The 55,256-nt window shown below is 74.4% G+C and carries 55 protein-coding genes (2 of these 55 only partly in view); 18 read left to right on the forward strand and 37 right to left on the reverse strand.

The features are described 5' to 3' along the window. Window positions 1-290, forward strand: partial view of a hypothetical protein gene (locus tag ACQPXD_RS38210; RefSeq protein WP_432826816.1) — the end only. The gene continues 310 nt to the left of window position 1, outside the view; 290 of the gene's 600 nt are visible here — the last part of the coding sequence; its start codon lies off the left edge, out of view; it ends in the stop codon at window positions 288-290. 100 nt (window positions 291-390) lie between these two features. Here ACQPXD_RS38210 and ACQPXD_RS38215 read toward each other — a convergent pair whose 3' ends face one another. The 4 genes from ACQPXD_RS38215 to ACQPXD_RS38230 form a co-directional block, all read right to left on the reverse strand. Then, the gene (locus ACQPXD_RS38215; protein WP_432826818.1) at window positions 391-714 is read right to left on the reverse strand and encodes an STAS domain-containing protein; all 324 of its coding nucleotides are present in this window, start codon (window positions 712-714) and stop codon (window positions 391-393) included. A 370-nt stretch (window positions 715-1,084) separates the two neighbouring features. After that, entirely contained in the window at window positions 1,085-1,927 is an 843-nt protein-coding gene (locus ACQPXD_RS38220; RefSeq protein WP_432826820.1) for an LLM class flavin-dependent oxidoreductase, read from the reverse strand. 139 nt (window positions 1,928-2,066) lie between these two features. Next, on the reverse strand, window positions 2,067-2,660 hold the full coding sequence (locus ACQPXD_RS38225) for a TetR/AcrR family transcriptional regulator (RefSeq protein ID WP_432844112.1): 594 nt from the start codon (window positions 2,658-2,660) through the stop codon (window positions 2,067-2,069). Further along, window positions 2,647-3,276 carry a TetR/AcrR family transcriptional regulator gene (locus ACQPXD_RS38230; protein WP_432826822.1) on the reverse strand — a complete coding sequence of 210 codons (630 nt, stop codon included), beginning with the start codon at window positions 3,274-3,276 and terminating at the stop codon, window positions 2,647-2,649. The genes ACQPXD_RS38225 and ACQPXD_RS38230 overlap by 14 nt, the downstream gene beginning before the upstream one ends. Window positions 3,277-3,343: 67 nt before the next feature. Between ACQPXD_RS38230 and ACQPXD_RS38235 the strand changes: the two genes are divergently transcribed. Next, on the forward strand, window positions 3,344-5,413 hold the full coding sequence (locus tag ACQPXD_RS38235; RefSeq protein WP_432826824.1) for a 2Fe-2S iron-sulfur cluster-binding protein: 2,070 nt from the start codon (window positions 3,344-3,346) through the stop codon (window positions 5,411-5,413). A 97-nt stretch (window positions 5,414-5,510) separates the two neighbouring features. Here the strand turns inward: ACQPXD_RS38235 and ACQPXD_RS38240 are convergent, their stop codons facing one another. Then, window positions 5,511-5,636 (reverse strand): hypothetical protein, encoded by a 126-nt coding sequence (locus ACQPXD_RS38240; RefSeq protein WP_432844368.1) that lies wholly within the window; start codon window positions 5,634-5,636, stop codon window positions 5,511-5,513. Between ACQPXD_RS38240 and ACQPXD_RS38245 the strand changes: the two genes are divergently transcribed. Both ACQPXD_RS38245 and ACQPXD_RS38250 read left to right on the forward strand, forming a co-directional pair. Then, complete coding sequence (locus ACQPXD_RS38245) at window positions 5,592-6,347, forward strand: macro domain-containing protein (RefSeq protein ID WP_432826826.1); 756 nt, start codon at window positions 5,592-5,594, stop codon at window positions 6,345-6,347. The genes ACQPXD_RS38240 and ACQPXD_RS38245 overlap by 45 nt on opposite strands. A 290-nt stretch (window positions 6,348-6,637) precedes the next feature. After that, window positions 6,638-7,075, forward strand: coding sequence for an SRPBCC family protein (locus ACQPXD_RS38250; protein ID WP_432826828.1), 438 nt, complete (start codon window positions 6,638-6,640; stop codon window positions 7,073-7,075). Here ACQPXD_RS38250 and ACQPXD_RS38255 read toward each other — a convergent pair. The 3 genes from ACQPXD_RS38255 to ACQPXD_RS38265 all read right to left on the reverse strand — a co-directional run bounded on the left by ACQPXD_RS38255 (window position 7,057) and on the right by ACQPXD_RS38265 (window position 11,415). Continuing rightward, window positions 7,057-7,947, reverse strand: a complete 891-nt coding sequence (locus ACQPXD_RS38255) for a helix-turn-helix domain-containing protein (RefSeq protein ID WP_432826830.1) — start codon at window positions 7,945-7,947, stop codon at window positions 7,057-7,059. The two genes, ACQPXD_RS38250 and ACQPXD_RS38255, sit on opposite strands and share 19 nt — an antisense overlap. A 721-nt stretch (window positions 7,948-8,668) precedes the next feature. Continuing rightward, the gene (locus ACQPXD_RS38260; protein ID WP_432826832.1) at window positions 8,669-10,387 is read right to left on the reverse strand and encodes a carboxylesterase family protein; all 1,719 of its coding nucleotides are present in this window, start codon (window positions 10,385-10,387) and stop codon (window positions 8,669-8,671) included. Next, window positions 10,384-11,415 carry an MBL fold metallo-hydrolase gene (locus ACQPXD_RS38265; protein ID WP_432826834.1) on the reverse strand — a complete coding sequence of 344 codons (1,032 nt, stop codon included), beginning with the start codon at window positions 11,413-11,415 and terminating at the stop codon, window positions 10,384-10,386. The genes ACQPXD_RS38260 and ACQPXD_RS38265 overlap by 4 nt, the downstream gene beginning before the upstream one ends. Before the next feature lie 44 nt (window positions 11,416-11,459). Here ACQPXD_RS38265 and ACQPXD_RS38270 point away from each other — a divergent pair, with 44 nt between their 5' ends. The 3 genes from ACQPXD_RS38270 (at window position 11,460) to ACQPXD_RS38280 (ending at window position 15,363) form a co-directional block, all read left to right on the forward strand. Next, entirely contained in the window at window positions 11,460-12,308 is an 849-nt protein-coding gene (locus ACQPXD_RS38270; RefSeq protein ID WP_432826836.1) for a helix-turn-helix domain-containing protein, read from the forward strand. Window positions 12,309-12,394: 86 nt separating this feature from the next. Next, on the forward strand, window positions 12,395-14,401 hold the full coding sequence (locus ACQPXD_RS38275; RefSeq protein ID WP_432826838.1) for an ABC transporter substrate-binding protein: 2,007 nt from the start codon (window positions 12,395-12,397) through the stop codon (window positions 14,399-14,401). Between the two features lie 74 nt (window positions 14,402-14,475). Beyond that, window positions 14,476-15,363, forward strand: coding sequence for a pentapeptide repeat-containing protein (locus ACQPXD_RS38280; RefSeq protein WP_432844114.1), 888 nt, complete (start codon window positions 14,476-14,478; stop codon window positions 15,361-15,363). A 79-nt stretch (window positions 15,364-15,442) separates the two neighbouring features. On the opposite strand, the gene ACQPXD_RS38285 is transcribed toward ACQPXD_RS38280, so the two are convergent. After that, window positions 15,443-15,982: an HdeD family acid-resistance protein gene (locus ACQPXD_RS38285; protein WP_432826840.1), complete on the reverse strand. Its 540-nt coding sequence runs from the start codon at window positions 15,980-15,982 to the stop codon at window positions 15,443-15,445. A 135-nt stretch (window positions 15,983-16,117) separates the two neighbouring features. Here ACQPXD_RS38285 and ACQPXD_RS38290 point away from each other — a divergent pair, with 135 nt between their 5' ends. Beyond that, window positions 16,118-17,308 (forward strand): PucR family transcriptional regulator, encoded by a 1,191-nt coding sequence (locus ACQPXD_RS38290; protein WP_432826842.1) that lies wholly within the window; start codon window positions 16,118-16,120, stop codon window positions 17,306-17,308. Here ACQPXD_RS38290 and ACQPXD_RS38295 read toward each other — a convergent pair. Beyond that, a complete protein-coding gene (locus ACQPXD_RS38295; RefSeq protein WP_432826844.1) occupies window positions 17,300-18,205 on the reverse strand; it encodes an AraC family transcriptional regulator in 906 nt (301 codons plus the stop codon). The two genes, ACQPXD_RS38290 and ACQPXD_RS38295, sit on opposite strands and share 9 nt — an antisense overlap. Window positions 18,206-18,295: 90 nt before the next feature. Here ACQPXD_RS38295 and ACQPXD_RS38300 point away from each other — a divergent pair, with 90 nt between their 5' ends. Both ACQPXD_RS38300 and ACQPXD_RS38305 read left to right on the forward strand, forming a co-directional pair. Then, window positions 18,296-18,598, forward strand: coding sequence for a putative quinol monooxygenase (locus tag ACQPXD_RS38300; RefSeq protein ID WP_432826846.1), 303 nt, complete (start codon window positions 18,296-18,298; stop codon window positions 18,596-18,598). A gap of 1 nt (window position 18,599) precedes the next feature. Further along, window positions 18,600-19,529 carry an alpha/beta hydrolase gene (locus ACQPXD_RS38305; RefSeq protein ID WP_432826848.1) on the forward strand — a complete coding sequence of 310 codons (930 nt, stop codon included), beginning with the start codon at window positions 18,600-18,602 and terminating at the stop codon, window positions 19,527-19,529. Between the two features lie 7 nt (window positions 19,530-19,536). Here ACQPXD_RS38305 and ACQPXD_RS38310 read toward each other — a convergent pair whose 3' ends face one another. From ACQPXD_RS38310 to ACQPXD_RS38320, 3 genes are read right to left on the reverse strand one after another with little or no spacing between them, the layout of a single operon-like run. Continuing rightward, the gene (locus ACQPXD_RS38310; protein ID WP_432826850.1) at window positions 19,537-20,001 is read right to left on the reverse strand and encodes a hypothetical protein; all 465 of its coding nucleotides are present in this window, start codon (window positions 19,999-20,001) and stop codon (window positions 19,537-19,539) included. Between the two features lie 10 nt (window positions 20,002-20,011). Continuing rightward, on the reverse strand, window positions 20,012-20,557 hold the full coding sequence (locus tag ACQPXD_RS38315) for an RNA polymerase sigma factor (RefSeq protein WP_432826852.1): 546 nt from the start codon (window positions 20,555-20,557) through the stop codon (window positions 20,012-20,014). Then, window positions 20,554-21,711, reverse strand: a complete 1,158-nt coding sequence (locus ACQPXD_RS38320) for a S8 family peptidase (RefSeq protein ID WP_432826855.1) — start codon at window positions 21,709-21,711, stop codon at window positions 20,554-20,556. Before ACQPXD_RS38320 ends, ACQPXD_RS38315 begins: the two co-directional genes overlap by 4 nt. A 98-nt stretch (window positions 21,712-21,809) precedes the next feature. Here ACQPXD_RS38320 and ACQPXD_RS38325 point away from each other — a divergent pair, with 98 nt between their 5' ends. Beyond that, the gene (locus tag ACQPXD_RS38325) at window positions 21,810-24,440 is read left to right on the forward strand and encodes a CHAT domain-containing protein (RefSeq protein ID WP_432826857.1); all 2,631 of its coding nucleotides are present in this window, start codon (window positions 21,810-21,812) and stop codon (window positions 24,438-24,440) included. 15 nt (window positions 24,441-24,455) lie between these two features. On the opposite strand, the gene ACQPXD_RS38330 is transcribed toward ACQPXD_RS38325, so the two are convergent. The 14 genes from ACQPXD_RS38330 to ACQPXD_RS38395 all read right to left on the reverse strand — a co-directional run bounded on the left by ACQPXD_RS38330 (window position 24,456) and on the right by ACQPXD_RS38395 (window position 36,097). Beyond that, the gene (locus tag ACQPXD_RS38330) at window positions 24,456-25,196 is read right to left on the reverse strand and encodes a hypothetical protein (RefSeq protein WP_432826859.1); all 741 of its coding nucleotides are present in this window, start codon (window positions 25,194-25,196) and stop codon (window positions 24,456-24,458) included. A gap of 5 nt (window positions 25,197-25,201) precedes the next feature. Next, complete coding sequence (locus ACQPXD_RS38335) at window positions 25,202-25,651, reverse strand: hypothetical protein (RefSeq protein ID WP_432826861.1); 450 nt, start codon at window positions 25,649-25,651, stop codon at window positions 25,202-25,204. Window position 25,652: 1 nt separating this feature from the next. After that, the gene (locus tag ACQPXD_RS38340) at window positions 25,653-26,675 is read right to left on the reverse strand and encodes a PASTA domain-containing protein (protein WP_432826863.1); all 1,023 of its coding nucleotides are present in this window, start codon (window positions 26,673-26,675) and stop codon (window positions 25,653-25,655) included. A gap of 17 nt (window positions 26,676-26,692) precedes the next feature. Then, window positions 26,693-27,166: a phage tail protein gene (locus ACQPXD_RS38345; RefSeq protein ID WP_432826865.1), complete on the reverse strand. Its 474-nt coding sequence runs from the start codon at window positions 27,164-27,166 to the stop codon at window positions 26,693-26,695. Further along, window positions 27,147-29,723, reverse strand: coding sequence for a putative baseplate assembly protein (locus ACQPXD_RS38350; protein ID WP_432826867.1), 2,577 nt, complete (start codon window positions 29,721-29,723; stop codon window positions 27,147-27,149). The genes ACQPXD_RS38345 and ACQPXD_RS38350 overlap by 20 nt, the downstream gene beginning before the upstream one ends. Continuing rightward, window positions 29,720-30,133 (reverse strand): GPW/gp25 family protein, encoded by a 414-nt coding sequence (locus ACQPXD_RS38355; RefSeq protein ID WP_432826869.1) that lies wholly within the window; start codon window positions 30,131-30,133, stop codon window positions 29,720-29,722. The genes ACQPXD_RS38350 and ACQPXD_RS38355 overlap by 4 nt, the downstream gene beginning before the upstream one ends. Next, on the reverse strand, window positions 30,130-30,468 hold the full coding sequence (locus ACQPXD_RS38360; RefSeq protein ID WP_432826871.1) for a hypothetical protein: 339 nt from the start codon (window positions 30,466-30,468) through the stop codon (window positions 30,130-30,132). Before ACQPXD_RS38360 ends, ACQPXD_RS38355 begins: the two co-directional genes overlap by 4 nt. After that, window positions 30,465-31,979 carry a phage baseplate assembly protein V gene (locus ACQPXD_RS38365; protein ID WP_432826873.1) on the reverse strand — a complete coding sequence of 505 codons (1,515 nt, stop codon included), beginning with the start codon at window positions 31,977-31,979 and terminating at the stop codon, window positions 30,465-30,467. Before ACQPXD_RS38365 ends, ACQPXD_RS38360 begins: the two co-directional genes overlap by 4 nt. Continuing rightward, entirely contained in the window at window positions 31,976-32,101 is a 126-nt protein-coding gene (locus tag ACQPXD_RS38370) for a hypothetical protein (RefSeq protein ID WP_432826875.1), read from the reverse strand. Before ACQPXD_RS38370 ends, ACQPXD_RS38365 begins: the two co-directional genes overlap by 4 nt. Next, complete coding sequence (locus tag ACQPXD_RS38375) at window positions 32,098-32,820, reverse strand: hypothetical protein (RefSeq protein WP_432826877.1); 723 nt, start codon at window positions 32,818-32,820, stop codon at window positions 32,098-32,100. The genes ACQPXD_RS38370 and ACQPXD_RS38375 overlap by 4 nt, the downstream gene beginning before the upstream one ends. Next, complete coding sequence (locus ACQPXD_RS38380; RefSeq protein ID WP_432826879.1) at window positions 32,808-33,095, reverse strand: hypothetical protein; 288 nt, start codon at window positions 33,093-33,095, stop codon at window positions 32,808-32,810. Before ACQPXD_RS38380 ends, ACQPXD_RS38375 begins: the two co-directional genes overlap by 13 nt. A gap of 628 nt (window positions 33,096-33,723) precedes the next feature. Beyond that, window positions 33,724-34,221, reverse strand: a complete 498-nt coding sequence (locus ACQPXD_RS38385; protein WP_432826881.1) for a phage tail protein — start codon at window positions 34,219-34,221, stop codon at window positions 33,724-33,726. Window positions 34,222-34,235: 14 nt separating this feature from the next. Continuing rightward, window positions 34,236-35,426: a phage tail sheath family protein gene (locus ACQPXD_RS38390; protein WP_432826883.1), complete on the reverse strand. Its 1,191-nt coding sequence runs from the start codon at window positions 35,424-35,426 to the stop codon at window positions 34,236-34,238. Between the two features lie 2 nt (window positions 35,427-35,428). Further along, a complete protein-coding gene (locus ACQPXD_RS38395; RefSeq protein WP_432826885.1) occupies window positions 35,429-36,097 on the reverse strand; it encodes a carboxypeptidase-like regulatory domain-containing protein in 669 nt (222 codons plus the stop codon). A gap of 151 nt (window positions 36,098-36,248) precedes the next feature. On the opposite strand from ACQPXD_RS38395, the gene ACQPXD_RS38400 reads away from it, so the two are divergent. From ACQPXD_RS38400 to ACQPXD_RS38410, 3 genes are all read left to right on the forward strand, one after another. Then, window positions 36,249-37,346, forward strand: a complete 1,098-nt coding sequence (locus ACQPXD_RS38400) for a calcium:proton antiporter (RefSeq protein ID WP_432826887.1) — start codon at window positions 36,249-36,251, stop codon at window positions 37,344-37,346. A gap of 144 nt (window positions 37,347-37,490) precedes the next feature. Further along, window positions 37,491-37,964, forward strand: a complete 474-nt coding sequence (locus ACQPXD_RS38405; protein WP_432826889.1) for an STAS domain-containing protein — start codon at window positions 37,491-37,493, stop codon at window positions 37,962-37,964. Beyond that, window positions 37,961-40,105 (forward strand): hypothetical protein, encoded by a 2,145-nt coding sequence (locus ACQPXD_RS38410; protein ID WP_432826891.1) that lies wholly within the window; start codon window positions 37,961-37,963, stop codon window positions 40,103-40,105. Before ACQPXD_RS38405 ends, ACQPXD_RS38410 begins: the two co-directional genes overlap by 4 nt. Window positions 40,106-40,148: 43 nt before the next feature. Here the strand turns inward: ACQPXD_RS38410 and ACQPXD_RS38415 are convergent, their stop codons facing one another. Further along, a complete protein-coding gene (locus ACQPXD_RS38415) occupies window positions 40,149-41,177 on the reverse strand; it encodes a hypothetical protein (protein ID WP_432826893.1) in 1,029 nt (342 codons plus the stop codon). 63 nt (window positions 41,178-41,240) lie between these two features. On the opposite strand from ACQPXD_RS38415, the gene ACQPXD_RS38420 reads away from it, so the two are divergent. Together ACQPXD_RS38420 and ACQPXD_RS38425 are read left to right on the forward strand one after the other, a co-directional pair. Next, the gene (locus tag ACQPXD_RS38420; RefSeq protein ID WP_432826895.1) at window positions 41,241-42,392 is read left to right on the forward strand and encodes a glycosyltransferase; all 1,152 of its coding nucleotides are present in this window, start codon (window positions 41,241-41,243) and stop codon (window positions 42,390-42,392) included. Beyond that, the gene (locus ACQPXD_RS38425; RefSeq protein ID WP_432826897.1) at window positions 42,389-43,165 is read left to right on the forward strand and encodes a class I SAM-dependent methyltransferase; all 777 of its coding nucleotides are present in this window, start codon (window positions 42,389-42,391) and stop codon (window positions 43,163-43,165) included. Before ACQPXD_RS38420 ends, ACQPXD_RS38425 begins: the two co-directional genes overlap by 4 nt. Before the next feature lie 61 nt (window positions 43,166-43,226). Here ACQPXD_RS38425 and ACQPXD_RS38430 read toward each other — a convergent pair whose 3' ends face one another. The 7 genes from ACQPXD_RS38430 to ACQPXD_RS38460 form a co-directional block, all read right to left on the reverse strand. Further along, window positions 43,227-44,123: a glycosyltransferase family 2 protein gene (locus ACQPXD_RS38430; RefSeq protein WP_432826899.1), complete on the reverse strand. Its 897-nt coding sequence runs from the start codon at window positions 44,121-44,123 to the stop codon at window positions 43,227-43,229. Continuing rightward, window positions 44,120-45,376, reverse strand: a complete 1,257-nt coding sequence (locus tag ACQPXD_RS38435; RefSeq protein ID WP_432826901.1) for a cation:proton antiporter — start codon at window positions 45,374-45,376, stop codon at window positions 44,120-44,122. The genes ACQPXD_RS38430 and ACQPXD_RS38435 overlap by 4 nt, the downstream gene beginning before the upstream one ends. Window positions 45,377-45,382: 6 nt before the next feature. Further along, window positions 45,383-45,865, reverse strand: coding sequence for a cation:proton antiporter regulatory subunit (locus ACQPXD_RS38440; RefSeq protein WP_432826903.1), 483 nt, complete (start codon window positions 45,863-45,865; stop codon window positions 45,383-45,385). A 343-nt stretch (window positions 45,866-46,208) separates the two neighbouring features. Next, complete coding sequence (locus ACQPXD_RS38445; RefSeq protein ID WP_432826905.1) at window positions 46,209-47,828, reverse strand: purple acid phosphatase family protein; 1,620 nt, start codon at window positions 47,826-47,828, stop codon at window positions 46,209-46,211. Between the two features lie 109 nt (window positions 47,829-47,937). Then, window positions 47,938-50,127, reverse strand: a complete 2,190-nt coding sequence (locus ACQPXD_RS38450; RefSeq protein ID WP_432826907.1) for a xanthine dehydrogenase family protein molybdopterin-binding subunit — start codon at window positions 50,125-50,127, stop codon at window positions 47,938-47,940. Beyond that, complete coding sequence (locus ACQPXD_RS38455; RefSeq protein WP_432826909.1) at window positions 50,124-51,122, reverse strand: FAD binding domain-containing protein; 999 nt, start codon at window positions 51,120-51,122, stop codon at window positions 50,124-50,126. The genes ACQPXD_RS38450 and ACQPXD_RS38455 overlap by 4 nt, the downstream gene beginning before the upstream one ends. Before the next feature lie 3 nt (window positions 51,123-51,125). Next, window positions 51,126-51,590 carry a (2Fe-2S)-binding protein gene (locus tag ACQPXD_RS38460; protein WP_432826911.1) on the reverse strand — a complete coding sequence of 155 codons (465 nt, stop codon included), beginning with the start codon at window positions 51,588-51,590 and terminating at the stop codon, window positions 51,126-51,128. Between the two features lie 104 nt (window positions 51,591-51,694). Here ACQPXD_RS38460 and ACQPXD_RS38465 point away from each other — a divergent pair, with 104 nt between their 5' ends. Further along, window positions 51,695-51,895 carry a hypothetical protein gene (locus ACQPXD_RS38465; RefSeq protein WP_432826913.1) on the forward strand — a complete coding sequence of 67 codons (201 nt, stop codon included), beginning with the start codon at window positions 51,695-51,697 and terminating at the stop codon, window positions 51,893-51,895. Between the two features lie 14 nt (window positions 51,896-51,909). Continuing rightward, window positions 51,910-53,502, forward strand: coding sequence for a methyl-accepting chemotaxis protein (locus tag ACQPXD_RS38470; protein WP_432826915.1), 1,593 nt, complete (start codon window positions 51,910-51,912; stop codon window positions 53,500-53,502). Window positions 53,503-53,847: 345 nt separating this feature from the next. Here ACQPXD_RS38470 and ACQPXD_RS38475 read toward each other — a convergent pair whose 3' ends face one another. Beyond that, window positions 53,848-54,795, reverse strand: coding sequence for an NAD(+)/NADH kinase (locus tag ACQPXD_RS38475; protein ID WP_432826917.1), 948 nt, complete (start codon window positions 54,793-54,795; stop codon window positions 53,848-53,850). Further along, window positions 54,795-55,256, reverse strand: the 3' portion of a protein-coding gene (locus ACQPXD_RS38480; RefSeq protein ID WP_432826919.1) for a cobalt-precorrin-6A reductase. Its footprint extends 285 nt past the window's final position; only the last 462 of its 747 coding nucleotides appear in the window; the start codon falls outside the window, past its right edge; its stop codon occupies window positions 54,795-54,797. The genes ACQPXD_RS38475 and ACQPXD_RS38480 overlap by 1 nt, the downstream gene beginning before the upstream one ends.

Consider the following 55,256-nt stretch of genomic DNA (forward strand, 5'->3'; position numbering starts at 1 on the left):
ACGTGGTCGTCGCCGTGGCCCGCAACGATCGGGAGTGGCGCATCGACCTGACGCTGTGGCTCAACGACCCGCACGCCAACGTCACGGCGTGGCACGAGACGCTGCGCGAGACCATCACCGCCGACGAGCGCGGCGCGGTGCTACGGATCAAGGACGTGTGGCATCGGCTCCCGAGCTACCCGGACCACGTCGGCGGCACGCAGATCTACACCGCCGTCCTCGACGACGGTGTGCGCACCGCCGAGCAGTTCGCGCAGTGGCTGGCTGATCACGGCTACCACTCACCGTGACGGACGTGCCGCGGTGGTCCGTCACCACCTCGCGCAGATCAGATAGTCCAGGGGCGTCGCGGTCACCGGCCGAACCCACGACCTACAACTCAGAGAAATTTCAACTCGCGGGCGGCCCCTGGCGCAGGTCGTCGGCGAGCCCGCGGGCCAGCAGCTCACGGCGGACCGCCGGGCTGGCCGCGCGCACCGCCAGCCGGCAGCGCAGCTGGTCCGCGGCCCGCCGCACGGCCAGCAGCACCCCCATCCCGCCGGCCGTGGCCACGCTGACCATGCTGAGATCGAGCAACAGCTCGGCCGGCAGCGCGTCGACCGCGCTCGCCAGCGCCTGATGGAACATCGACACCGAATCCTGGTCGAGCTCGCCCTGCAGCAGCAGGATCACCTGCCCGCCGGCCCGGCGCTGTACCTCGAACGAGAGCGCCACCCGCGCATAGTTCCACGATCGTCAAGCTGATCGGAACGCCCCGCCCGCCGGGAGTTCCCTGTGAGCTTCCTGGGCGTTTGGGGGACGACCGGAATAAGGCCCCCCACGACCGGCGGCCACGTCCCACACCCCGGGCGCTGCCCCGCCGCGCAGCACAGCGACCGGAAGTCTCCGCGATCATGCGTAACTGGCACCGACACCAACGGTTTTTCATGATCACGGAGTGCTGATGTACCCCCGTGTACCGGAACTCTCCGGGATCATGGCAAACCCGTGGTGCGGCCACCGCGGACATCATGATCACGGAGACATTCGCCCGCCCCGGCACGCCGTCCTCGCAGCACAGCGCTTGCTGGCAGCGGGGTAGGGCTCAGGCGGACTTGGTGATCAGCTCGTCGGTCACCCGTTCCGCGATGCCCGCGGGAAACGGCGCGGGCAGCCCGAGCACGACGTGCCGGAAGCCGGCGTCCACGGCGGCCGCGATCGCGGCCCGCGTGTGCGCGGGATCGTCCAGGGCCGCCGGAATGACGATGGAGCGCGTGATCGCGGCTGGGTCCCGCCCGATCTCGGCGCAGTAGCGGTCCAGCAGGGCACCGCGCCGCACCGCGTCGGCGACGTCGCCGCCGGGGAAGTTCCACACGTCGGCGTGCTCGGCGACGACGCGGAGCGTCGCGGCGGCGCGTCCGCCGATGACGATCGGCGGGTGCGGTCGCTGGACGGGCTTCGGGTTCCCGAAGGCGCCGACGAGGTGGTGGTACCGGCCGTCGAAGTCGAACGGCTCCGGCTCGGTCCACAGCCGCCGGATGATGGTGCACGCCTCGGCCAGGCTCCCGACCGCGTAGTCCGCGTCGTGGTACGGCAGGCCGTGCGCCTCGTACTCCCGCCTGGCCATCGCCAGGCCCGGCCGGGAGCCGGCACCGATGCCGAACTCGAGCCGCCCGCCGGAGATCGCGTCGACGGTCGCGGCGATCTTGGCCAGCACGGCCGGCGGCCGGAAGCGGTTGCTGGTCACCAGCAGCCCGAGGCGCAGCCGCTCGGTCCGCGCGGCCAGGGCGGCGAGCAGCGTCCACCCCTCGAACGTCGGCCCGTCGGGATCGCCGCCGATCGGCATGAGGTGATCAAACAGCCACGCGTGCTCGATCTGCGGGATCGCGTCCGCCTCCCGCCACACCCGCAGCAGGTCGCCGTACCCCACCTGGGACGGGGCGGTCATGATCCCGAATCGCGTGTGTGCCGTCACGGGCGCTCCCCTCAACCGGAACCTTGCTCCGCCCGAGCTTAGCACCGGCCTGGAATTGCGCCTGCAGCCATTTCATCCAGAATCGAATGGCAATCGGATCTATGTTCCGGATCTATCCGGCCGGGAGGGGCGCGCGCAGGCCGGCGATGAGCAGGTCGACCATCCGGCGGGCGTTGTACCGCAGGTCGTGGTCGACGCCGATGCACAGGTTGCCGATGCCGCGCATCAGCTCGTGGGCCTGCACGTCCGGCCGAATCCCGTCGGCCTCGGCCGCGGCGGCGAGCAGCCGGTCACACACCGGGAACAGCCGGTCGACGAAGTAGGCGTGCAGCGCGCCGAAGCTCTCGTTGTCGGAGTGCAACACCGCCGCGAGCCCGTGCTTGGTGACGAGAAAGTCGACGAAGAGATCGACCCACCGCGACAGGGCCGCGAACGGCGTGGCGCTGGTCTCCAGCAGCTTCGGGCCGGCCTCGACACAGGCGTCGACCTGGTGCCGGTACACCGCCACGATCAGGTCCGCCCGGGTCGGGAAATGCCGATAGATCGTCCCCACGCCGACGCCGGCCCGGGCCGCGATCTCGCGCACCGGCGCGTCCACGCCCGACACCACGAAGGTCGCGGCGGCCGCGTCGAGCAGGATCTGCTCGTTGCGCCGCGCGTCGGCCCGCTTGCGCGCGGAAGCCCTCCCGGCCTCACCGCCGGCCATCGTCATCCCCGCCCCCTCCGCTCAGGTAGCGGGTCAGCATAGCGACGAGCTCGTTCTCGTAGCGCTGCGGACTCAGATCCTCCGGCGTCGCCATCATCTTGTGGGTCACCAGCTCCACTGTGGACACCACCAGGCGGGCGGCCGCGTCGACGTCGCCGACCTTGACCTGCGGGTGGCGGGCGAGGAAAGCGCGGATCTGGGCGACCCTCGCCTCCTCGTAGCGCAGCACCTTCTCCACGAGGTCCGGCGAACGCGGGGCCTCCACGATCATGATGCGCAGCAGCTGCGGGTCGGCGCGGTGGTTGTCGATCGCCCGGCGGACGATCGCCCGCACCGTGTCCTCGAGGCCGGCGAGCGCGAGCGGGTCACCGGTGTCCCCGTCGTCGATGTGCTGCAGCAGCAGCTCCAGCAGGATCGCGTCCTTGTTCGGGAAGTACTGGTACAGCGAGCCGATCGACACCCGGGCCCGCTCGGCGATGCGATTCGTGGTGCCGGCGGCGTAGCCGTACTCCGCGAAAATGTGAGCAGCCGCGGCGAGAATCCGGCCCCGGGTGAGCTCGGCACGGACCTGCGCGGGCCTGCGGCGCGGCTCGAGGCGGTGCTTGTCGGACGGCACGGCGAACCTCCCCAGGGTAGGCAAAAGCGAGTAGCCAACAATCTGAGCAACAACTCACAATAATGTCATGAACAGGGGAAACCTGATAACGGCTGGGCAGGTCGAGGCGATCGTGGGGCAGCCGCCCGCCATGGTCATGATGAAGCAGCTCGACCGGCTCGACGCGGGCTGCGTGACGATCCTCGCCCACTCGCCGATCGCGGGCCTGGGGTACCTCGGCGGCGACGGTCACCGGCGGGCGACGTTCGTGGGCGGTGCGCCCGCCTTCACCCGCGTCCACTCCCCCCGCCGCATCTCGTTCACGCTGCCCGCCGACGCCCCGCCCCCGCCCGACGGCACCGGCGTCGGGCTCGTCTTCCTGCTGCCCGGCGTCGGCGAGACGCTGCGGCTCAACGGCACGGCAACCGCCCACGATCGCACCGGTCTGACGATCAAAATCCAGCAGGTGTACGTCCACTGCGCCCGCTGTATCCTGCGCTCCCGGCTGTGGCAGCCCCCGCGCGCGGCCGCCACCGGCGCGAACGGCGTGCGCGGGTTCCTGACCGCCTCGCCGTTCCTGGTCCTGTCGACCGGCGACGCCACCGGCGGCGCCGACACCAGCCCGCGCGGCGACACCCCCGGCTTCGCCCGGCTGCTCGGCGACGACACGATCGTCATCCCGGACCGGCGCGGCAACCAGCGCGCGGACACGTTCCACAACCTGGTGCAGGACGACCGGATCGCGCTGGCCGCGCTACGGCCGGGCCACCCCGAGGTGCTGCACGTGCGCGGCACCGCCGACATCACCGACGACCCCGAACTGCTGGCCACGATGGCGCTGCGGGGAGTACCGCCGCACGCCGCCCTGCTCGTCCGGGTGCTCGACGCCGAGGTCGTGACCAGCGCCGCGGTCGCGTCGGCACGGCTGTGGAGCCCGGCGGCCCACGTCGACCGCGCCGCCGTACCCGATCTCATCGCCCTGGCGTCACGGCACGCGGCCGCCAACACGCGCGGCGCCACCGGGCTGATGATGCGGGCGGCCGGGACGTTCCCGCGCCTGACCCGCCGGCTCATCGACGTCGGGTACCGCACCCAACTGGCCAAGGAGGGCTACGACGGGCACCCGGACGGCGGCCCGCGCCGGATGCGGGTCGCCGCGGTCCGCCGCGAGACCCCCGACGCGGTCACCATCGTGCTGCGCGGCGACGATCCGGTGCATTTCCGCTCCGGCCAGTTCTTCACGCTGGTCGCCGAGGTCGACGGTCAGGTCGTGCGCCGGGCGTACTCGGCGTCCTCGACCCCGGGCGCGACGACCCTCGAGGTCACCGTCAAACACGTGCCGGGCGGGGCGTTCTCCGCCTACGCCAACCGCCGCCTCCGCAAGGGCGACCGTGTGGAGGTCCGCGGCCCGTCCGGCCGCTTCGCCCTCGAGCCCGGCGACGGCGACCTGGTGATGATCGCGGCGGGCAGCGGCATCACGCCGATGATGAGCATCATCCGGACCACGCTGTCCGGCCCCGGGCACGCGCGCCTGGCTTTGCTCTACGGCAACCGCAGCGAGTCCGCGACCCTCTTCGCCAGGGAACTGAACCGGTTGCGGCGCCGCCACCCGGACCGCCTCACGGTGACGCACCGGCTGACCCGCCCGGCGCCGGGCTGGACCGGCGACCAGGGCCGGATCGACGCCGAGTCCGTCGAGCGCTGGCTCGACGGCCTGACCCCGCCGGCTACCGCGCGGTACTACCTCTGCGGCCCCGAACCGGTGCTGGCAGCGGCTCGGGCCGCCATCACCGCCCGCGGGGTGCCGCCGGAGCGCATCCACGAAGAGCGCTACACCAGCGCCGCCGACGACCGTGCCGATTTCGCGACCGGCCCGCACGAGCTGAACATCGAGCAGGACGGCCAGCGCATCGCCACCACCGTCGTCGAGCCGGGCGCGACGCTGCTCGACGCGGGGTTGGCAGCCGGTGCGCCGATGCCGTACTCCTGCACCGTCGGCAACTGCGGCGAATGCCTGGTGAAGCTCCTCGCGGGCGAGGTACGCACGAGCGAGCCGAACTGCCTGACCCCGCATCAGCGGGCCGAGGGCTGGACCCTGACCTGCGTCGGCCGCCCGCAGTCCCCGGTCACACTGGCCCTCACCGACGACGAAGGATAACGGTCGCGGGGCCGCGGCCAACGCGACCCAACCCCGAATGACGGTGGCCGTTCGGTCAATGCATGAACCGCTGATACGTGCAGCTGCCGGAAAACGGTCACCACCGCCAGCCGGCTGCGGGGTCACCATCGATCTGGACCGGCAGACCCGGGCCGATGCCGACTGCCTGCGGCAGATCGTGCTTCGATGCCTGAGCCTCGCCGAGGCCCTCCGGTTGCGTCATGTCGCCTTCCCCGCGCTCGGCACCGGTTTGGCCAGCTTCCCGTTCGAGCTGGCCGCGGACACGATGACCCGGGTGACCGCCGATTTCCTGTTCCGCCAGCCGCAGTACGTCAGCCAGGTCACCGTGGTGCTGTACTCCCGCAGCTGGCACGGGGCCAGCGAGCCTGACCTGTTCTACGAGCGGGCGGTCGCCCTGGCCACCCAATGGACCGACAGCCGGCGGCTCCGCGCCCTGGTCGAGGAGCTGGAAGGCCTGCTCGCCCGGACCGGATCGGGGCCCCTACGCGATCGCGCCGCACGCCTGCGCGAGGGCATCGCCGACGCCGAGAGCGCGCTCGCCGGCGTCGCCACGGCCGACCTGCCGGGCAAGGTGGACGTGGCCGGCATCCTCCAACCCGCCAGCAGCGAGGCCGACGACCTGGCACACCGCTCGGCCACGGTCGTGGACTGGGAGGACGTCCGCGCCCGCGAGACAGTTCTGCAGCTACGTCTGCAGAGTCTCCGCACGCAGCACAACATCCTCATCGGAAACCGCAATCAGCTCGAGGAGCGCCGGGCCAAATACGGGCCGACCGCGGTACCGCTCGAGGTCGAGAACGCTCTCGTCGACGTGCTCGCGGAGATCACCGCCAAGGAGGACGACATCCGCTCGATCAAGTCCGAATTGGCCCGGCTCGGCACGGCCAAGTCGGGAACACGCCCAGGACCGTGATGGCGGAATCACGCAGAACGATTCCGCCGATCGGGCAACGCATGCAAAGCCCGATCCGCAGCCGACTACTTCCGCGGCGACGTGTTCCTGGTCTATCCGCGCGGCAACTGACGGCTCTCCCCGCACACCACGGCCAGGTTACGAACGAAGCTCGCGGCCCTGTGCAAAGCGCTACGGCGTCTCGCGCGGATCGGTCCCGATCGCGGCAGACGGAGCGTACGCAAGCTCGGAGCGGCAAGACAGCAATCGCGGGCATGGCCGGGCGCCACGGCGTTCCCTACCGTCGAGCCGTGTTCAGCTATCGCGTGACGTCACGGTCGTCTGCTGGTCCGGACGCCGTCTACGCAATCCTTCTGAGGGCCTCGACCTGGCCGTCGTGGTCGCCGATCGACGGCGCGGACGTCGAGGGGGGTGACCCCGGTGACCGGCAGCGGGTAGGCGACATCCGGATCTTCCGTACCGGTCGGAACGTGTCCCGGGAACGCATCGTGGAGCTCGTCGAAGACCGGCGATTCGGCTACGAGAACCTGGGCGGGCCGTTCCGCACCTATCGAGGCACCGTCGAGCTGGCATCCACACCCGCGGGCGGCACGGACATCGTCTGGTCGGCCGCCTTCGAACCGAAACTGCGGCTGTCGGGCCGCCTCTGGGAGTGGTACCTGACCCGATTCATGCAACGCATGGCGGACGGCCTCGCGAGCTACGCGGCTCAGCCGGCATCGCGGTAGGCGGACGGCCGCACACCGACGTGCCGGAGGAACGTGGTCGAGAACGAGCCAGGGCCGGCGAAGCCGCACCGTGCCGCGATGTCGGCGAGCGCGAGATCCGTGTCGCGCAGGAGGCGCTGCGCCTCGGTGATCCGCAGCCGGGTCAGGAACCGGTGCGGCGTCTCGCCGGTCGTCTCCTTGAACACGCGGAGCAGATGGTACGGGCTCAGGTGCACCTCGACGGCGAGGTCGGCGAGGGTCAGCGGGTCGGCGAGCCGGTCGCGCATGACGGCGACGACCCGCTGGACACGCCGGTCCCGCAGGACCCGATCCGGCGGCACCGGTGTGCGGGCGTGCCGGGTGAGCAGATGTACGGCCATGAATTCCGCCGCGGACTCCGCGTACAGTTCGTCGGTCTCGTCCCTCGTGCTCAGCGCCCTCATCATGGCCGTCAGGAGCGGGTCGCCCACGGCGACGGACGCGGCCACCGCCTCCATGTCCAGTCCCCGGCATCCCAGCTGCGTCGCGACCCGGTCGACCGTGCCGTGCGGGAGGTGCACCTGCACGCTGCTCATCGAGCGCTCGGCGCGGTAGCGGCGTACGGCGGGCCGGTGCGGAACGGCCATCTCCAGCCGTTCCGGCGCCCACGTCCGGCGATGCCAGCGCCCGCCGTCGCTCGACTCCATGACCGCCCGCCCGGCGACGGGCAGGATCAGGTGCACATCGGCGACGGCCGGCAGCGCCATGGCCTCGACCTCGGCGACGTGATCGAAGCGTTGGACCAGCAACGACTGCCAGCCGTTGTGCGACCAGCTACAGTGCGTCCTGCGGACGTACGCGTCCATGTCGAAGCCGGCATAGGGCGTCAGATCGAAGTGCACCGAGTCGAACACGTCGCTCCCTCAGGGAGATGATCGGGTCCAGCGACGGTACCGCTCAAATTTAGGAGCAGGTACTGACGTCGAAGTCCTGATGCCCGCGGCCGGATCGGCATTTGAAGGTTCGCTCGCCCGAGGCGAACCGGTACCGGCTGTCTTGGCCGCCGGTGAACACGACGCGGTACCGCTCGGCATCACGGAGCGCTGATGTACCCCCGTGTACCACGACTCTCCGGGATCATGAAAAACCCGCCGCGCGGCCACCACGAGCATCATGATCACGGAAACGCTGTGCCTTACCAGCGGCCATCGACGGCCGCGGTGTCAGCCGCCTGCCGTCTGACATCAACCCCACGATCAAGCGCGGAACCTCCCTCCAAGCTCCTCCCAGCTGCGCTGGGGACAAGACAGAGCGCCTCGCGGCGCACCGCTCGTGCCGCCGATCGTGCGCGTCGGCCTGCGGCGACCCGTCGCGCTCGGCGCTCCCTCCGCGGAGAATTCCCGCTGCCAGGCCCGAGGAGCCGGCCACCTTCCGGGCGCTCCGACCACCAGAAGGCCGGCCATTTCGCGGAAGCGCCGGGGATGACGAAGTCCACCATCGGTTCCTCGGCGAAGTCGGCCACCGTGACCGAAGCCCGCCCCGCCAGCCGATGGAAGACGGGAACCACGAGCACCCGCGGATCGTCGTGGTCGCTCACGGCTCGCGGCGGGGCCGGCGACGTCGCCGGGTCTGTCATCATCGATCGTCGAGCACCGCGATCGCGTCGACCTCGACCAGGAGGTCCCCGGGAAGGGACATGTACACCGTGGTCCGGGCCGGGTGGGGGCTGGGTGCCAGCCTCGCGTACGCGGCGTTCATCTCCGCGAAGTCCTCGTGCCGGCGCAGATAGACGTGCATGGAGACGATGTCGTCGGGTACGGCGCCGGCGGCATGCAGCAGCGCGGTGATATTGCGGAACACCTGCTCCAGCTGATCGGTGACGGTGGCGCCGACCGGGTGGCCGGTCACCGGGTCGACCGGGATCTGGCCGGACACCGCGACAACGTTCCCCTTGCGGACGGCAGGTGAGAGCGGGTAGCCGGTAGCCGGCCAATTACCGGGTTTGATGGGCAGTTTCGCGCCGAGGCGCTGCACCACCGGCGTGCCGGGCGATGACGGCGGCCATCCGGGGTCGCCGTCGCGGATGAATCCGGCCCAGGCGCGCTGGATGACGGCGCTGACCAGGTCGGCGTCGGACGTGCTGCCGAGCAGTGACCTCGGGCCGTGCAGTGAGGGCAGGCCTACGGTGCCGAACACGAACGGCAGCTCCATCGTGTGGGCCGCGCCCAAGGCCCCCTCGAACGCGTCGGAGCGCCAGGCGAACTCGTAGCGGAACGTCCTGCCCCCGGCGGCCGAGTGAGCCTCCGCGAGGGCCTCGGTGCCGGCGCCGAACAGCAGCGCCGACATCGTCGCGGCATCGCCGGCGCCGGCGGTCGGCACCAGGTACAGGTTGGCCTCGTCGGTGTTGGTGCCGATGAGGAGGTCCACCGCGCCGGTGACCGGCGTGGCCGGCTGGGCGGCGACGGTCGCCTCGTCGAGCACGAGGCTGAACGGGCTGAGGCCGAGCATGGGGTCGGCGACCGCGTCGATGGTGAGGTCCAGTCCCCGCAGTTCGCCGGTATACCTGACCAGGTCGGCGTCGCTGAGGGCGGCGAAGCCGTCGGCCGTGGCGGGGACGCCCGCGACGGCGGCGAGAGCCACGGTGACGCGTGCGGCCTGCGCTCGGGTGAAAGCGCCCAGCGCGTTGCCGCTCTGGCTGATCGCCCGCCGGAACAGTCCGGTCGCGGCCGGCATGGCCAGCAGGGCGGCGACGATCGTGGCGCCCGCGGACTGGCCCATCACGGTCACCCGGTCCGGGTCCCCGCCGAACGCGCCGATGTTGTCCTGCACCCAGCGCAGGGCGGCCAGGACGTCGAGCAGGCCCCGGTTGTCGGGAGCCCCGTCGAGGTGCAGCCAGCCCGCCGCTCCCAGCCGGTAGTTCACCGTGACGACGACCAGACCGTGGCGGGCCAGGGCGGCGCCGTTGTACGCGGGCGCGGAACCGGCACCGCCGATGAAGCCCCCGCCGTGCACGAACACCACGACCGGTTGACGTTCGACGGCGGGCGTCATCGGCGCCCAGACGTTCACGGTGAGGTAGTCGCCGGGAGCCTCGGGCGACCAGGGTGCACCGCTGATCGCCGTCATGTCCAGGTCACCGATGCGGTCGCGGGCCGGCGCCGGCGCCATGGAGACGGTCTCACCGGACGCGTCACGGACCTCCCGCCACGGTACCGGTGGGATCGGCGCGGCGAACCTCGCGGCACCTGCGGGTGTGGCGGCGTACGGTACGCGACGAAACACCGCGACATCCCCGGCCCGGCTGCCGCGGACCGGGCCGTGCGCGGTCTCGACCAGCGGCTCCGGCCCGCTCATCGGGCGCTCGCCGGCGTGAACGGCGCCCAGTTCTTGACGGCGAACCGCTCCCCCTCCCGCACGATCTCCGCCGCACCGGCGCCCGGGAAATGCGCCGGCAGCACGAGAGCGGCATTGTCCGCGGCCCAGGACAGCACCCGCCGGCGGGTCGCGCTCGCCTCGCTCCGATCTTCGTCGAAGCACGAATGCTGCTGCGGCTCGATGATTTGCGTGGGTGTGTGCAGCATGTCGCCGACGAACACGGCCCGATCGGAGCCCGAGGTCAGGGTGAGCACCGACGAGCCCGGTGTGTGCCCCGGCTCCACCCGGAGACGCAGGTTCTCGTCGATGACGTATTCGTTCTCCCACAGCGTCGCCTGCCCGGCCTGTATGACGGGCGCGACGCTGTCCTCGTACATGTTCTGGTTGCCGAACTCGGCGGTGAGCCCGCCGACCACCGCCGATTTCGGGTGGCCGTTGAGTGGATTCCAGTACTCCACGTCCGCCGCGTTGATCAGGTACCGCGCGTTGGGGAACGTCGGCACCCACGCGCCGTCCACCAACGTGGTGTTCCACCCGACGTGATCGGCATGCACGTGCGTGTTGATGACGAGGTCGACGTCCTCGACCGCAACGCCGAGCGCGGCCAGGTGGCCGAGAAAGTCGGTCTTCAGATAGCTGAGGACCGGAAAGTACGGCCGATACTTGTCGTTGCCGATGCCCGTATCCACCAGGATCGTGCGGCCGGCACTGCGCAGCACCCAGGTATTCATCGCGGCCCGGTACATGTCCGTCTCCGGGTCCCAGAAATGCGGGGCAAGCAGCGCCTGGTTGCGCTCCCACACCTCGTGCGGCGCATCCGGCAGAATCGCCGTCGGCGGCGCGATCGGCCCCTCCCACTCAACCACCCGGCTGACGTCGACGTCCCCGAGCCGGATCGTGTGCGCACTGCGCTGTTCAATCACGAACGTTCCATCCCTTCTGTATACCCGGACAGCGCCGATACTCAGCCGGGTTCGACGCCGGCAACCAGACCACGCCGTGATCACCCACGGCCACGGCCGGGGCGCGAAAGGGCAGGCATACTGCACTCATGGCGCTCCACACCGAACTGGGCGAATTTCTGCAGTCGCGCCGCTCCCGCCTGCGCCCGGAAGACGTCGGGCTGCCGACCTACGACGAGCGACGCCGGGTGCCCGGCCTCCGGCGGGAGGAACTGGCCCAGCTGGCCGGCGTGAGCGCCTCGTACTACACACGCCTGGAACAGGGCCAGTCCCTCAACGCCTCCGTCGAGGTTCTCGATGCGCTGGCCCGGGCCCTGCGCCTGGACGAGCACGAGCGCATGTACCTGCGGGACCTCGCGGTGGCCAAAACGCGCGAACCGGACGTCACGGCCGAAGCCGAACACCCCACCGCCTCCATGCGCTCCCTGCTGCGGGCCATGGGCGGGGTGCCGGCCGTGCTGACCGGCCGCCGCTGCGACATCCTGGCCTGGAACACGATGGGGCATGCCCTGTTCGCCGGGCACGTCACCATCGACGCACCCGAGCGACCGCAGCAACGGCCCAACATCGCCCGGCTCATCTTCACCGACGCCCACACCCGCAGCCTGTACGCCGACTGGCAGAGCAAGGCCAAGTCCGTGGTCGAGCACCTTCGGCTCATGGCCGGCCGCTACCCCTGCGACCCCCTCCTGGCCGCGCTGATCGGCGAGCTCGCCATGCAGAGCCAGGACTTCGCGACGCTCTGGGCCGACCACCGGGTCCACGCCTGCGACACCGCGACCTACGAGCTGCACCACCCCCTGGTCGGCGGGCTCACCATCACCCAGCAATCCCTCACCGCCACCGCCGCACCCGACCAATTTCTCGCCGTGGCCACCACCGAACCCGACTCGCCGTCCGAGGCCGCGCTCCTCTTGCTGGCGCAACTGGCGGCCTGAGGAACCGCATATACCGAGGCTCCGTCGAGCGGCTGGCGCGGCGGCGGTATCGTCGTGGTCCGCCGAAGACGACTGGTGGAGCGATCATGATCGGTCCGTGGGAGATTGGGCTGGCCGTGGCAATCGCCATCGCCGGCGGGTACGCGCTGTGGCGCCTCGTTGCCGTCGCGCGGTTCCGGCGGGCGACCGCGCCGCACGCCAAACGGCCGGCGACGCCGCCCAAGGCGGAGGCGGCCTCCGCCGACCGGCTGGTCAAGCGGGCCGAGACGGCGGTGGCGCGGCTGCGCGAGCAGACCGACTCGCCGAGCGACCCGGTGCTGCGCGCGCAGATCGGCGACGTCGACGACCACGCCGCCGAGGTGCTGGCCGACCTGCGCCGCTTCGCCGAGCAGGTCAAGGCGCTGGAGCGCTCGCTGCACGAGATCCCGGTCGAGCGGCTGCGGCGCGACCTCGGCACGGCCCGGCACCAGCGCGACGAGGCCGGCGACGCGGCGCTGCGGGCCGAGCTGGACCGGTCGGTGCACGCGCTGGAGCAGCAGCTGGCGGTGGCCGACCGGATGGACACCACCCGGCGCACGCTGCTGGCCCGCATCGAGGCGGCGGTGTTCGACCTCGAGGGGCTCGGCGTGCGGGTCACCGAGCTGATCGTCATGCACGACTCGGCCGGGGCGAGCGACACCGAGGCCCGGCTGTCCGAGCTGACCGGTGACCTGGAGGGCATGCGGGCCGGCCTGGCCGAGGCCCGTGGCCTGTCCGATTCCGTGCTCGGCCGCCCAGACTCGGCCGATTCCCCGGATGTACCGAAAAATCGGAAAAATCGGGCCGAAAAGCACCACGGTGGCGGGCGGCAACCCGCGGCGGCGGAGGAGGCCAAACCAGACCGGACCGAGGACGAGCCGGAGCGGCCCGCGGTGCCGGCCAAGCCGGGCCGGGCCCGGTGGGACCTCGTCGCCCTGGCCGTGGTCCTCGTCGCCGCCGTCACCTGCCTGGCCCAGGACTTCCTCCCGCACGGCGGCAGCCCGAGCGCCACCGCCACCCAGGATGCGAACGAGTGCCCGCAGACGCTCGCCTTCATGGCCGAGCTGACCGGCGACGGCGCCGGCGACGGCCCGGGCGAGCTCGACGCCGTCGAGCTGGCCGTGGCGCAGGACAACGCCGCGCACGCCGACGGGTGCCAGGTGCGGCTGCAGCAGTACGACACCGCCGTCACCGGCGACGTGGCCAAGTCGGCGTCGCTGATCGCCGGGGACCCGTCCATCCTCGGCGTCGTCGGCCCCACCTACGGCAGCGAGGCCACGAAGGCGGTCCCGGTCTTCGAATCGGCCGGGCTCGCCGTCATCAGCCCGTCGGCCAGCGACTCGGTCCTGACCACCAAGGGCTGGAAGGTCTTCCACCGGACCCTGCCCAGCGACGACGACCAGGCCGACGCCGCCGCGCGCTACCTGCGCGACACCCTCAAGGCCCGGCGCGTCTTCGTCATCGGCGACGACACCGACTTCGGCGTGGACGTCTCGGCCCGCATCGCCGCGACCCTCGGCGGCGCCGCCGTGGCCGGTCACGCGGCCGTCACCGAGGACACCGCCGACTGGTCGCCGCTGGTGAACCAGGTCAAGGGCAGCGGCGCCGACGCGGTGTACTTCGGCGGGTACGCCGACGACGTCGCGCCGTTCGTGCAGCGGCTGCGCGCGGTGCTGCCGAAGATCCCGGTGGTGAGCGGGGATCGGATCATCACCGAGTCGTTCCGCAAGACGTCCGGCGACGCGGGCCACGGGACCTACGCCACCTGCCCCTGCGTGCCGGTCAACGAGGGCATCGACGCGTTCCGCACGCAGTTCAACGCCCGCTTCGGCGAGTCGCCGCAGTTCTACGCGCCCGAGACCTACGACGCCGCGCGGATCATCCTGGCCGGCCTGCGCGCCGGGAAGACGACCCGGCCGGCGATGCTGCAGTTCGTCGACGCCTGGGACGGCGACGGGCTCGGCCGGCACATCAAGTTCGGGCCGGGCGGCGGCCTGGCGGTTCCGGCCCTGAACGTGTGGGCGTACCAGACCGGCTCCGACGGGTACTTCGTCGCCAAGACCGCGATCGTCTGACACACGGCCGGTGTCGATTTGCGGACGGACGGCTGACCGCGGCGGCCCGGCCGGGCACCATCGTGGCTGTGCCGATGCTGCGTCGCGTTGCCGCCCTTGCGGTCGTACTGTTCGCCGTCGTGCTGCCGGCCGTTGGGCCGGCCGCGGCGGCGCCCGAGGACGGGGTGAAGTGCCCCGAGACCCGGGCCAACCTGGCCGGTCAGCGAATCGCCGAAGGCGACAAGCTGCCCGACCTGACCTGCGCCGACCTGCACGGCGCGGTGTTCGACGACCTCGACCTGGTGCAGGTCACCTTCGACGGGGCCGACGCGCACGGCGCCTCCTTCCGGCACGCGCGGCTCGGCCAGGCCGACTTCCGCGGCGCCGACCTGCGCGACGCGAACTTCGAGAGCGCCGAACTCGCGCAGGCCCACCTGGACGGCGCGGACGCCCGCGGCGCCCGGTTCGCCCACGCCACGCTCGACCAGGCCGACCTGACCCGGGCCGACCTGCGCGGCGCGGATCTGCTCAGCGCCTCGGTGGTGCAGGCCGAGTTCGTCGACGCCGACCTGCGCTCGGCGCAGATCTGGTGGACCGACTCGACGCAGGCCGACGCCTCCGGCGCCCGGGTGGACATCACCGATCTCCGCAACTTCCAGCTCGGCCTGCTCGTGGTGGTGGCCGGCCTGGTGCTGCTCGTGCGGGCCGTCGTCGCCGCGCTGCGCCGCCGGGGCACGCGCCCGGCGACGCTGCTCGGCACGCTCTTGCCGGCGGCGATATTCTTCGGCGCCGGAGCTTTCCTGCGGGTCACCGTCGGGATGCTGTTCCCGCTGCTGCTGGTGGTTTGGTGGTACCCCTTGCTGGTCGGCGCCGCCCTGGTGCTGATCGGCGGCCTGGTCCGGTGGCTGGCGTCGCGACCCGCCCCGCCGGACCCGACACCGTTCGGCTCGTCCGCCCCGACCGGCTTCGAAGCCCTGTCCTGACCGGCCCGGCCCGGCGCGCCAGGTCTGGCCGCCGGGCTCACCGAGGACCCCGAGCGCTGCCGGCGCCTGACGTGGGTGGTCAGGGTGCCGGTGGGGCGAAGGCGGCGCGGAGGCGGGCGACGTTGGCGGCGAGGACCAGGGCGGCGATGCCCGAGACGATGCTGAACAGGCCGTACACCTGGGCCAGCGTGACCGCCGCGATGTCCGGGCGGATGGCGAGCGCGACGCCGAGGGCGATGGAGATGAGGCCCGTGAGGCCGAAGAGCGCGCGCTCGCCGGCGGCGCGGCCGTCGGCGAAGGCGGCCGCGAGCTCGAGGGCGCCGGACAGGACGGCCCAGACCGCGATCCACCACACGAGCACCAGCACCGTGATGCCGGGCCAGGCCAGGGCGGTCACGCCCGCGGCGATGTCGACGACGGCGAGGACGATCCGGCCGGCCACGCTCCACCCGCCCCGCGCGCGGAACGCCTGCCCGGCCTCCATGGCGCCGGCCAGGAACGCGTAGACGGCGAACAGGATGACGAACGCGCCCACGGTGATGCCGGGCCACACGAGGGCGATCACCCCCACGGCGAGGGCCAGGATGCCGCGCAGGATGAGCGCTGTGCGCAGGGACAACACGAGGTGCCTCCAGGTTTCTCGATGCGTTGCCCATAGAGGGTTGCGGTCGCGGCGGCGAGCGTCATTGGGCGGGGCCACACGATCGGCGGCGCCGGATTGTCCCGGGGTACAACGCCTACGATGCCAGCGTGAGTGACCGTGACTGACCCGGCCGGGGAGCAGCTCGGCGGGCTCGGCGCGGAGCTGCTGGGCCGGGCCGACGAGCTGGCGGACGCGATGGCCGAGAAGATCCGCGCTGGGGTACCGCTCTATCGGGCCGACCTCGTCCCGCCCGACGAGGTCCGCCGCTCCTGCCTGGACAACCTCAGGCTCGTGTTCGGATCGATCGGGCACACCGAGGCGCGCGAGTCGCCGCCGTCGCGCGAGCACGGCCGGCGCCGGGCCCGCGACGGGGTGCCGCTGACCACGGTGATGGAGGCCTACCGGGTCGGGTCGCGGTTCATCTGGGAGCGGGTCGCCGAGCTGGCCGCCGGCCTGCCGGCCGAGGTGGCGCTGCTGGCCTCGTCGCGGATGTGGCTCGCGATGGACGTCTACACCCGCGACATGGCCGAGGGCTACCGGGAGGAGGCGACCGCGCAGCTGGTCGACCGCGAGCAGGAGCGCTCGGCGCTGGTGCAGGCCCTGCTGGACGGGGCGCTCGCGGACGCCAACCTGTGGGAGGCGGCCGGCCTGCTGCGCCTGCCGGAGCGCGGGCCCTACGTGGTGATCGCCGCCCGGACGGCGGCGGTGGGCCGGCGGGCGGTGCCCTTCGCCGAGCGCCGGCTCGCCGCGCTGGGCATCCCGTCGGCCTGGCGGCTGCAGCACGGCGTCGAGCTCGGCGTGGCCGCCCTCGTGGGGCCCGGCCAGCAATTGGAGCGGCTCGCCGGCGCGCTCGCCGAGGCCGCGGCGGGCGCGGTGGGGATCAGCCCGCCGTACCACCGGCTGGACGAGACCGCCGCCGCGCTGCGCCTGGCCCGGGTCGCGCTCAACAGCGCGCTGCCGAGCCGGCCGGTGGCCGTCTTCGGGCGGGATCCGCTCGCCACGGCCGCCGCGGGCGCGCCCAGCGTGATGCGGCGGGTCGCCGACGAGGTGCTCGCGTCGCTGGCGACGCTGCCGCCGGGCGACCGGGCGACGCTGCTGGACACGTTCGGGGCGTGGCTGGACTGCGGCGGCTCGACCGGCGACACGGCGGCCCGCCTGTTCGTGCACCCGAACACCGTCCGGCACCGGCTGCGCCGCCTGCAGGAGCGCACCGGCCGGTCGGTCACCCACCCGCGGGAGGTCGCGGAGCTCGCGATGGCCTACGAGGTCGACCGGCGCCGGCCGGTCGAGGGGTCAGACTAGGACCGGGGTGGTGCTGCGGGTAAGGCCGCGCAGGCGCTGGGCGTCCTGGCTGGGCGGGGCGCCGAAGCGGCGGCGGTACTCCCGGCTGAACTGCGACGGGCTGTCGTAGCCGACCCGCAGGCTGACGCCGGTGACGTCGCCCGGGTTGGCGGCCAGCAGCAGGCGGGCCTCCTGCAGCCGGATCTGCTTCTGGAACTGGATCGGGCTCATCGCGGTGACCGCCTGGAAGTTGCGGTAGAACGCCGACACGCTCATCCCGGCCCGCTGCGCCAGCTCCTCGACCCGGAACGCCTGGGCGAAGTTCTCCCGGATCCAGCGCACCGCCCGGGCGACGTGGGTGAGGCTGCTGTCGGCCAGGCCGAGCTGGCGCACGACGGCGCCCTGCTCGCCGGTGATGAGCCGCCACAGGATCTCCCGCTTGAGCATCGGGGCCAGCACCGCCTGGTCGCGCGGGCGCTCGAGCAGGCGCAGCAGGCGCACGACGGCGTCGATGAGATCCTCCGGGGCGTCGCTGACCGCGATCCCGGACGGCGCGGCGCCGGCGGCAGGGGCCAGGTCGCCGGGGCCGGCCTGCAGCAGCAGCTCGGCGACCACGGCCGGGCGGAGGATGAGCCCGAAGCCCAGGGCCGGCCGGCTCGGGGTGGCGTCGACGAAGTGCCCGGTGATCGGCAGGTCGACGGAGGCGATGAGATATTGCCCGGCGCCGTAGTCGTAGACGCGCTCGCCCAGCGCGATCCGCTTCCCGCCCTGCGCCACCACCGCGACCAGCATGCCGGACATCGCCGGCGTCGGCGGGGTCGGCCGGTCGACCTTGGACGCCATCACGTCCTCGATCGCGGTCGTCATGTCCGGCCGGGCGTGGCGGTCGATCAGGGACCGCAGCTCGTCAAGCTCCACGCCACCAATCCTTCCCCGCCCGAGAGGATCAGGCAAGTACGGCGGAGCATCGGTCTACGTTTGGCCAGCTCAGACTGGTGTCATGAATACATGATTTCCCACGGTTTCCACGCCACCATGACCGCCCAGCCGGGCCGCGGCGACGAGCTCGTCGCGCTGCTGCTCGACGCCCCCTCGCTGCCCGTCGACGACTGCGTCGTCTTCCTCGTCGGCCGCTCGGCCGCCGACCCCGACGTCGTTCACGTCACCGAGGGCTGGACCAGCCGGGAGGCGCACGGCCGGTTCTTCGAGTCCGAGGCGGCGCAGGCGTTCGTCGCGAAGCTGCAACCGCTGCTCACCGGCGAGTCGGTGTACACCGACGAGGTCCCCGTCGGCGGAAAGGCGGTGCTCTGACATGGCCCGCCCCGCCCGCGACCCCGAGCTGAGCGAGCTGCTCGCCGAGATGCCGCTCAACGCCGAGCTCAACCCGGAGCTGCTCGCGCAGCTGCGCCAGTACCCGTCGCCGCCGTTCGCCTTCGCCGGCGAGCGCCGCGAGGTCACCGTCCCGGCCGCGGACGGCACGCCGATCCCGCTGACCGTGTTCAGCCCGGCCGATCCCACCCCGGGTGCACCGTGTGTCTACTGGATGCACGGCGGCGGCATGGTGATGGGCGACCGCTTCGCGCAGATCGACATCCCCCTCGAATGGCTGGAGCGGTTCGGCGCCGTCGTGGTCACCGTCGACTACCGGCTGGCGCCGGAGTCCGGCGGTACCACCCTGGTCGACGACTGCTATCGCGGCCTGCTCTGGACCGCCGAGCACGCCGCGGAGCTGGGCATCGACCCGGCCCGCATCGTGGTGGCCGGCGCCAGCGCGGGCGGCGGGCTGGCCGCGGGCGTCACGCTCCTGGCCCGCGACCGCGGCACCCCGGCCGTCGCCGCCCAGGTGCTGATCTACCCGATGCTCGACCACCGCAACGACACGACGTCGAGCCGGCAGTTCTCCGGCACCCCGGACACCTGGACCCGCGAGATGAACGACTTCGGCTGGCGGTCGGTGCTCGGCGGCCTCGACGGTGCGCCGGTGCCCGGCCACGTCTCCCCGGCCGTGGCCGAGGACCTGTCCGGGCTGCCGGCCACCTACATCGACGCGGGCACGGCCGAGGTGTTCCGCGACGAGGACGTCGCCTACGCCACCCGGATCTGGGCCGCCGGCGGCCAGGCGGAGCTGCACGTCTGGGCGGGCGGCTTCCACGGCTTCGACGCGCTCTACCCGCAGGCGCGGCTGTCGGCCGAGGCCCGCCGGGCCCGGGGCGACTGGCTCGCCCGCGCCCTGGGCAAGTAGACGAGCCTCAGCTCAGGATCGTGGGCGTGCTGACCAGCGGGCCGCCGGGCGCCTCCGGCCCCCAGGTGATGCGCAGCGGGCCCACCGGCAGGCCGTCCACGGCGAAGCGGCCCAGCGCGTCGGTGCTGCCCGTCCAGACGCCGTCGCGGTGCCGCACCTCCAGCGGCGCCGCGGCCGGCCGGCTGACCTGCCCCACGAGCCGGATCTCCCCGTCGGCGACGACCAGCTCGACGTCGACGACGGTGTCGCCCTCGGCGAAGCTGAGCATCCGCGACTCGGCCGACGCCGAGCGGATCCCGGCCGCCTGGCCCGCCACCGCGCTGTCGACCAGCAAGGTGGCCAGGGCCGCGTCCGGGCGCCGCCAGGCCAGCACCGCCGACGCGGCGGCCAGCAGGCGGGCGGGCGGCGGGTCGGCGGCGGCATACACGCGCGCCACGGCGGCGACCAGCTCGTCGTCGCGTCCCTCGGTCACGATTCCCTCCTCACGACGCCAGCAGTCCACGCAGCGTCTCCAGGCAGCGGGCCCGGGTCGGGCCGATGCTGCCGATCGGCATGCCGAGCGCGGCGGCCAGCTCGGCGTAGCTCGGCACCGGGTCGGCGCCCAGCGCCCGCAACAGGCGCGAGCACCGCTCCGGCAGCCGCTGGACCGCCTGCCACAGCAGGCGGTCCTCCTCTTCGCGTAGCACGCTCTCCTCCGGCAGCCCGGCGGTCGAGCGCACCCCGATCAGGTGCTCGTCGAGCTCGGCCGGCGTCTCCCGGCCCCGGCGGCGCAGCAGGTCGATCGCCTCGTGCCGGGCGGTCGTGGCCAGCCAGGCGCCGAGGCCGTCGCCGTTGCGGATCTGATGCAGCTTCTCCACCAGACGGAACCAGGTGCCCTGGAACACATCGGCGGCGTCGGCCTCGCCGAGCCGGAAGCTGCGCGCGGTGGCCCACACCAGGCCGGAATACCGCGACACGAGCAGGTCCCAGGCCCGCTGATTTCCGTCGGCTGCCTCGATCAGAGCGATGGTCGGATCGAAAGCCGTCACAAGATGCCAGGATACCCGCCAAAGCTCCCGGCGGCCGTCGCCGACACCTGCTTCGCCGCGGCGAAGAGGCTGCCGGTCTGCGCGGCCACCTCCGCGATCGCGGCGACGACCTTCGGCGTGGCGAACGACGTGCCGCTCCACGCCGCCCAGCCGGAGCCGAAACCGGTGCAGTTGATGTAGGTGCTGACCACGCCCGCGCCGGGCGCGGCGATCGTCACCCACGGGCCGGTGTTGCTCCACGTGCACAGCGCCGTGCCGTCGTGCGCGGCGACCGCGACGACCTGCTCGCGCCACGGCACCGCGACACCGGCGAAGCCGGCCGGCCAGAACGGCGCCGGCTCGGCGCCCTCGTTGCCCGCCGCGGCGACCACCAGCCGGTCCTGGCCGGCGAGGAACTGCCCCAGCGCCGCCTGCAGCAGCACCGGCGGCTCGTCGTCGACGGTGTACGCGCCCAGCGACAGGTTGAGCACGTCGGTGTCGGTCAGCGCGGCGATGCGGGTGGCCAGGTCGAGCTCGGTGCCGATGCCGAAGGAGTCGAGCACCTTGACGATGCGCACCCGGGCCCGGCCGCTGCTCTGCAGGATCACGCCCGCGACGAAGTTGGCGTGGCCGACGTCGGAGTCGATCTCGGAGTCGGCGTCGGCGTCCAGGTCGGTCTCGTAGTCGGTGGCCACCACCGAGTACCGCGCCGACGGCAGCGGGCTGTCGGCCCACACGCCGGTGTCCATGACGACCACCCGCACGCCGGGGTCGGCACCGGCCGGCCCGATCGTGAGCGCGCTGGCGGCGGACGGGGGACCATACGGCCCGCCCTGCTCGTGCGGGGACCCGATCAGCACGTGGTTCGGGCCGACCACCGCGCCGTCGCCGGCCCGGCCGCGGGCGCGGCGGGTGGCGGCGAGCACGTCCAGGCCCGGCACGCGCAGGCGGCGCACCCCGGGCAGCGGGCGGTCCTCGGTCACGTCCCGGGCGGAGTGCCCGAGCGCGGAGACCGCGGCGCGCGCGTCGTCGTAGTGCTCGTCGACGACGACCAACTCGCCGGCGACGTACCGCACCGGGTGCGGCCCGGTCCGGTCGGTGGCCAGCCAGGGCAGCGAGGCAAGGTGCGCGGCGCGTCGGCTGCGCCACCGGTCCAACCGTTCGGTCGCGTTCACGGCTCCTCCTTCGACTTGGACTCGTACGTAAGACGGCGAAAAACCTCGCCCGATACGTCGGCTGGGCGACAATCTTCGGCGGTGGCAGGATCAGCGGTGTGATCGAAGCCGCGGCTGGACCGCTCGCGCTGGCGGAGGGGGCGGTCGAAACCGTGGCGGCCGACCCTCGGCGGGCCCGGACGCTGGCCGACGCCGCGCTCGCCGCCGCGCGCCGGTCCCGGGACCCCGCCGCGACCTCGGTGGCGCACCGGGCGCTGGGCCTCGCCGCCCGGGCGTCCTACGACGCGCGGACCGCCGCGAAACACCTCCGCACCGCGCTCAACGTCGCCCTGCGGCACGACCTGCCCACACTCGCCGCGGAGGCGCGGATGAGCCTGGCCCTGGTGCTGGAGGACCTGGGCCGGCCCGCCGCGGCGGTCCGGGAGATCGACGCCGCCCTGCAGAGCCTGCGCGGCCTGCGCCGGGCCCGCACGGTCATGCAGCGGGCGCTGATCCTGCGCCGGATGGGCCGCGAGGACGAGGCGATGGCCGGCTACACCGCCGCGCTGCGGGTGTTCCGGCGCAGCGGCGACCGGCTGTGGCAGGCCCGGGCGCTGAACAACCGCGGCATCCTGCGCGGCTACCACGGCGACTACCGGCTCGCCCAGGCCGACCTCGGCCGGGCCGCCGAGCTCTACGCCGAGATGGAGATGCCGGCCGCCGCCGCACAGGTGCAGCACAACCTCGGCTTCGTCGCCGCGCAGGCCGGTGACGTGCCCGAGGCGCTGGCCCGCTACGCCCGGGCCCGGCCCGAGCTCAACCGCGGCGGCAGCGACGCGGTGGGGCTGCTCGACCTGGCCGAGGCGCTGCAGTCGGTGCGTCTGCTGCCGGAGGCGCAGCGGGCCGCGCAGGAGGCGATGGACGCCGGCCGGCGGGGCCGGCTGTGGGCGGTGCGCGGCGAGGCCGCCCTGCTGCTGGCCCGCAACGCGCTGGCCCGCGGCCGGGCCGGCGAGGCGCACGCGGTGGCGCGGAGCTCCCGGCGCGCGTTCACCAAGCAGGGCCGGCAGCTGCTGGCGACGCGCGCGCACGCGCTCGAGCTGTCCGCGACGATCGCCGCCGGCCGGGCCAACCGGGGCACGCTGCGCCGGCTGCAGGAGACGGCCGCCGCGCTGATCCAGGCGGGCTGGTTGATCCACGGCTGGGAGGCCTGGCTGGACGCCGCCCAGCTCGCCGCCGCCCTGGGCGAGCCGGTCGCGCTGCGGGCCGCGCTGGCGGCCGCCGCCGACGCCGCCGGTCGCGGCCCGGCGGCGCTGCGGGCCCGGCTGTGGCACCTGCGCGCCCTGGCCGGGCTGGCCGGCGGCGACGTGCCCGGTGCGATCCGAGCCGCCGACGCCGGGCTGCGCGAGTTCGAGACGCACCGGGCCAGTCTGGGCGCCACCGAGCTGCGGGTCCGCAGCGGGGCGACGATCGCCGAGCTGGCCGAGTTCCGGCTGCGCCTGGCCGTCGCGCACGAGAGCCCCGCGCGGCTGCTCGCCGCGTCGCAGCGCAGCCGCTCGGCGGCGCTGTGGCTGCCGCCGGCCCGCCCCAGCGGCGACCCGGTCATCGCCCGCGGGCTGAGCCTGCTGCGCCGGCTGCACGCCGACCTGTCCGCCACCCCGACCAGTGCCGCCCAGGCCGGCCGGCTCATGCAGCGCCAGCACGAGCTCGAGGACCGGATCCGGCAGCGGTCGTGGCGGGCGCAGGGCACCGGCCCGGCCGGGGCGCCGGGGCTCACCACGGGCCGGCTCGCCGCCGGGCTGAGCGCCGACCTCGACGGTGCGGCGCTGGTCGACCTGGTCGCGGTCGACGGGGAGCTGCACGCGCTGGTGGTCGCCGCGGGCCGGGTCGCGCACCGCGCGCTCGGCCCGCTGCGGCCGGTCGTCGACGAGCTGACCGGCCTGCGCTTCGCCCAGCGCCGCCTGGTGACCCGGCGCGGGCACACCGCCTCCGCGGCGGCCGCCGCCGAGCACGCGGTGAACGTGCTGGACCGGACCCTGCTCGCGCCGCTGGCCGGGCTGATCGGCGACCGGGGCCTGGTGCTCGCCCCGACCGCCCAGCTGCACGCGCTGCCCTGGCCGCTGCTGCCCACCTGCCGGGGCCGCCCGGTGCGGGTGGCCCCGTCGGCGACGACGTGGTGGCGCGCCCACCGGGCCGCCGAGCCGGCCGGTCCCCCGGTCTTCGTCGGGGCGCCGGAGCCGCCGCACGCGCTGGCCGAGGTGGGGCAGATCGCGCAGTACTCCCCCGGCTCCCGGCTGCTGCGCGGTGCCGACGCCCGGGTCGGCGACGTGCTGGCCGCGCTGGACGGCGCGCGGATCGGCCACATCGCCTGTCACGGCGACTTCCGCAGCGACAACGCGCTGTTCTCCGCCCTGCTGCTGGCCGACGGACCGCTCACCATCTACGACCTCTCCGCGCTGCGCGCCGCGCCCGGCACGCTGGTGCTCTCCGGCTGCGACACCGGACTGTCGGCCGTCCACCCGGGCGAGGAGCTGCTCGGCCTGACCAGCGCCCTGCTGCAGCTGGGCACGCGCACGGTGCTCGCCAGCACGGGCCCGGTCGACGACGAGGCGACCCGGCCCCTGATGATCGACTTTCACAAGCGCCTCGCGGCCGGCGCCGGCGCGGCGGCGGCCCTGGCCGCGGCGCAGGAGGCCGCCGACCCGGCCCACCGGTGGAGCACCGGCGCGTTCGTCTGCTTCGGCGCCGGCTGAGCCGCGACCGCCGCCTCAGGCACGGCTCGCCCGGGCCGCGGTGACGATCGCGGCGATGGCGCCGACCAGCAGTACCAACGCCCAGACAATGGCGGCGACGGCGCACACGATGCCGCCGACGGCGTCGGTGATGCTCGCCAGCACGCCCGGCACGACGCCGTGCAGGAACGACACCAGCAGCGTGCACAGCAGGGACGTCAGCGTCAGCAGGACCAGCCCCTTGTTCTGCAGGAAGCGCTCCTGGGCGATGGTGAGCGAGCCGGCGAACACGAACTTCAGGAACATCAGCAGGGCGAGCACCGCCGCCGCGGTACCCCTGGGAAAAGATCCGAATCCGATCAGATAGGCGATCGTGCCGAACGGGAACGCGAGCAGCAGCGTCACCATGCCGATCAGCTTGGTGATCCCGAGCGCGAGCAGCCCGATCGCGGCCAGCAGCAGCACGATCGCGAAGATCAGCGTGACCACACCCTGCAGCCGGCCGTGCAGCCGCTGCGGCACGACCAGCCCCGCCGCCATGAGCGCGACGGTGAACAGCGCGGCCGCGTCGACCAGGGCCAGATACGGGATGCCGAGGCCGGCCGGGCGGTCCACGGGCGTGCCGGCGGGCACCTGCAGCCCGGCCGCCGCGGCCTGCCCGGTGAGCGCGCCGCCCGCGTCGACGCCGCCGATGAGCAGGTGCTCGCCGAGCTCGACGCCGACGACGAGGGCCATCGCGACGAGCGCGACGAGGAAGAACGGTGTGCGCAGCCCCATCCCGCTCACCCGCCGGTGACCAGGGTGAGGGTGCAGGTCCGCGTCCCGTCGCAGATGACGTCGATGCCGGTCTCGCCGCCGCCGACGGTGACGCTGACCGTGTCGCCGGCGCCGACGTCGCTGCGCACCACCGTGTCCCGGCCGGGCGCCGGGGCTCGCACCGCGACCGCGCTGTCGGTGTGCAGCCGCACGCGGCGCTGTCCGGTGTCCGAGCCGGCCACCGTGAGCGTGCAGGTGCCGCCGGCGACGGTGAGCGTGTCGCCCTGCAGACAGGGCGCGCTCAGGTCGCCCCGTTTCGCTTCGGGGGTACCGCCGAAGTGCCTCCCGATCCAGGTCACGAACCCGCCGGGATCGCGCACCGCGCCGGCGCCGCCGCCGGCGCGGTGGGTCGCGGAGAGCGCGAACAGCACGCCCACGACCACCAGGCCGGCGATCACGACCCGCTGCTGCCGCATCTCAGTTGACCATCCTCGCGGTGCGCTCCGGGCTGGCCGGTCCGGCGTTGCCGAAGTCGTCCGCGGCGGCGACGGTCCAGCCGAACCGGTCGGAGATGGTGACGGCCGCGGGGCCGAACGGCCCGTACGGGTGCAGCGACGGCGCGTAGAAGTTCACGTCGACCCGCGCGGTGATGAGCGGGACGGGCAGGCACCCGCCGGGCAGGAACGGGACGTTCCCGCCCTGACACATCGTCGGGGTGACGGACACCACCCAGTGCGTCACGTACGCCTCGGCCTGGGTCCATTCGAGCCGGCCGCCGTCGATCTTGACCTCGGCGTCGACCGCGGTCGTCGGCGTCGGCGCGGTGAGCTTCACCGCGACGACGTAGGGCACCGCCGTGCCCCGGGCGACCTGGCTGCCGGCCGCGACCGACTGCTCCAGCACCGACCCGGCGTGCGCGGGGTCGGTGCGATGGCGGACGGTGCCGGTCAGCCCGGCCTGGGCGAGCGCGGCGGCCGCGTGGTCCTCGTCGAGCTGGGCCAGGTTGGGCACCGCCACCGGCCCGCTGGGCGTGGTCTGGGCCGGCCCCCCACGGCCGAGGGTGGCCACCAGGGTCACCACCACGACGGTGATGACGACGAGGCCGGCGGCGATGGCGAAGATCCACCACGGGATCCGGCGCCCGGCCGGGGCGGGCGGGGCCTCGATGGAGAACACCACCCGGTTGCTGAGCACCGAGGACTCCTCGGGGGCGGAGTCGGCGGAATACACGCGGCCCTGCAGCTCGTAGGTGCCCGGCGCGGTACCTTCCGGCACCTGCGCCTTGACCAGGAACGACACGGACGCGGCGGGGGCCACCCGGCGCTGGGGCTCGTCGACGCTGAACCAGCCCGCCTCGGCGCCCGCGCCGGGCACCGGCTCGAACACGACCCGGTCGGCGCGCTCGCCCGGGTTGGTGACGGTGAACGTGGTCTCCCCCTGCCGGGCATCGTTGAGCGCGATGCGCTCGCCGGCGGTGGTGACCACCCAGTTGGTGGACATGACGGCTCCTCGGGTTCTCAGGCGAGCTCGGCGGTGACGGCGGCGGGCTTCTCCAGCTCCACCGCGCGCCGGATCAGGTAGAGCTGGTCGCGCGCGGCCTCCGGCACCCGCACGACGATGTGGAAGGGCCGGTCGGCCGGCTCGTCGACGGCGAAGCCCTCGACGCCGGTGATGGTCTCCAGCAGGGCGCACAGCCCGGCCGCGGTGCCCCGGGCCCGGGCCAGATCGCCGGCCCGGGCGGCCAGATCGCGCTGCCGGCCCGGCGGCAGCGACCGGCCGACGTGGTCCATCGCGAGCCAGCCCAGCAGGTAGGGCAGGAACGCGTCCGGCGTGCGGTAGGGCGCGAACAGGTCCTCGATCGCGTCCAGCCGCCGCTCGACCGGCTCGTGCAGGCCCTCCATCACGTCCAGCAGCGCGGCCAGCACGCCGCCGGGGCCGGCCGCGTGCTGGTACACGGCCGGCAGCAGCCGCTCAATGTCCGCGCGTCGCATCCTCGCGCACCACCTCGATGTCGTGCTCCGCGGAGCAGAGCAGCCAGGTCTCGGGGATCGTCACCGGCGCGCGGGTCTCGCGGTCCGCGACGAACGCCCACGTCTCGGTGTCGTCGCCGCGGAACACGCCGCGGCGGGTGCCGGCCAGGCCGCGGTGCGCCGGGCCGCCGACCCCGCCGGCGGCCAGCGCCTCGACCGGCTCGAACCGGGTGCGGTCGCGCAGCGGCAGGCCGCCGTTGACGCTCGAGGGCTGCCACTGCGGCGCGCTCGCCGTGGTGTCCAGCCGCAGTACCCCGGCGCTCTGCGTGGCGGCGAGCACCGTGCGGCCGTCGAAGTCGAGGTCCCAGCAGGTGCCGCCGCTCCAGCCGGCGCCGACCCGCTCCCAGCGCACGTCGGCCTCGAACAGCCGGGCCCGGTGGCAGCCCTGGCCGGGCTTGGCCGGATCGGCCTCGCCGGCGCCGATCCACAGCACCGTGGCCGAGCCGTCCAGCTGCACCTCGATCGCCCGCGCGTCGACGCCGCGCAGCCCGACGTGGCTGAACGTGCCGGCCGCGCCGCCGGCGACGGAGAGGTACACGCCCTGCTGCGCCTGCGCGGCGACCGCGACGCCGTGCACGCCCCGTTCGGAGACGAACGATCGCACGCCCGCGAAGCCGCGGTCCGGGTCCTGCGCGTCGACGAGGATCTGCAGCGGTACCGCTCCCGCGGCGGCCGGCAGCTCGTAGAGCCCGCTGTCGGTGGCGCACAGCAGGGTGGCGACGCCCTCCCGGTCGGTCCACGCGAGGTCCGCGACGGCCGGCTCCAGCACGGCGACGAGCGTCCACGTCTCGCCGAGGTCGGCGGACAGGCGCACCGCCGAGCCGCCGTCCTCGGTGCGGGTCACCACCGCGAGGTGGCCGGGGCGGGCCACCACGCCCGGGCGCCGGTCGGCCGGCGCCGCGACAACGCGGCGCACCTCCTCGCCCGGGAAGCGCCCGACCGTCTCCCAGCCGTCGCCGCCGTTGGTCGAGCGGAACAGCAGCGCGCCGCAGCCGGCGTACCAGGTGTCGCGCTGGAACCGGTCGGCGGCCACGGTGCGCACCGGCCCGTCCGGCGCCTCCTCGACCACGAACCGCACGTCGTCGACGTAACGCACGCCCGGCTCGGCGGACTCCAGCATCCGGTAGACGTTGGAGGCGCGCAGCGGCTCGCCGAACGCCCAGCCGGCCGGGTTGAGCGGCGTCGGCAAGGGGCTGATCGTGGCGTGCAGCCGGTCGTTGACCCGCCGCCGGACCGCGTCGACGTCCTCGTGCGGGCCGACGACGACCCGGGCGTGCACCGAGACCGCCTTGTAGCGGGCCCAGCCGGCCAGGACCCGGGTGCCCAGCGCCCGGCGCTCGTCGAGGTCGCGCTGGGTCTGCTCGCGCACGTCGTCGGTCTGCGCGCGCAGCATGCTCGCGTGCGGCAGCCGCCAGTCCGGCCGGGACTCGGCACCCACGTGCGGCACCAGCACCACCTCGACCTCGCCCGGGCGGGCGAAGGCCCACATCGCGCTGCGGGTGAACGCCTTGGCCCGGGCCACCGCGGCCGAGGCGGCGGTGGCCAGCAGCTCGAAGTCGCGGGCGGTCACCGCCCGGCGCAGCGCGAAGAACTCGTAGGGGCCGCGGGCCAGCGCGGCGTCGACCGCCTCCAGGTCGCGGCCGCCGGTGGCCGGTTCCCGGTTGGTGACGCTCACCCCGGGGACCGGCTCGCGCAGGGCGGCGAGGGTGCCGGCGCCGACGTTGCCGGCCGCGCCGCCGCCGGTGCGGTACCACAGCCGGATCTCGCGGCCGGCGGGCGGCACCGCGGCCACCGGCTGCCCGCCCTCGTCGACCGCGGGCGCGAACGTGACGGTGCCGGTGCCGCGGTCCAGCAGGTACACCCGGGCGCCGGCGGGCAGCCCGGCGAAGCCGTCCACGGGCCGCCAGATCTCGAACGAGCGCCCGTCGTGCTCGCGGGCCGCGGCGCCCTCGCCGGCCTCCTCCGCCGGCGTCTCCACGCCCAGCAGCACGTCCAGCGCCTCGGTGGTGGTGACCACCGGCGCGTGCGCGGCCCGCAGCACCTGGCCCGGGCGGCCGGTGCCGAGGCCAAGCAGCTCGGCGGCGACCGGCTCGCAGTGGTGGGCGCGCACCCGCGCCTCGTTCTCGCCCTCGGCGAGCGCGACCGACTCGGTGGTGACGAACACGACCGGGCGCGGGTCGGCCCCGCCCGCGGCGGCGACCCGGGTGCCGGCCGGGATCGCGATCCGGCCGCGCCCGTCGCCGGTGCGGGTGAACGTCAGCTCCGCCCACGCCGCGGCGGGGGCCCGGCGGGCCACCCCGAGCAGGTTCAGGAACTCCACGAACGCCTTCTCCGGCAGCCGGTTCACCCGGAACAGCAGGACCTCGGTCAGGTGGGCGAAGGCCTCCACGAGCGTGATGCCCGGGTCGTGCACGGACAGGTCCGTCCATTGTGGATTGGTACGGGCGATCCGCTCCCGCGCCTCGCGGACGAGGTCCACGAAGGTGCGGTCGTCGAGGTTCGGTACGGGCAGGGTCATGGCCGGCTCCCGCTCTGGGCCGGACCGAGGTCCAGCGGCAGGTCGATGACGTCGAGCGACGCCGTGGCCCGCACCCGGTAGCGCAGCCTGATGTTCAGCCGGGTCGGGATGTCGGCGTCGGCGGCCGCGTCAAGCTCGACGATGTCGGCGCGCGGCTCCCACCGCTGCACGGCCTGGCGCACGTAGTGCACGGCGAGGCCGGCGGTGGTGTGGTCGTTGGGGGCGAACAGCAGCCGGTTGAGGTGGCAGCCGTAGTCGGGCCGCATCAGCCGCTCGCCCGGTGCGGTCGACAACAGCAGCAGCAGCGCCTGGCGTACCGCGCCGTCACCCTCCACCATGGACAGCGTGCCGGCCGCGGTCAGCGCGGGCCCGGCCTCGGCGAACCGGATCGCCCGCTGCGGCTCGGTCATCGGTCCACGCTCACGTGCGTCTGGCCCGGGTCGCGGACCGTGTAGTGCACCGTGCCCGGGACCGTGCCGTCGGTCAGGCCGTCCAGGTTGGACAGTACGACCGCGGCGCCGCCGACGCGCACCCAGCCGCTGTAGCCGGCGGCCACGGCGAGCGTGGTGGTGCACGGCTTCACGGTCGGGCCGACGTTCGGGCAGCCGGCGAGGGTGCGCCCCTCGGGGTCGGCGGCGACGAGCACCTCGCTGCCGCCGATGCGCACCCAGTGCTGGGACGCCACGTTGCCCACGCGGCCGTCGTGGCCGCAGCGGACGTCCGCGGCGAGGTTCACGACCTTCACGGCGTACCTCCCGGTGTTGCCAGTGGTGAGTGCTCGAAGTCGACGGTGGCCGCCCGCACGGTGATGCCGCGCCCGGGCGCGTCCAGCAGCAGGTCGGTCTCGGCGTGCAGGCGCAGCAGGTCGGGGGTGAGCTCGACGTAGGAGCCGGCGGCGTTCTGCAGGCGCAGCGAGCGGCGCTCGTCGTCCACGACCACCGACTGGCCGGCGGCGCTGCGCATCGACCAGCGGCGCACCCCGCCGCCGCTGACGCCGGCCGCGTCCGGGGCCGGCGTGGTGCCGAACAGGCCGCCGAGCACCACCGCGTCGGCGGTCGCCTCGTGCGGCAGCGCCACCACCACCGGGTCGCCGACGTCGGGCAGCACCACCAGGCCGCGGCCGGCGCCGGCGCCCGGCACGAGCACGGCCAGCCAGCCGAGGTCGAGCCCGCCGTGGGCGCCGAGCGCGACGCGGACCCGGCCGCAGCCATCGGGGTCGTCGACCGCGGTGACGGTACCCAGGCTCAGCGAGGTCGCGGGCTCCGGCAGGCGCCGGGCGGGCGGCCGGGTGGAGACCGCGGCGAGGTAGCCGTCGGCGTCCACCGTGGACACCACCTCGGTCAGCACGTAGGTGCCGTCCAGCGCGGCGGCGACCCCCTCGGCCCGGATCCGCCGCCCGGGCCGCAGCGCGGCGTCGCCGGCCACGACCGCGTCGAGCACGACCGTCCGCGCGGCGCTGGCGTCCAGCGCGCCCTGCGCGACCGCGCGCAGCTCGTCGGCGCCGCCGGCCGCCTCGTCGACCAGGGTCAGCGTGGCCGCGCCGGCGGCGGTCTCCGGCCGCGGCGCCAGGGCGATGTCCCGCCCGGCGCGCGGGCGCTCCACCGCGGCGGTGAGCACGTCGGCCGAGCGGGGCCGCCAGGCCAGCGCCGTGCAGCGCACCGCGGCCCGCTCCAGGCTCGCGCTGACCTCGACCCGGTGCATGGTGTGCCCGTAGCGCAGCGGCAGCGGCGCGCCGTGGCCTTCCAGGGTGAGCAGGTGCAGGTCGGCGCCGTCGAGCACGGCGTAGAGCCCGACCCGCTCCAGGGTCTCGGTGAGCAGCTCCAGGTCGCGGCGGCGGTGCTGGACGACGCGCTCGAACCGGGGCCCGCGCTCGTGCGCCCGCACGGTCACGCCGAGCCCGTCGCACACCGTCTCGGCCAGCTCGGCCGCGTCGAGCCGCTCCAGGCAGCGCAGGGACTGCCGCTTGCGCAGCCGGTGCAGCCGGTCGTAGGCGACGACCCGGGTCGCGGCCTCCCCGTCGGCGCCGCGGACCAGGTCCACGCCGGTGACCTCACCGTCGAACAGCGGCCCCGCATCGCCCGCCACGCGGACGGTCAGCGCCGCGCCGAGCAGCTCCAGGCCCCGCCCGTCGGGGTCGTCCAGCGTCAGCTCGCACTGCGCGGGCCGGGACAGCCGGGCGGCCACCCGGACCGCGACGACCCGGCACCCGTCCGGCAGCGGCCCGCCGGCCGCGGTCACCTCCACCGCCGGGATCACGCCGCACTCCCCGGCTCCGGCCCGGCCGGCACGCTGCCGGCGGCCACGTCCACGCACGCGCCTTGCACCGGCGCGCCTTGCACCGGCGCGTCGGACGCGGCCGCCTCCACCGCCGGGGTCATGCCGGGCTCCCCGGCGGCGGGACGGCCAGCACGCTGCCGGCGGTCACGTCGAGCGGGTCGGCCACGCCGTTGTGCGCGGCCAGCTCGCGCCAGCGCATCGGGCTGCCCAGCGCCTCGGCGGCGAGCAGGTCGATGCGCACGCCGGAGCGCTCGCCGCCCCCGCCCCCGACCGCCTGGACCGCGGCCGGGCGGCCGGCGGCCGGGGCGGCGGTGGCCGAGCGGGCCAGCTCCTCGTCGTACGAGCGGGCGGCGCCGTCCCCGGGCTCGTCGACGCGCAGCAGCTTCAACCGCAGCCACGAACGGCCGGGGGCGCCGGTCGCGTTGAACGCGTCGAACCGCTCGGCGATCGCCGAGACCACGCCGGGCACGTTCCACGACTTGCCCCAGACCAGCCGGACCAGCGGCGGGCGGGCGGCGCCGCGCTCCTCGGCCGAGTTCTCGGCCAGGCTCCACAGCCGGCCGGTGAGCTCGCGCACGTCCTGCGGCGCGGGGCCGGACTCGACCAGCGCGACGTCGAAGACCATGTCCAGGACCAGCTCGGTGCGCCCGCCGCCGGTGAACCGCACCGGGTCGTCGGCCCGGCCCCGGCCGACGAGCCGGTCACCACCGGCCGCCGGCGTGCGGATGCCGGCGAGGCGCTGCACCTCGAAGGTCTCCGGGTTGAGCAGGCAGTCGATGCGCTCGCCGGTCGCATCGACGATGAACGCTACGCGTTCCATGCCAGTCCTCGCTGTTCCTCGTCCAGGTAGCGGTCCCGATCCCGGGCGTCCCGCCGCGCCACCACCGTCCACTGTGGCCTGTCATCCGGCAGCCGCGGCCACCGATCGGCGCCGGTCTCCCGCTCCACCGCGATCGCATCCACAATGGACACCACCGGGTCGTCGTCGTCCGCCGCCGCCTCGAACCGCGGCACCTCGGGCCAGACCGCCCCGGCCGCCTCGAACCGCAGCACCTCAGGCCAGACGGCCGCGGCCGGCTCGAACCGTGGAGACACGGGCCAGGCATCCGCGGGAGCGACCGGCGTGGGGCCCAGCACCGGCTCGGGATCCGCGTCGTCGGTCCTCCGCAATTCGGGCAATGACGGCCAAGTCGCCTCATCTTGGCGCGGCTCCGACTCCCTCCGAGGCGGCTCCATCTCGCCCCGCAACCGCTCCGGCCCGCCCCGCAGCCGCTCCAACTCGCCCCACAGCCCCTCCGGCCCGCCCCGCAGCCGCTCCGGCCCGCCCCGAAGTCGCTCCGATTCGCCCCGAAGTGGCGTCGGCTCGTCCCGGGCCGGCGTCGGCTCGACCTCGGCCTGGGTTGGGCCCGAAATCGAGGGGCTGGCGGAGACCGGTTCCGCACCGATCACGGAAAATCGTGATATGTCCGATAAGTCGTGGCGCGGAGCGCCCGACTTATCGGTTGTGCTTGGCGCCGCGGGCCTGGCAGGGAGGGCCGCCAAGGCCCGACCGGTGGCTGGCGGGAGCAACGGTCTGGAAGTGACGCGGCCCGAGTCATCGGTTTTGGTCTCTGCCCCGGACGGACGCTCCGGGGGCGGGGCGGGCGCGACGCCGCCGACCCGGACGCCCCGCAGCAGCTGCGGGGCCCGGGCGCGAACCGCCGCCAGCCAGTGCTCCGGGGCGTTACGCAGCGGGCCCTGGGCCACTGCCGACCTCCCGCTGCAGCCCCTCGTGCGCCAGGCAGAGCGTCTCGATCGCCAGCTCCCGGCTCATCGCGTCGAGCGGCGCGCCGTACCACTCCTGCGGCCACGCGTTGACCAGGTTCCAGCGCAGCACCTCCGCGGACCCGGCCGCGTCGAGCAGCACGATGGAGGCGTTGCGGCGGCTGACCCGGCCCTCGACGGCGGTCATTAGCCAGTCCCACAGCTCGGCCGACCGGGTGAGGCCGAACCGCAGCGTCACCGGCGGGTAGGTGACCCGGCTCGGGATCGCGCGCACGACGCTGTTGCTGCCGGCCTCGCGGTAGGAGATCCGCTCGACCTTGACGCCGAGGCCGCTGACCTCCGTGAAGTGCCCCTCGGTCACGTTGTTGATGAGCAGCTTGAAGTTGTAGGCGCGGAACGGGTCGACCCAGTTGCCGGGCTGGGCCGACGGCGCTGCGGCGGCGGACGGCATGGTCATCGCTGGGCTCCCCTTTACTGCGGTTCGGTGCCGACGGAGGACTGGCTGAGCTTGAACACGACGAACTCGGCCGGCTTCACCGGCGCGACGCCGATGAGGGCGACGACCTGGCCCGCGTCGCGGACCTCGGGCGGGTTGGTCTCCGCGTCGCACTTGACGAAGAACGCCTGCTGCGGTGTGGTGCCCATGAGCGCGCCGTCGCGCCAGACCCGGGTCAGGAACGCGCCGATGTCCCGGCGGATCGAGCGCCACAGCTGCTCGTCGTTGGGTTCGAAGACGATCCAGCGGGTACCGTCGGCAATCGACTCCTTGAGCATGCTGAACAGCCGGCGCACGTTGAGGTAGCGCCACTCGGAGGCCTCGGCGGCCAGGGTGCGGGCGCCCCAGATGCGGATGCCCTCCGCCGGGAAGTAGCGGATGCAGTTGACCCCGGCCGGGTTCAGCAGCTCCTGCTCGGCCCGGGTGATCCGGTAGGCGAGGTCGACCGCGCCGCGGACCGGCTCGTTCGCGGGCGCCTTGTGCACGCCGCGCAGCGAGTCGGAGCGGGCCCAGACGCCGGCCACGTGGCCGCTCGGCGGGGTGGCCACCACCTCGCCGCTCATCGGGTCGCGGACCACCAGCCACGGCGCGTAGAAGGTGCCGTAGTCGGACTGGCGCGGGCGCAGGCCGCCGTCGTCGGGCGCGTCGTCGCCGGTCTTGGGCTTCGGCTTCGCGCCGGCCGCGGCGACGCGGGTCAGCCGCTCCACGTCGGTGATCTCCGGCGGCGGGTCGAGGACGGCGAGCCGGTCGCCCATGAGCTCGCAGTGCCGCAGCAGGTCCTCGTGGGAGAGCGGGTCGTGGTAGCCGGGCGCGGCCACGATGGCCACCTCGTCGATCGCCTCCAGCAGGGCGAGCCCGGTGCGGGTGCGCCCGGTGCCGCCGATCGGCTCGCCCGGTGCGACGTTGACCACGTAGCAGCGGCCGCCGCCGTTGTCGAAGAAGCCGTACACCGCGCGGGACAGCGGCGTGCTCGCGGCCCCGTCCGCGGCGGCGAAGACGCGCAGGAACTCCGACCAGGAGCCGATCGCCACGGCCTGGTTGCGCCGGGCGTCGGGCACCGGGGCCGTGCCGACGAACGCGGCCGTGCTCGTGCCGACCGCCCCGATCGGGCGGGCCCCGCCGCTGACCTCTTCGACGTAGACCCCGGGTGATGCGTAGTGGGGCATTGTCAGTCCTCTCTGAACTCGCAGCGGATCACCGCGGGCCGCGGGTCGTCCGCCGGGACCTGGTGGTGGAACTGGCGCCCGCGGCCGGTCAGCCGCAGCGCGATCGGCCGGTCGGCGGGCAGCCCGGGCAGCGCGAACCGGCCGGCGGCGTCGGTGTGGGCGGCGGCCAGGCCGTCGCCGGTCTCCACCCGCAGGCCGGGCAGCGGCACGTCGCCGGGGCCGAGCACGACGCCGGTGAGCTCCCGCAGCGGCGTGGGCACCAGCCGCAGCGTCTCCCGGACGAGCGGGGTGGCGGGCCGCGGGCGGTCCAGCCGGGTGACGACGTCGACGTGGAACGCGGGCCGTGGTACCGCCCGCACCGCCTCCCACAGCCCGGCCGGCACCGGCTCGAACACCGGCTCGTACGGCCCGCCGACGCTCGCCCGCAGCAGAAGGTCGAGCGGCTCGAGGTCGTCGGGGCGCCCGGCGCACAACATGTAGCGCAGCCGCAGCCGCAGCGGGCCGCCGCCCGGGTTCGCCCGCAGCTGCTGCTCGGGGAGCAGGTTGAGCAGCCAGCAGTACGCGTCGGCGGGCGACTCGGGCACGGGCGGGCCGGCGGCGACCGTCAGCCCGGTCCCGGCGGCCCAGCGCAGCAGCGCCTCGGTCGCGGCCGAGATGGCTCCTTCGGGCATTGACGCTTCTCCCTCTGCCGTGTGTAGCGGTGAGAAGACGGTCTTCGGCCCGGTGTGATACCGGCGCGGGTGTCAGCAACCCGACCTTGCCGCGCGAGTCGTCCGGCCCGGGGGTGGCCCTCTCACCCGCCGGTTGCCGACCGTGGTCTGGATGATCCGATCCGCGCTGCGCTGGCCGCTGATCGTGCCCCCGGTCGCGGTGGTCGAGCTGATCGCGACGTGGGGCCGCAAGCCGGGCGTCGTGCTGCTCGCCGTGCTGGAGCTGGGGCTGATCGCCGCGGTCATCGCCGCCGTGCACCACGCCGAGGTGGTGGCCCACCGCGTCGGCGAGCCGTTCGGGACGCTCATCCTGGCCGTCGCGGTCACGATCATCGAGGCCGGGCTGATCCTCATGCTCATGGCGGCCGGCGGCACGCGGTCGCAGAGCCTGGCCCGCGACACGGTGTTCGCCGCGTTCATGATCATGTGCAACGGCGCGATCGGGCTGTGCCTGTTCGTCGGCGGGCTGCGGCACCATACCGTCGAGTTCCGGGTCCAGGGCGTCTCGGCCGGCCTGGCCACGCTCACCGCCCTGGCCACGCTCGCGCTGGTGCTGCCGTCGTTCACGACCGCGACCCCGGGCCCGGGCTACTCACCCGCCCAGCTGGCGTTCGCCGGCATCGCCTCGCTGGTGTTGTACGGCATGTTCGTCTTCGTCCAGACGGTGCGCCACCGCGACTACTTCCTGCCGCTGGTCCCCACGTCCGACGATCACGACGACGGCGACGAGTCCGGCCACGCCGATCCCCCGACGGTGGCGGCGGCCCTGCTGAGCCTCGGCCTCCTCGCGCTGTGCCTGGTCGCGGTGGTCGGCCTGGCCAAGTCGGTCTCGCCGGGGATCGAGCGGCTGGTGGTGTGGGCCGGCGCCCCGCCGACGGTGGTCGGCCTCGCGATCGCGCTGTTGGTGCTGCTGCCGGAGAGCATCGCCGCGGTCCGCGCGGCGGCCCGCAACCGCGTGCAGACCAGTCTCAACCTGGCCGTCGGCTCGGCGCTGGCCAGCATCGGGCTGACCATCCCGGTGGTCGGCGTGGCATCGATCGCGCTCGGCTGGCCGCTGGCCCTGGGGCTCAATGCCACCGAGTTGGTACTGCTGGCGCTCACGGTCGTGGTGACCGTGCTCACGGTCGCGCCGGGCCGGGCCACGCTCATGCAGGGCACCGTGCACCTGGTCGTCTTCAGCGCCTTCGTGTTCCTGGCCCTGAGCCCCTGAACGCCGCCGCGCGCAGCGCCGCGTGTCGTGGCATTGTCACATTGTCTCCGCAGGTTCGTCGTACTCGTCCCCCAGAATGGTCGATCGTCCAGGGAGTCCGGCGAACGGATAGCGCGTGCTCAGCGACGACGAACGGTGGCGTCAATGCCGGCCGGAGCGACCGACGGTCCCCGCGCCTTGGTGACCGGCGGGCCGTCCCGCGGCCCGGTGAGCCCGCGGCTGCGGGTCCACCGGGAGGACCACGCCGGGCTGATCGTCGTTCGCCTGGCCGGGCGGTTCGTGGCACTGACCGCCCTGAGCGCGGAGTCTTGTCTGGCACGGGCGCTGAGCGACCGGCCCCCACGGATCGTTTTGGAGGCTCATCGGGTGACCGAGATGGACGCCACCGCGGCGATGATGGTGCAGGCGGCGGGGCAGGTGGCCCGCGATCACGCGGGGTTCCTGCGCATCGCCGCCCCGTCGGAGGCGGTGGCGGCGGCGCTGCTGGCCCAGCCGTCCACGGCAGTGACCGTGTACCGCAGCCTCGCCGACGCGCTACGGCTGTGGACGCTGCCCGCCGACCCCGTCGACCCTGGCCCGCCGCGGCCGGGCACCGGCGGGCCTGGAGCGCTGCGGTGAGCCCGGGCGGCGCGGCGACGCGCAACCACCGGATGCTGGTCGGCGCCTTCCGGCCCCGCCCGGTGCGCGCGCCGGTCACCGGGCGGTGGATGGGGGCGCTGCTCGCCCCGAGCGAACGGGCCGGGCGGCTGCTGCTGGTCCTGCCGGTGCTGCCGGTGCTGGCGGTGACCGGCTGGCTGCTGACCGCGGTGCCGCTCGCCGTGCTGGGCGCGTTCCACTGGTGGACGGTGCTGCCGCTGGCGGCGCTCGGCGCCGGGCTGCTGATCCGCTGGACGCTGCCCCGGCTGGCCACGGTGCCGGCCCGACCGGCGCCCTGGTGGGCCTTGGGCGCCGTGCTGGCGGTGGCGGCCGGCTTCGCGGCGCTCGCGGTCCTGACGCACAGCCAGCAGGCGGTCCTGCACCGCGACGCGGGGACCTACGCGCAGATCGGCCTGTGGCTGAGCGGGCACTCCGGGCTCACCACGCCGGTGCCGGCCGACGCCTACGGGTCGGCCTCCGACATGGTCGTCTACGCCCATCCCGGCTTCTACGTCCAGGACGGCCAGATCGTCCCGCAGTTCATGACCGGCTGGCCGACGCTGCTGGCGGGCGGATTCTGGCTCGCCGGGTGGCACGGCGCGTTCGCGCTGCCGGGTCTCGTCGGCGGGGCGGCGGTGCTGGCGGTCGGCGGCCTGGCGGCCCGGCTGATCGGCCCGCGGTGGGCCCCGTTCGCCGCGCTGCTGCTGGCCCTGGCGTGGCCGATGCTGCGGGTCAGCCAGACGACCTACTCCGAGCCGATCGCCGGCCTGATGCTCGCCGGCGGCCTGTGCCTCCTCGCCGACGGCTGGTCGGCCGGTGCCTCCTCGTCGCGGCGGGGCGCGGCGGGGATGCTGCTCGGGCTGGCCGGGCTGGTGCTGTCCAGCGGCGAGCTGGTCCGGCTGGACATGGGAGTCGACTTCGCGCTGGTGCTGCCCGCGATCGGCTGGTGGTGGCTGCGCCGCCGGCCCGGCGTCGGCTGGTTCCTGCTCGGCACGGCGGTGGGCGGCGGCCTCGGGTTCCTCGACTGCCGGTACGTGACGCTGCCGTACGTGCTGGTGAACTGGTCCTCGGTCCGGCTCATGATCGTCCTGCTGGTGGTGGTCTCCGCCGTGACCGTGGCCGCCGCGATGGTGCTGCGGCAGCGCCCCCTCCCCCTCGGGCCGGGTCGCCGGCGCAGCCTCGCGACCTTGGCGGTCGCGGCGGTGGCCGTGGCCGGCATCGCCATCGCGGCCCGCCCGCTGCTCTACGTGGACCACTCCGTCACCGCGGCCGCGACCATCGACTACGTCGAGTCCCACCAGCGCGCGCTCGGGCTGCCGCTGGACGGCACCCGGGGTTACGCCGAGCAGAGTCTGTCCTGGATTTCGTGGTACCTCGGCTGGCCCGCCGTGCTGCTGGCCTGGGCCGGCATCATGCTCGCGGCCGCCGGTGTCGCGCGCGGCCGGGACTGGCGGCTGCTGCCGATGCTGCTCGTCTACGCCGGATCGGGCGCGGCCACGCTGCTGCGCCCGGCGATCACCCCGGACCATCCGTGGGCCGACCGCCGGCTCGTGGTCGAGGTCCTCCCCGCCGTCGTGCTGTTCGCCACCCTCGCCGTCGCCCGCGCCACCCGCGCGTGGCAGCGGGGCGGCGCGGGCCGGGCCGCGGCGGCGGTACCACCGCTGCGGCGAATGCCGCGACCGGCCCTGCTCGCGCTGCTGCCGGCGCTGCTCGTGCTCGCCGCGGCGGGACCCGCCCTGCCGGTCATCGCGAAACTGGCGCCGGTGCGCACGGAGTTGGGCGAGCCCGAGGCCGCCGCGGCCGTGTGCAAGGCACTCCGCCCGACGGACGCGGTGATCCTGATGGACACCGAGTGGGCCCCGACCATCCGCAACGAGTGCGGCGTGCCGGTCGCGGCGCTGACCGACCCGACCGTGGCCCGCATCCAGACGGTCGTGGCGGCGGTGCGGGCCACCGGCCGCGACCCGGTCCTCATGTCCGACTCGACGCTGCCGCTGCTGCCCTACGGCCTGCCGCCGCAGAAGGTCGTGGACCAGTGGGAGCAGGAGGATCAGCACCAGCTGATCCGGCCTCCGGACGGCGCCGGCTGGCGAAAGCTGCAGTGCTGGATCGTCCGCCCGTGACCGGCCCCCGGGCCGACGCCGGCCGGGAAGGGTGGTGGCGGGGTCAGCCGGTGACGTCCGGGCCGGCCTCGGACGGCGCGCGGACCGAGCGGGCGGTCAGGGCGGCCGCCCCGGCGAGCACCAGGTCGGCGACGGTCATCACGGCACGGGACAGCAGGGCGACCGCGGCCGCCTCGGCGGCGCCGGTCTGGGTGGTGAGCAGCGCGATGAGCAGCACCTCGCGGGCGCCGGCCCCGGCCGGGGCCACGACCAGCAGGAAGCCCACACACCAGGCCAGCGCGAACCCGCCGGCCGACACCGCGACGGCCGCGCCCGGGTGGCGGGCCAGGGGAGCGAGCAGCAGCCAGATGTGCGCGCCGAACAGCAGCCACGATCCGACCGACCAGACGGTCGCGGCCAGCACCGCCCGGCCCGGCAGCGGCCGCTCGAGCGGCGGCCGCCGGGTCAGCCGCAGGGCGACGGCGAGGACGGCGTTGACGACCCGCGGGTGCAGCCCGGCGGCGACGACGGGCACGGCGGCGAGCAGCCACCAGTACCGGTGGTCGGCACCGGCGAGCGCCGCCGGCAGCGTCGCCGCCGCGGTGAGCAGCCCGGCCCCGAGCGATATGAGCATGGTGAGCAGGGCGGCCGTGCCGGTCCGGTGCCGCGGTACCGCGTGGGCGCGCGCGAGCTCCATCTGGACCACGATCGGCCAGACCGAGCCGGGCACGTACTTGCCGAGTTGGCCGACGAAGAACACCTTCGCCGCCGCGGTCGCCGGCAGGTCGCTGCCGAGCCCGGCCAGCACCGCCCGCCAGGCCTGCAGCGTGGCTCCCAGCCCGGCCAGCGCGGCCAGCGTCCCGGCGACCACCGCGCCGGCGCCGATCTGCCCGGCCGCGTCCCCGATCTCGTGGCGGTGCGGCGCGATGGCCGCCGCTCCCCCGAAGACGGCCACGGCCAGGAACGCCCATCGGATCCACCGGCTGCCCACGACCGCACCGACGAGCCTGGCCGCCAGGCGGACCCATCCCGCACGGGACGGCGTCACCTCGGACCCGGCCGCGGGTGGCGGGGGCGGCGTCCGGTCGGGCATCGCCCGAGCCTATCCACCGGGCCGCGGCCGGGCGGCGGCGCGGTGGTGGTTAGCGTGAGGGGCATGCGCGTCGTGTTCTTCGGCACCTACGACACCGGCACGCACCCGCGGGTGCTGGTGCTGGAGCAAGGGCTGCGCGCGCACGGCGCCACCGTGCTGGAGTGCAATGCGCCGCTGGGTGTCGGCACCGCCGGGCGGGTCGCGGCGGTGCGGCGGCCGTGGCGGATGGTGCCGCTCGCGGCGCGGGTCGCCCGGCGCTGGTGGTCGCTGGCGCGCGCGGCCCGGGCGGTGCGGCCCGGGCGCGGCCGGGCGCCGGTGGACGCGGTGGTCGTCGGCTACCTCGGGCTGCTCGACGTGCACCTGGCCCGGCTGCTGTTCCGCCGCGTCCCGATCGCGCTGGACCACCTGGCCGGCGCCGCCGACACGGCGGCCGACCGCCGGCTCGGCGCCGGGATGCGGCACCGGCTGATGGCCGCCCTCGACCGCGCCGCGCTGCACCGGGCCGACATCGTCGTGGTCGACACCGACGAGCAGCGCGCGACCCTGCCCGCGCCCGTGCGGCGGCGCGCCGTGGTGTGCCCGGTCGGCGCCCCGGACGCCTGGTTCGCGGCGGCGACGACCGAACCGGCCGCGGAGGAGCCGCTGCGGGTGGTGTTCTTCGGGCTGTACACCCCGCTGCAGGGAGCGCCGGTGATCGGCGCGGCCGCGCGGCTGCTGGCCGGGCGGCCGGTGCGCTTCACGATGGTCGGCCACGGCCAGGACGAGGAGGACACGCGCCGCGCCGCCGAGGGCGCCGCGGTGCGCTGGGTGCCGTGGGCGAGCGCGGACGAGCTGCCGGGCCTCGTCGCCGGCCACGACGTGTGCCTGGGCATCTTCGGCACCGGGGCGAAGGCGCACCGGGTGGTACCGAACAAGGTCTTTCAGGGTGCGGCCGCAGGCTGCGCGATCGTCACCGGCGACACCGTCCCGCAGCGGCGGGCCCTCGGTGACGCCGCGCTGTTCGTCCCGCCCGGCGACCCGGCGGCGCTGGCCGAGGGGCTCGAGCGGCTCGCGACCGACCGGGCCGCGCTGGACCGCCTGCGGGCCGCCGCGCGCCGCCTCGCCGCGGACCGGTTCACCGCCGCGCGGGTGACGTTGCCGCTCTGGGAGCGCCTCGCCGAGGGCCGCCCGGCCGATGACCTCAGGGCCGCCGGCGCGGCGGGGGCGCGGCGGTGAGCGGGGCGCGGCTCGACGCGGGCCGGATGGACGGGATCGCGCCGCTGTCGCTCAACGCGTGGCTGCGGCTCGACGTCGTGGCGCGGCTCTTTCCCGACGGGCCGGCCGACGTGCTGGAGGTCGGCTGCGGGCAGGGCGGGTTCGGGGCCCGGCTGGCGCAGCGGCACCGGTATCTGGGGCTCGAACCCGATGCGCGGTCGTTCGCCGTGGCCGAGCGGCGGCTGCGCGCGGCGGGGAGCGGGCGGGTGGCCAACATCCGGCTGGAGGAGCTGCCGCCGGAGCGGTTCGACGTCGTGTGTGCGTTCGAGGTGCTCGAGCACCTCGACGACGACGTCGCCGCCGTGGCGGCGTGGGCGGGGCGGCTGCGGCCCGGCGGGCGGCTGCTGCTGTCGGTGCCGGCCTACCAGCACCGCTACGGCCCCGCCGACGAGCTGGTCGGGCACGTGCGCCGCTACGACCCGGCGGCGCTGCGGGCGCTGCTGACCGGCGCCGGCCTCACCGACGTGCGGGTGCGGCACTACGGCATGCCGCTGGGCTACCTGCTGGAGGCCGGCCGCAACGTGGTGGCCCGCCGGCGGCTCGGGCGGGTCGGCGCGGCGACGCCGGAGCAGCGCAGCGCGGCGTCGGGACGGTTGCTGCAGCCGTCGGTACCGCTGCGGGGAATGCTGCACCGGTGGGGCACGGCGCCCTTCCGGTTGCTGCAGCGGGTCACGCCGGGCACCGGACCGGGACTCATCGCGATGGCCCGGCTCCCGAGCAAAGACCCCGCATAACCGAAATGTCGGATATATCCGTCACGAAGTGGCGGATATATCCGGTCAAAACCTACAGCGGCTACAGGTCCGGGCGCGAGCGGACGATCAGGTCGGCCAGCATCGCCAGGGCGGCGATGATCAGGCCGGTCAGGAACACCATGACCGTGTTGTTGGCCAGGCGCAGCGGATGCACCACCAGGTCGAAGACGCTCTTCGCCGCGCCGATGGCGAGCAGCGTCAGGGCGAGCGGCATCATCGCCTTGAGCGGGTTGAAGTACATCACCATCCGCAGCACCTGCAGCAGGTAGCGGTAAGCGTCGGTGACGAACCGGAACTTCGAGCGGCCGGCCCGCTGGGCGTAGTCGATCGGCACGTAGGCCACGGCGTGCTGGTTGGACATGAACGCCAGGGTGATCGTGGTGACGCAGGAGAACCCGGGGGGCAGCAGGCGCAGGTACGGCGCGGCGACGCCGCGGCGGAAGGCGCGCAGTCCGGAGTTCAGGTCCGGGATGCGCTGGCCGACCAGCCACTCGGCGATCTTGCGGATCACCCACTTGGCCGGGATGCGCAGCAGGCGGTGGCTGCCCTGCTCCGACGTGCGGGCCCCGACCACCTGGTCGACGGTGGGGTCCTCCTGCAGGCGCTCCACCAGCTCGGGGATGCGCTCGTTCGGGTAGCTCATGTCCGCGTCGGTCCACACCACGATCTCGCCGCGGGCCCGGCGGGAGCCCAGCCGGCGGACCGTGCCGGCGCCGCCGTTGCGGGCCAGCGGGATCACCTGGACCTGGGGCAGGAACTCCTGGGCCGCGCGTAACTCGGTCAGCGTGGTGTCGGTGGAGGCGTCGTCGATGGCGAGCAACTCGTAGGAGTAGCCCGCCTTGTCCATCGCCGCGCAGATCCGGTCGAGCTCCGCGCGGACGTGGTCGGCCTCGTTGTAGCAGGGCAGGACGATGGTGACGTCCAGCTGTTGGGTCATGATGCCGCCGCCGGTGTGGTGTGTGGTGGGGACGCGGCCTCGCCGCTGTCGGGGGTGCCGCCGGGCGGATCGCCCGGTGGCGGGTCGGGGGTGATGCCCTTGCGCCGGGCTCGCCAGCGGACGAGCGGTTCCAGCGAGCGGGCCAGGATCGGGCCGGTCACCGCGAGCACCAGCACGTAGGCGGCGGCGAGCGGGCCGATCCGGTCGTTGAGCCCGGCGCTGACGGCGAGGCCGGCGATGACGATGTTGAACTCGCCGCGCGGGGTCAGCGCGATGCCGGCCCGGGCCCGGCCGAGCGCGCCGATGCCGGCCCGGCGGGCCGCCCACCAGCCGGTGGCGATCTTCGTCAGCACGCTGACGAAGGCCAGGATGACGGCCACGCCCAGCATCGGGGGCAGCGCCTTGGGGTCGGTGTGCAGGCCGAAGAACACGAAGAACACCGCGGCGAAGAGGTCGCGCAGGGGGGTGAGCAATTCCCGGGCGGTGTGCGCGAGCGGGCCGGACAGCGCGATGCCGACGAGGAAGGCACCGACCGCGGCGGAGACCTGCAGCAGCTGGGCGACGCCGGCGACGAGCACCGTCAGGCCCAGCACCTTCAGCAGCAGGACCTCCTCGTTCGGGGAGGCGACGAAGCGCTCGACGTACCGCCCGAACTTCAACGCCACCACGAGAATCACGGTAATCGTCGAGGCGGCGATCGCCAGGGTGGTCAGGCCCGCGAGCACACCGACGCCGGCCAGCAGCGCGGTGAGGATCGGCAAATACACCGCCATGGTGAGGTCCTCGAAGACCAGCAGCGACAGCACCACCGGCACCTCGCGGTTACCGAGCCACTGCAGGTCGGCGAGGACCTTGGCGGTGATACCCGAGGAGGTCACGTAGGTGACGCCGCCGAGCGCGACGGCGGCGACCGGGCCCCAGCCCAGCAGCAGCGCGGTGGCCACCCCGGGGGCGGCGTTGAGCACCAGGTCGACGACGCCGGCCACGGCGTTGTGCCGCAGCGTGCCGACGAGCTCCGGCGCGGTGTACTCCAGGCCGAGGGTGAACAGCAGCAGGATGACACCGATCTCCGCGCCGGTCGCGGTGAACTCCTCGCTGGTCGCCAGGGGCAGCAGGCCACCCTGTCCGAACGCCAGCCCGGCCAGCAGATACAACGGAATCGGCGAGATGGCGAATCGGGCGGAGAGCGCGCCCAGCAGGCCGAGCCCGAGAATCACCGCCCCGATCTCGATCAACGCGGCAGCGGCATGCATGCGCGGTCAGCCGTTGTTGAGGATGTCGGCGACCGCGGCGGTACCTTCGGCCGTCCCCACCACCACGACCAGATCCCCCGGATAGAACTCGAAGTCCGGGCGGGGGCTGGCCAGGATCTGCCCGGCGCGGATCACCGCCACGATCGACGCGCCGGTGCGGGTGCGGGCCTGGGTGGCGCCGAGCGACCGGCCGTCGTAGGGCGAGCCGGCGATGATCGGCACCTGCACCGTGGCGAGCCCGGTCACCTGCCGCTGCAGGTCGGCCAGGCGCTCCACGATCCGGGCGGTGCCGAGCAGCTCGGCCACGCCGTTGGCCTCGTCGGTGTTCAGCGCGAGCGTCGCGACCACCGTGTCCGGGTCGTCGCTGCTGTAGAGCACGACGTCACGGCGGCCTGACACGTGCGAGACCACCGCGGCATGCTGGCCTTTCGCCGTCACGAACTCGTGCCGCAGCCCGATGCCGGGCAGGGCGGTGCGTTCGACGTCCACAGGCCAGTGCTCCTTCGCGTCCGGGGTCTCGGCTCCGCGGGGTGCGGCGCCGGGCAAGGGGGTACCGACGCCGCACGCGGGGTGCCGCCGGCGCCAACCCTGCCGAGCCCGTATGGCGATAGTGCCGCAGCGGCGTGACAGTCCGGTGACGGAACCAGCGGAGCGTGACGGGCGTTACCACGCAAAGGAACGAGGGGGCGCGGCGGGCATATACCGCGCCCCCTCCTGTTCCCCACGGGCCGGTGACGGAGGCGGTCCGGCCCGGCCCGATCGGGGCAACCATACAGCGGCACTGGACGCTACCGGAGATGCATCGGATCCGCCAGGGCGGCCCGCGCAGCGCTCAGTGGCGCCCGTCGCGGCGCGGCCGGACCAGGGTGAACGTGTCAACCGGGGTGAGCGCGCCGAACGGGCCGGTCACCGCGTAGTACGTCACCGCCATCCGGGTCTGGTCGCCGGGGTGGCTGCCCGGGTCGACGGTGAACGCGGCGAAGCCGTAGGGGTGGGTCTTGTCGCGGCTGGCCGACCAGGGCGCGTTCTCCCGGACGTAGATCGGCGGCCGCTTGCCGTTGCTGCCGACCGGGCCGGCACCGGTGATGACCCGGCACTGCGCGGGCTCGAAGAACAGCGCGTTGGACGGCGCGGAGGTACCGCCGCCGCCGAGCACCATGTGCACGGTGCCCTGGCTGGTGTCGGAGACGGCGAGGTCGGTGGAGACCGGGATCGGGGTCAGCGTGTCGTTGGGCTGCGCGCCGCGGATCGGCAGCGACCGCTCGTAGTGGTGCTCGTGGCCGCAGACGACGAGGTCGACGCCGTACTTGTCGAACAGCGGCACCCACTCCTCGCGGATGCCCCGGTCGGCGCCGTTGAAGTTGTCGACGGTGGAGATGACGACCTGGTGCATGACCACGACGATCCAGTCGATGTCGCGGTTGCCCCGGGTGCGCGAAAGCTCCGCCTCCAGCCACCGCCGCTGCGCGCCGCCGGAGTAGCCGCGCACGTAGGAGTTGCCGCCGTCCTGGTAGCAGATGTCGTCGTTGTTGAGGCTGATGAAGCGCACCGAGCCGACGGTGAACGCGTACCACAGCCCCCGGGTCTCGGTGTCGCCGCCGGCGTCGGGCAGCTTGAAATAGGACTGGTACGCCCCGTAGCCGATCGGCCCGTTGCCCAGCTCGTTCTCGTGGTTGCCGGCGGCCGGCATCCACGGGCGGAAGCGGGCCGAGCGGCTGTTGTTGACGAACCAGTCCGACCAGGTGCGGACCCGGTCGTCGGAGAGGTTGGCGTAGCACAGGTCGCCGTTGACCAGGTGCAGCAGCGGCGCGATCCGCTCGACGCCGGCCACCACGTCGCCGGCGGCCGGGGAGCCGAGGTTGTCGTTGACCCAGATCGGCGACGTGGACCCGGCCGGGGTGGTCTGCTTGCCCAGGGTGGGCGTGCCCTGGTCGCCGAAGCTGGTGAAGGTGAACCGGGCCCGGCCCTGCGGCGCGGTGCGGAAGAAGCCCGGCAGCGGGGTGCCGCCGTCGTGCACGGCCGCGTAGGCGTACTCGGTGTCGGGCCGCAGCCCGGTGAGCCGGGCGTGGTGCACCAGCACCTCGCTGCCGGATTTGGCGTCGGCGTAGTGGACGGTGTCGGCCTCGACGGTGCGGCCGTAGCCGCCGGACAGGGTGCCGAGGTGCACTTTGGCGCCGCGCACGGAGGTCGGCGTGGTCCAGGAGACCACCATCTCGCGGGCGGAGTCGGCGCCGAACTGCAGGTGCACGCCGTGCACCTCGGGCGCGCCGGCCGCGCCGGGCTGGTGCCAGAACAGCGGGGTGCCGTCGCCGGCCCAGGCGGTGGCGGGGGCGAGCGCGCCGGCCCCGGCGGCGAGCGCGGCGGCGCCGCCCAGACCGGCGAACAGCCCGCGCCGGGAGAGCTGGCCGCGGACCGGCGGGGCCTCGATCGGCGAGTCTTGATCTGGAGTCATGCCGCCATGCTCTGCGCGCCCGGGTGTCACGCGCCCCCGGTGCGGGACGACGCTCCCGGAAACAGCCGGTGGCCGGCAGGAGGACGGACCGTCACGGAAAACTGTACGGTCACAGGTGGGTGAGCACGTCCTCGATCCGGATCGGCAGCCGGCGGAAGCGCACGCCGGTGGCGTGGAAGAGGGCGTTGCCGATCGCGGGTGCGACGCCGACGAACGCCACCTCGCCGAGGCCCTTGACACCGACCGGGTTCAGCAGCGGGTCCGGCTCGTCGATGAAGTCCACGTCGATGTCGTGCACGTCGGCGTTGACCGCGATCGGGTACTCCTCCAGCGTCGCGTTGAGGAACCCGCCGTAGCGCGGCTCGGCCACGCTGCGCTCGCGCAGCGTCGCGCCGATGCCCCACACCACGCCGCCGCGCACCTGGCTCGCGGCGGTTACCGGGCTCGCGACCCGGCCGCAGTCGGCGACGCTGACCACCTGCGGCACCCGGACGCGGCCGGTGGCGAGCTCCACCCGGACCTCGGCGAAGTGCGCGATGTAGCTGAATGCGACGAAGCCCGGGTACTCCGGCCCGGCCAGCGCCGGCAGGCCCGTGCGCAGCCGCTCCACGGCGATGTCCGGCGGCTGACCCGGCGGTATTGTCGTCGCCTCGACGTCCACGCGCGGTGCGCCGGTGGCGGCGACCGCGGCGCGCAGGTCCACCGGGCCCGCGGCGGGCAGCCCGAGCCGGGCGCGCAGCTCGGCCAGTCCGGCCGCGACGGCCGGCAGCGCCGTCGCCGTGCCCCACGAGCCGGCGGTCAGGTGCTGCGGCGCCCGGCGGGTGTCGCCGAGGTCGAGCTCGACCGCGGCCGCCGGGACGCCCAGGTCGTCGGTGACCAGCCGGGTGATCGCGGTGCGGATGCCCTGGCCCATCTCGTGCCCGGCGACCGCGACGACGATCGTGCCGGCCGCGGTGGCGGAGAGCTTCGCGATCGCCGGGGCCAAGTCGGCCGGGTAGGCCCCGATCGCCACGCCCCAGCCGACGAGATCCCCGTCGGCGTAGTGCGAGCGCGGCTGGGGCTTGCGCTCGGCCCAGCCGAACCGCGCCGCGCCGCGCTCCAGGCACTCGGCGACGTGGCGGGAGGAGAACGGCAGCCCGGTCACCGGGTCCGTGGCCGTGTCGTTGGCCAGCCGCAGCGCCACCGGGTCCTGGCCGGTGGCGTGGGCGAGCTCGTCGACGGCGGTCTCCATCGCGAACACCGACATGTGCTCGAACGGCGCCCGCATGTAGCCGGGGGTCTGCGTGTCGGTGCGGACCTGCCGCTGCCGGCCGCGGAAGTCGCCGATGCCGTAGAGGCGCGCCGACACCTCCGTGTAGAAGGCGGGGAACAGGTCGTACCGCGAGGTCTGCTGGTCGATCTCGTGGACCGCCGCCACCAGCCGGCCGGACGCGTCGGCGCCGAGCCGGACCCGCTGGCGGCTCATCGGCCGGAAGCTCGCCTGGTGGAAGGTCTGCGGCCGGGTCAGCACCAGCTTGACCGGGCGGCCGAGCCGGCGGGCGGCGACCGCGAGCGGCCCGAGGTGCGGCTGCACCGAGTTCTTCTGCCCGAAGCCGCCGCCGACGGACGGCGAGATCACCTGGACCCGCCCGGGGTCGATGCCGAGCTGGTGGGCCATGCCGTGCTGCAGGGCGCTGGAGTTCTGGGTGCTCTCGTGCACGACCAGGGTGTCGCCGTGCCACTGCACCACGGCGCCGATCAGCTCCATCGGCACTTGATGCTGGTTCGGGCCGTACACCTCGACGTCGACCTTCACCGGCGCCGCGGCGAGGGCGGTGTCGGCGTCGCCGGCCACGGTGTCGGCGAACATCGGCATCGGCACCGCCTGCTCCTGGCCGACGATCTCCACGCCGGGGCCGTCGATCGCCACGGTAGGCGGCTCGCCGCCGGTGTAGTCGGCGGTGACCAGCCGGGCCGCCTCGGTGGCGGCGACGAGCGTGTCGGCGACCACGAGGGCGATCGGCTGGCCGCGGTAGGCGATGCGGTCGTCCAGCAGGGGCTGCAGGCTCTGGAAGCCGTAGCCGCCGCTCCAGATGAACCCGGCCGAGCGCAGTTCCGCCGCGTCGACGCGGGTGAGCACCAGGTGTACCCCCGGAATGGAAACGGCGGCCTCGGTGTGCACCCGGACGATCCGGCCCTTGGCGACGGTCGCCACGGCATATGCGGCGTGGGCCAGCCCGTGGGGCGCGCGATCCGCGCCGTAGCGCAGGGCGCCGGTGACCTTCGCGTGCGCGTCGACCCGCGCCGGTGCGGTGCTCATCGGGCCGCCCTCTCCCCCGCGACGCGCAGCGCCTCGGCGACGGTGCGCCGGGCCAGCTCGATCTTGAAGCCGTTGTCGTTCCCGGGCCGCGCCCCGGCCAGCGCCGCCTCGCCGGCCTCGCGCGTCGTCTCCGCGGTCAGCCGCCGGCCGGCGACGACCCGCTCGGCCTCGGCCGCGCGCCACGGCCGGGTGGCGACGCCGCCCAGCGCGATGCGGCACTCCCCGACCACCCCGCCGGGGCCGATGGTGACGGCGACCGCCGCGGCGGCGAGCGCGAACGCATACGACTCGCGGTCGCGCACCTTCAGGTACGTCGAGCCGCGCCCGGCCGGCGGGGCCGGCACCCGGATGCGCAGGATGAGCTCGTCCGGGGCGAGGGTGTGCTCGCGCTGCGGCGTGTCGCCCGGCTCCACGTGCAGGCCGGCGATCGGCACCGTCCGCTCGCCGCGCGGGGAGAGCACGTCGACGACCGCGTCCAGGGCGAGCAGCGCGACCGGGAAGTCGCCGGGAAACGTCGCGACGCAGGCGTCGCTGGTGCCGAGCACGGCCTGGCCCCGGTCGACGCCGCCGCGGGCCGCGCAGCCGCTGCCCGGGTCGCGTTTGTTGCACGGGAACATCGTTTCGCGGAAGTACGGGCAGCGGGTGCGCTGCAGCAGGTTCCCGGCCACGGTGGCCATGTTGCGCAGCTGCTGCGACGCCGCCCGCCACAGCGACTCGGCCAGCACCGGGTAGTCGCGGCGCAGCACAGCATCGGCCGCGACGTCGGCCATCCGCGCGCCGGCGCCGATCACCAGCTCGTCATCGCCGGCGGCGATCGTGGCCAGCTCGGCGAGGCGGCTCACGTCCACCAGCGTCGAGGGCTGTTCGACGCCGAGCTTCATGAGGTCGTACAGCGTCGTGCCGCCGGCCAGGAACTTCGCGCCCGGCCCCGCGGCCGACAGCGCCGCGACGGCATCGTCGACCGTAGCCGGCGCGGAATAGGTGAAGGTCCGCATCCCTCACACCCCCGGCGCCGCCGCGGCCTGGCGGACCGCGGCCACGATCCCGGGATAGGCGCCGCAGCGGCACAGGTTGCCGCTCATGTATTCGCGGATCTCGTCGTCGTCGCCCGCGTGCCCCTCGGCGATGCAGCACAGCCCGGACATGATCTGCCCGGGCGTGCAGTAGCCGCACTGCAGCGCGTCGTGGTCGATGAAGGCCTGCTGGAGCGGGTGCAGCTCGCCGCCCGGCCCGGCCACCCCCTCGATCGTGCGCACCTGCCGCCCGCCGGCCTGCACCGCCGGCATCAGGCAGGACACGATCCGGCGGCCGTCCACGTGGACGGTGCACGCCCCGCAGTGCCCGTGGTCGCAGCCTTTCTTGGTGCCGAACAGGTGCAGCCGGTCCTGCAGGACCTCCAGCAGGGACTCCCGCGGGTCCAGCTCCAGCTCCACCGGCCGGCCGTTGACGCCGAACGTCGTCACGGGGCGGGCACTACCCGAGCCGCCCCCGGGCAACCCACCCGGTCAGGGTCGTCCCGGTGAGCCGCCCGTGGTGACCCCGCATCGCCCCCGACCGCGCGGCCGCCATGGACCTGTTCATCGACGTCGCCGCGGCGGCGCACGGCCTGGCGCTCTTCCTGCAGCAGCACCTGCTGCCCGCCGGCCGCGACACGGCCGGCGCGGCGCAGGCGCGGGCCGCCGCCGTCGCGCGCGCCCTGGCGCTTTTTCTCAACCCGGCGCTCGCCGCGCCGATGGGGCGCGCGGGGAGAACGGCCGGGTGCCCGTAGGTTCGGGAGTCCACGTGGTGGAGCGCTGGGTCGGTTCGCTCGGGGTCCGCAAGGCCATCGTCCTCACCGTCGCCGCCACCGGCCTGGTGGCGCTCCTGGTCGGCGTGTTGAGCCTGGTGCAGATGCGCACGGTCGCGGACCAGGGCGACGAGATGTACAAGCGCGCCGTGGAGCCCGCGGGCGACCTGAGCAAGCTGCACGAGCTGATCTGGAAGTTCAAGTACGCCTCGGTGGCGGTCACCACGGCCTCGAACGCCCAGACGCTGCAGACCTTCACCACGCTGCAGGACCAGACGCTCAAGGACATCAACACCACGATGGCCTCCTACGGCCGCCACGACCTCACCGACGAGCAGCGCGGCGTCTACCAGCGCTTCCAGCAGGACTGGCAGGCGTACCTGAGCCTGCGCACCCAGGCGCTGGACCTGCGTGCCCAGGGCAAGACGGCCGAGTACGACACCATGCGCGTCCAGCAGCTCAACCCGGCCTCCGACAAGGCGATCGCCGACCTGGACAACATCAGCGCCATCTCCACCCGGATCGGCCAGGAGCGCATCGACAAGGCCCACCACACCTACTCGCAGGCCCGGCTCATCGTGACGATCGTCCTCGTCGCCGGGCTGCTGCTGGCCCTGATCCTGGGCGCACTCGTGGCCGCGACCATCATCCGGCCGCTGCACCGCCTGCGCGCCACCCTGCAGGCGCTGGCCGGCGGCGACCTGACCGGGACCGTCCACGTGCCCAGCCGCAACGAGCTGGGCGAGATGGCGGCGTCGCTGAACGCGGCCACGGCCCAGATGCGGGCCGCGGTCGGCACCCTGGCCGGCAGCAGCACCGGCCTGGCCGGGCGGGCCGCGCAGCTCGAGCAGACCAGCCAGGACCTGGAGCACAGCGCCCAGCGCACCTCCGAGCGGGTCGCGTCGATCGGCCAGGACCTCGGCAGCGTCTCCAGCAGCGTGCAGTCGGTGGCCGGCGGCGCCGACGAGATGGGCCTGTCGATCCGGCAGATCTCGGCCAGCGCGAGCGAGGCGGCCACGGTCGCCCGCGAGGGCGTCGAGGTGGCCGCCGCGACCGAGGACATCATGAAGCGCCTCGGCACCTCCTCGGCCGAGATCGGCAACGTGGTCAAGGTCATCACGGCGATCGCCGAGCAGACCAACCTGCTCGCCCTCAACGCGACCATCGAGGCGGCCCGGGCCGGCGAGAGCGGCAAGGGCTTCGCGGTCGTCGCCGGCGAGGTCAAGGACCTCGCCCAGGAGACGGCGAAGGCGACGGAGGAGATCGGCCGGCGGGTGCAGGCGATCCAGGTGGACACCGGCAACGCGGTGGAGTCGATCGCCAACGTCAGCGAGGTGATCCGGCGGATCAACGAGTACCAGACGACGATCGCCGCGGCGGTCGAGGAGCAGAGCGCCACGGCCGGCAGCATGGCCGGCGACCTGAACACCGCGGCCGGCGGCACCGAACGCATCGGCGGCGGCATGACCGAGGTCGTCCAGGCCGCCGACAGCACCCGCGACGGCGCCGGCGCCGCCCGCGCCGCCGCCGGCGAACTCAGCGCGATGTCCGCCGAACTCCGCACCGCCGTCAGCGCCTTCCGCTACTGACAGCTCGCGCCCGCGCCCGCGCCCGGGCACGGCGCAGCGACCGGAAGTCTCCGTGATCATGCGCCTCTGGGCGTCGACACCAAGGGTTTTCATGATCGTGGAGTGGTGATGTACCCCCGTGTACCACAAGTCTCCGGGATCATGGCAAACCCGTGGTGCGGTCAGCGCGGGCATCATGATCACGGAGACTTTCGCCCGGCCCGGCCGCGCAGATCGGAGGGTGCGCCCGGCGGGTGCGACATCCGCACCGCCGTGCCGCCCGGCTGCGCCGAGGGGTCTGCGCCTCCAGCCCGCGACGGCCCCTGCGGGCGCCTGAACATCAAGTCGAGCGATCAGACGCTGGCGTCAGGCGGTCGGCTGGTCGTCGCCGCCGGTCATGGCCAGGTGGGCGCGCTGGCGGAGCTCCGGTGGGATCAGGTCGAGCAGTTGGCCGGGGCGCAGCGGGAGGTCCAGCAGGCTCAGCTTGACCCGGCTGCGGCTGGCGTGCGCGTCCGCCGACAGGCGTACCACCTGGGCGGCGTCCGCGCGCAAGGCGGCGGTCACCCGGCCCTCGTGGGTCAGGGCGCCGGCCGGGGTGCCGTCGACGTCGACCGCGATGGCGGCGCTGTCCGGAGCGGTGGCGAGGGTGACCCGGTCCCCTGCGCCGAGCACCACGGCCCGGCCGATGCCGGCCATGGGGGCCACCGGCGTGACGACGATCGCGCCGGAGGACGGCGACAGGATCGGGCCGCCGGCCGCGTAGTTGTAGGCGGTGGACCCGGTCGCGGTGGCCACGACGACGGCGTCGGCGCGGTAGTAGCCGTACTGCACGTCGTTGACCCACAGGTCGACCGACACGGCGCCGGTGCGGCCCTCGCGGGCGAGTACCACGTCGTTGAAGCCGTAGCGGGTGGCGAGCTCCAGGCCGCCGACTTCGAGGCAGCCGTACTGCTCGATGGTGAAGTCGCCCCCGGCCAGCCGGGACAGCGCCGCCGGCAGTTCGGGCGGCGACACCTCGACGAGGAAGCCCAGGTTGCCGTGGTTGACGCCGAGCACCGGCACCGGCCGGTCGACCAGCAGCCGCATCGCGCCCAGCATCGTGCCGTCGCCGCCGAGCGCGATGACGCCGTCGACCTCGGCGGGGAACCGCTCCTCGGGCACCACCTCGATGCCGGGCGGCACCCGCCGCCGGTCGCTCTCGCGGGCCAGCACCCGCAGCGGCTTGCCGGCCGCGGCGGTGGCGGCGAGGATGGCCTCGATCGAGCGGTCCACCGGCTTCGTCGGATGCAGCACCAAACCGAGCGCGTTGACCATCAGTTCTCCCCTGTGAGCCGCCGGGCCACGCGGGCCGCGGCTTCGTCCACTGTGGACACTACCGGCACGCCCGGCGGAGCGGGCGGGCGGTCCACCACGACCACCGCGACGCCCAGCGCGCGGGCCGCGTCCAGCTTCGCCGAGGTCATCTCGCCGCCGCTGTCCTTCGTGACCAGCGCGCCGATGTCGTGGGCGCGCATGAGCTCCGTCTCGCCGGCGACGGTGAACGGGCCGCGGTCGAGCAGCACGGTCATCCGGGGCGGCACGGGTGGTACCGGCGGATCCACGCAACGGACCAGGAACCACAGGCGGGTCAGGTGCGCGAAGCGCGACAGCGCCTGCCGGCCCGTGGTCAGGAACACCCGCTCCGCCAGGGACGGCAGCAGGGCCGCCGCCGCGTCCAGGGTCGGCACCCGGTGCCAGGCGTCGCCGGGGCGCGGCGCGAAGCCGGGGCGGCGCAG

The sequence above is a fragment of the Dactylosporangium sp. CA-092794 genome (genome assembly GCF_050948465.1).
GTDB lineage: Bacteria > Actinomycetota > Actinomycetes > Mycobacteriales > Micromonosporaceae > Dactylosporangium.

Excerpts from the sequence above, each read along its gene's own strand:
- ACQPXD_RS38345 (WP_432826865.1), bottom strand. The coding sequence starts at position 27,166 with ATGCGACGCGCGGACATTGAGCGGCTGCTGCCGGCCGTGTACCAGCAC.
- ACQPXD_RS38395 (WP_432826885.1), bottom strand. The coding sequence starts at position 36,097 with ATGCCCGAAGGAGCCATCTCGGCCGCGACCGAGGCGCTGCTGCGCTGG.
- ACQPXD_RS38465 (WP_432826913.1), top strand. The coding sequence starts at position 51,695 with ATGGACCTGTTCATCGACGTCGCCGCGGCGGCGCACGGCCTGGCGCTC.
- ACQPXD_RS38340 (WP_432826863.1), bottom strand. The coding sequence starts at position 26,675 with ATGTCCACCAACTGGGTGGTCACCACCGCCGGCGAGCGCATCGCGCTC.
- ACQPXD_RS38305 (WP_432826848.1), top strand. The coding sequence starts at position 18,600 with ATGGCCCGCCCCGCCCGCGACCCCGAGCTGAGCGAGCTGCTCGCCGAG.
- ACQPXD_RS38225 (WP_432844112.1), bottom strand. The coding sequence starts at position 2,660 with ATGGCCGGCGGTGAGGCCGGGAGGGCTTCCGCGCGCAAGCGGGCCGAC.
- ACQPXD_RS38415 (WP_432826893.1), bottom strand. The coding sequence starts at position 41,177 with ATGCCCGACCGGACGCCGCCCCCGCCACCCGCGGCCGGGTCCGAGGTG.
- ACQPXD_RS38220 (WP_432826820.1), bottom strand. The coding sequence starts at position 1,927 with ATGACCGCCCCGTCCCAGGTGGGGTACGGCGACCTGCTGCGGGTGTGG.
- ACQPXD_RS38275 (WP_432826838.1), top strand. The coding sequence starts at position 12,395 with ATGATCGGTCCGTGGGAGATTGGGCTGGCCGTGGCAATCGCCATCGCC.
- ACQPXD_RS38445 (WP_432826905.1), bottom strand. The coding sequence starts at position 47,828 with ATGACTCCAGATCAAGACTCGCCGATCGAGGCCCCGCCGGTCCGCGGC.
- ACQPXD_RS38240 (WP_432844368.1), bottom strand. The coding sequence starts at position 5,636 with ATGACGCAACCGGAGGGCCTCGGCGAGGCTCAGGCATCGAAGCACGAT.
- ACQPXD_RS38300 (WP_432826846.1), top strand. The coding sequence starts at position 18,296 with ATGATTTCCCACGGTTTCCACGCCACCATGACCGCCCAGCCGGGCCGC.
- ACQPXD_RS38260 (WP_432826832.1), bottom strand. The coding sequence starts at position 10,387 with ATGAGCGGGCCGGAGCCGCTGGTCGAGACCGCGCACGGCCCGGTCCGC.
- ACQPXD_RS38385 (WP_432826881.1), bottom strand. The coding sequence starts at position 34,221 with ATGACCATGCCGTCCGCCGCCGCAGCGCCGTCGGCCCAGCCCGGCAAC.
- ACQPXD_RS38270 (WP_432826836.1), top strand. The coding sequence starts at position 11,460 with ATGGCGCTCCACACCGAACTGGGCGAATTTCTGCAGTCGCGCCGCTCC.
- ACQPXD_RS38420 (WP_432826895.1), top strand. The coding sequence starts at position 41,241 with ATGCGCGTCGTGTTCTTCGGCACCTACGACACCGGCACGCACCCGCGG.
- ACQPXD_RS38430 (WP_432826899.1), bottom strand. The coding sequence starts at position 44,123 with ATGACCCAACAGCTGGACGTCACCATCGTCCTGCCCTGCTACAACGAG.
- ACQPXD_RS38235 (WP_432826824.1), top strand. The coding sequence starts at position 3,344 with ATGAACAGGGGAAACCTGATAACGGCTGGGCAGGTCGAGGCGATCGTG.
- ACQPXD_RS38350 (WP_432826867.1), bottom strand. The coding sequence starts at position 29,723 with ATGACCCTGCCCGTACCGAACCTCGACGACCGCACCTTCGTGGACCTC.
- ACQPXD_RS38455 (WP_432826909.1), bottom strand. The coding sequence starts at position 51,122 with ATGCGGACCTTCACCTATTCCGCGCCGGCTACGGTCGACGATGCCGTC.
- ACQPXD_RS38390 (WP_432826883.1), bottom strand. The coding sequence starts at position 35,426 with ATGCCCCACTACGCATCACCCGGGGTCTACGTCGAAGAGGTCAGCGGC.
- ACQPXD_RS38405 (WP_432826889.1), top strand. The coding sequence starts at position 37,491 with ATGCCGGCCGGAGCGACCGACGGTCCCCGCGCCTTGGTGACCGGCGGG.
- ACQPXD_RS38335 (WP_432826861.1), bottom strand. The coding sequence starts at position 25,651 with ATGCGGCAGCAGCGGGTCGTGATCGCCGGCCTGGTGGTCGTGGGCGTG.
- ACQPXD_RS38375 (WP_432826877.1), bottom strand. The coding sequence starts at position 32,820 with ATGGAACGCGTAGCGTTCATCGTCGATGCGACCGGCGAGCGCATCGAC.
- ACQPXD_RS38370 (WP_432826875.1), bottom strand. The coding sequence starts at position 32,101 with ATGACCCCGGCGGTGGAGGCGGCCGCGTCCGACGCGCCGGTGCAAGGC.
- ACQPXD_RS38475 (WP_432826917.1), bottom strand. The coding sequence starts at position 54,795 with ATGGTCAACGCGCTCGGTTTGGTGCTGCATCCGACGAAGCCGGTGGAC.
- ACQPXD_RS38400 (WP_432826887.1), top strand. The coding sequence starts at position 36,249 with ATGATCCGATCCGCGCTGCGCTGGCCGCTGATCGTGCCCCCGGTCGCG.
- ACQPXD_RS38355 (WP_432826869.1), bottom strand. The coding sequence starts at position 30,133 with ATGACCGAGCCGCAGCGGGCGATCCGGTTCGCCGAGGCCGGGCCCGCG.
- ACQPXD_RS38435 (WP_432826901.1), bottom strand. The coding sequence starts at position 45,376 with ATGCATGCCGCTGCCGCGTTGATCGAGATCGGGGCGGTGATTCTCGGG.
- ACQPXD_RS38450 (WP_432826907.1), bottom strand. The coding sequence starts at position 50,127 with ATGAGCACCGCACCGGCGCGGGTCGACGCGCACGCGAAGGTCACCGGC.
- ACQPXD_RS38280 (WP_432844114.1), top strand. The coding sequence starts at position 14,476 with ATGCTGCGTCGCGTTGCCGCCCTTGCGGTCGTACTGTTCGCCGTCGTG.
- ACQPXD_RS38330 (WP_432826859.1), bottom strand. The coding sequence starts at position 25,196 with ATGGGGCTGCGCACACCGTTCTTCCTCGTCGCGCTCGTCGCGATGGCC.